This window comes from Vibrio natriegens NBRC 15636 = ATCC 14048 = DSM 759, from assembly GCF_035621455.1.
GTDB lineage: Bacteria > Pseudomonadota > Gammaproteobacteria > Enterobacterales > Vibrionaceae > Vibrio > Vibrio natriegens.
On record NZ_CP141823.1, the window covers coordinates 1,844,697 to 1,902,367 of the forward strand.

The window sequence follows — 57,671 nt, forward strand, 5'->3', positions numbered from 1 at the left end:
AATACCAATATGCGCTAAACCAAAACGACCAAAGTCTTGAATCAATGAAAGTGGTCCTGGTTTTTCTACTCGCAATCCAGCGTCACTCATAAAACTCCTCCTAAGTCGATAAATTCCTGTTTAGTAATTGCAGAAAACGTCACCCTGTCACCTACATCAAACGGAATGAAGGGAGGAGTATCAGAAAATAAAGCGAGCGGACTTCGGCCAATAATATTCCACCCGCCCGGACTATCCGATGGATAGACCGCCGTTTTACTGTCAGCAATGCCTACGCTACCGGCAGGAACACGGGTTCTAGGGGTGGTGAGTCTTGGCATAACCAGCTTGTCACAAACATCGGATAGAAAGGCAAAACCTGGCGCAAACCCTATAGCAGAGACGCTATAGACCGTTTGAGTATGCAGGTCTATTACGTCTTGCAAGGATAAACCACAATTGTTAAATCGTTCTAAATCTAATGCGGTTTCTTCTGAGTAATAAACAGGAATCGAAATATTGTTAGGCTGTCGGCGGTCATACAACTCAGGATCGAACTGGCGGAGAATATGGTTTACTTTATCAATCAGACTGCTTTCATCGATTCTAAAGGGCAGGTAGTCAATTAAGACGGTTCTATAAGAAGGAATAACATTCATGATAACACTTGCCAGATGTTCCCTTATTTGGCGAGCTACTTCTCCGATGTGCTCCTCATGAATGCACTCCTCAAATCTTACAAGGATACTGGATTCCGAGACAGCTGAAATATTAAACGTTTCCTGTTGCATTAATTCCCTCCAGAATACAGGCTCTGACGAATTTTTTTAATCAAAGCAATGGACTCTTCGTTATCTCCGTGAACACAAATTGTATCGGCTTCGAGAAGAATATAATTACCCGATGCGGTTTTTACACGGCCTGATTCCGCTAACATGCGTACTTGTTCGAGAATGGCATGTTCTGTTTTTAAGACTGCATTTGGCTGCGTTCTTGGCGTAAGCATGCCATTGTCTTGGTAAAGTCTGTCTGCAAATGCTTCGAACAGCAATGGCACATCAAAGTCATCTGCAATTTCTAAGTATTTTTCGTTCTCTTGCGATGCAAGAATCATCAACGGCACTTTGAATAAAGCAGCAGCCTTAACAACAGCTCGAAAAACAGCATCGTTTTTCATCATGTCGTTATACAGCGCACCGTGGGGCTTGATATAGCCAATATCAGTATACTGAGCGCGGCAAAGTGCTTGTAACGCACCAACCTGATAAACAACCATGTTCGTGATCTCATCACCCGTCATACTCAATGAACGACGCCCAAAACCCTGTATATCGGGATAGCCCGGATGAGCACCAACTTCGACATCATTCATATTGGCAAGAGTGATGGTTTCATGCATCACGTTTGGATCGGATGCGTGAAACCCACAGGCGATATTGGCCATATCAACATGAGGCATTACGTCTTCATCGGCCCCCATTTTCCAAGAGCCGTAGCTTTCGCCCATATCGCAATTTAGTGTGAGTTGTTGTTTATTCAGTGTCATACGTTCAATTTTACTCAAGCAATCAACTGACGATGCAGGAAGATATGCCTGGCTTCAGTGATTAAGTTCATTATTTAAACAGTTAAACGAGGTAAGTCTCGTTACAGTATTAACTTTAGATTATTTGAATTGATTCGAATATTTAGGTAATTCATTCTATTTCAATTCATTTTTTATGCCGTTGTCGATGATTTTATTCACCACCGTGTTACGCTTTGCGCCCTAAATAAGGAATTGGTTGCATATTCATCTTCGGTTGTTTGATTGTTATCTGACTACGGGGCATTAAATGTCATTACGAATAAAACTTATTTGGCCAACTTTAGTTTCTATGGCTGCCATCTTCGTCACCAGTAAAGTTTACATCTATCATGCCGTGCATCTGTCGTCAAAGGTCAAACTTGCTGAAGACACGCGGCTTTTAATTAACATCGCCTCAAATTCAATTAAAGATGCGCTTAGTGTAAACGACAAGCAAAAGGTTGAATCAATTCTTTCTGAGCTACTGAAGCAATCCGCCATTGCAGCCGTTCAATTAAAAGACAGCGACAAGCGGACAATCACTTTTTTAAGTAAAAATGGCGTAACCCTTACAGAACTGAATGAAATGAAAAGCTCTGGAAGCAATGCGGAATCCGAATACGAGTATATAGAAGTTGCTATTACCCATTACGGCTCTATTGTGGCATTGATAGAAGTAAAGTTTACTAACCCGAGCGTTCTGATGTTGGTAACAGATGGCATAATTGGAATCCTCATCTTGCTGCTGGTTGGCGTGCTTTTACGAGCTCTTACAGATCGTTCTGCTTTTAAACCATTACTGGATCTTAAACTTGCGGTAGACGATTTCGGCTCTGGACACCAGTTTAAGGTAGAAAGAGGGCATGATTTACGCGATGAAATAGACGAGTTACTTTGCTCATTTGAAACTATGGTAACGAAACATAGACAACGTGATAAACAGCGCCAACATAACCTAGAATCCCTGAAACAAGAGAACTGCTTTCTTCAAGATGTTATTGAATCATTACAGTACGCCCTGATTACGGTAGACCGTAAAGGAATGATCATTCACTGTAATTCAGCGACTTATCAAATTTTTAATCGCAATAACCATCACTTATTGCAAACGCATGTTCGCGATCTCATTAAAACAAAAACAGGCCGTGAGCTCGCCCAATTTCTAGAAAAATCCTCGCAATGCAATGAGATGACACTAACGGATGTGGATAGTAGCCGTCAATTTAATGTATCAAGCCGATACCTTTCAGACCAAAGTTGTATGTTGTTCGAGGTTCGGGACGTTACAGAGTTAGAGGCTTCACTGAGTCGGGAACACATTGCTGGGCGAGTGTTTGAAAGTAGTCAGGATGGCCTAATCGTTCTCGATCATAAAGGGGTGATAACAATGATTAACCCTGCGGCTTCAAAGTTGATGGGGGTAGCGAACGACCAGTTAGTTGGAAAGCCGTTAATTAATAATATTCGCCATTTAAAACTGAGGAGAATGGTTCCACATATTGTCCAGTCCCTTACAAATTATGGTATTTGGCAGGGGGAAATCTTAGAGGAGAATCGCCTAGGCAAGCTTATTCCGATGTTTGCGAAAGTAAACTGTATTGTAAAATGCGAAAGAAACAGCCTTTACGATTCAGTGATTGTACTTACCGACCTTTCTGATGCAAAAGAGATGGAACGCTTAGAATACCTGGCGCATCATGACCCGCTGACCGGATTAGCGAATCGTGCTAAATTCAACGCAGAGTTAGAAGATCTGGTACAAAGATCAGCCTACGTCCGAGACGAATTTGCGGTACTTTATTTAGACTTGGATGGATTCAAAGCAATCAATGACACCTACGGGCATGACGCTGGCGATGAAGTGCTGAGAATCGTGAGCAAACGACTTGTATCCGCAACAAGACACGGTGATTTGATCGCCAGGCTGTCTGGTGATGAGTTTGCAATGCTGGTCAACCCAGCTAATCAGACTATCGTCACACGCATTGCGGAACAGTTACTGACCGCAATATGTAATCCGATTCAATATGGTCAAAATGATCTACAAGTAGGCGTAAGCATTGGAGTGAAGCTGGTGAGTATCAATGAGCGAGATGCCGCCCGCGTTTTGAAAAGTGCGGATACTGCGATGTACCAAGCTAAAAAATCCGGAAAAGGGCGAGCAATATTAATGGGATATGAGTTGTAAGAGACAGTTTTAATTAAAGCGTTAAAGCTTTAGACTATCCTTATTCGCGTCAGAAGGAACATAAAATGAAAGTACTTGTTACAGGCGGTATGGGCTATATCGGAAGCCACACTTGTATTCAAATGATTGAAGCTGGTATGACACCAGTGATTTTAGACAACTTATATAATAGTAATCCTGCCGTATTACACCGCATTGAAAAAGTTTGCGGAATAAGTCCGAAGTTCATTAAGGCTGATATTCGCGATAAAGCAGCGCTAGTTGATGCGCTGCAAAGCAATGATATTGAAGCGGTTATTCATTTCGCTGGTTTAAAAGCCGTTGGTGAATCCGTAGCGAAACCACTAGAGTATTATGATAATAACGTAAACGGTACTTTGGTATTGGTTGATGCAATGCGTGAAGCTGGTGTTAAGTCATTAGTATTTAGTTCTTCAGCAACGGTTTATGGTGATCCAGCTTCTGTGCCAATTACAGAGGATTTTCCAACAAGTGCTACCAATCCATATGGTCGCAGTAAATTGATGGTCGAAGAGTGTCTTACAGACTTTCAAAAAGCGAACCCAGATTGGAGTATCACTCTGTTACGTTATTTCAACCCAGTTGGCTCTCATCCAACAGGTGAGCTTGGTGAAGACCCTCAGGGGATTCCAAACAACCTGATGCCATTTATCTCACAAGTTGCCGTTGGTCGTCGTGAGTTCCTGTCGGTATTTGGAAACGACTACCCAACTCCAGATGGTACAGGAGTTCGTGACTATATCCATGTTATGGATCTTTCTGACGGTCACGTAGCAGCATTAGAGAAAGTAGGTAACAAATCAGGACTGCATATTTATAACTTAGGTACAGGCAAAGGTTATAGCGTCCTTGAAATGGTTGAGGCTTTCCAAGCAGCGAGTGGCAAAGAAGTGCCTTACAAGCTGGTTGAGCGTCGCCCAGGCGATATCGCGGAATGTTGGGCGGATCCGTGTAAAGCGGCTACTGAATTAGGCTGGAAAGCAACCCGTACGCTTGAAGAAATGACGAGTGATACTTGGAGATGGCAATCTCAAAATCCGCAAGGTTATCCTGAGTTGAACTAATGCATTTAACAAGTTTATAACCTAAAAGGCGCAGTTTTGCGCCTTTTTTGATCTAAATCGTAAAAATCGTAAATTTGAGGTTAAAAGCTAGCAACGAATCCTAGACGTGCTAAACTATGCCCGACTTCAAGATTTGGTCTTTTCTTTCTCATAATCACTGGGGTAGTTCATGGAACTCGGTCTAATCATCGCTTTCATCGTAGCAGCAGCTGTAATGGTGAAAAAAGAGATGGCACAGCAGTAAATTTTCATTTTCCATACTTTTCTTTACCTTTTAGAAATGAAAATTTGATAAAAAGCCAGCATTTAGCTGGCTTTGTTGTATCTAAGGATTAAGTCATCATTTTTAATTAAGTTTCCTTCTGATTTTACTCATCTAACCGTATCTTTAATTCCAAACCGCCTAGATTCGACCCAACTCAGACATGGCTAACCAGCAACTGACGATCGTATAATCAGGAAAACGTTGCAAAATAGGCATTTCTCGTCATTACTAATCAATGTGTTATATTGTTGTTTCTTGATTTATTAACTGTCTGATAAGTCACCACTCGTGTGGTATACATCAGGTAAAGGAAGTTAATGTGCACAGTCCGATCACTTTAGAAGCGCTCCATATTTTGGATGCAATAGACCGAAGAGGCAGTTTTGCTGCAGCCGCCAATGAATTAGACAGAGCTCCTTCGTCACTTAGCTACCAAATTCAAAAACTTGAGCAAGACTTAGATATCATTATTTTCGATCGCTCAGGGCATAAAGCTCATTTTACCGAAGCTGGTAAACTCATCCTTGAACGCGGGCGAGATATATTGAAGGCCAGTGAAAAGCTGGTAAACGACGCTACGGTATTGGCAAATGGGTGGGAATTAGATATCACCGTTGCATTCGATGGCATTATTCCTGTTTGTAACTTTTTTCCTATGGTGGATGCGCTATCTGAAGTCAGTTCTACCCGAGTCAGATTGCAAGAAGAGATTTTGGCAGGTGGTTGGGAATCGCTCAACACAGGCCGTTCTGATCTATTGATTTGTCCATCCCTGGACACGCTTCCTCAAGAAGTGAAGTCAGAAAAAATAGGTAAGATGACCATGCTTTGGGTTGCTGCTGCAAACCACTATGTGCATAAACGCAGCGGTGATTTTGATGAAGCGGCAAGAGAAAAGTATCGTATTATTGCGATCGCAGACACGGCTCGAGAGCAACCAGCGCTTTCAATGAATATTATTCAAAAGCAACCAAGGTTAACGGTCACCAATTTTACAGCGAAGGTTGATGCACTCAGAGCGGGGCTAGGTATCGGAACACTGCCAAGCCAAATAGCTCAGCCGCTGATTGAAAGTGGAGAGCTCAAGTTGATCGAAGGTACGGAGCCAATACCTATGGACGTCATTCTCGCGTGGCGTCGAAACACAATGGGAGAGGCTAAATCCTGGTGTATTCAATATTTGAAAAAAAATTGGGCGTTAAAGTGACCTTGTCACAAAAGTATTGGGTTTTTCAGCACTAAGTTTTGTTTCCAGACAAGACAAAGCCCAGCTTGAACGATTCTATCCATGTAGAAAACGTCGAAAGCTGGGCCTTCATTCTAGTTTAACGCTAAGACCATATCTGCAATACCATCTTCAAACTGAACATCAATATCAAACCCGAGGCTTTGTGCTAACATCAGCATTCCACGATTAGTCGGCATTGTCATTCCTGATATTTGCTTAGTGCCTTTAACTTGGCAATAGCTAATGATTTTTTTCATCAATACCTTGCCGAGGCCTTTTCCTTTTAGATCAGAGCGAATGAGAATAGCAAACTCAGCGTCGCTATTATCGGGCGTGATCAGAGCGCGGGCTACGCCAATAATTGATGGGCCGCTCTTATCAAATGCGACGGCGACAAATGCCATTTCTCTGTCGTAATCGATTTGAGTAAAATTAGCCAAAGCCTCGTGGTTGAACTCACCAACTTCGGAGAAAAATCGCTTGTAAAGATCTTCTCTGGATACGTTATTGATGAATTGAGCATGTAGAGGCTCATCTTCAGGCAAGATAGGGCGAAGTAAGACAGGTTGACCGTCGCGCAGAGTGACCGTTTCAACAAACTCTGCCGGGAAAGGGCGGATAGCAAGGCGCGTTTGAGCATCGCCTTCATATTTTGTTAACGTCAAATCCGCATCAATGATCGTCAAATCGTTCCCAGACACGAGTACTGGATGGATATCCAGTCTGTGTATTTCTGGTAACTCAACCGCCATCTGCGAAATACGAACCAAGAATTTCGACAGTTCGGTAATATCGAAAGCATCTTTATGCTTTTGCAAGCGGATCTTGCCTGATTTCAAAGCAACCACGACTAAATAACGCGCCAGAGTCATGTTTAATGGCGGTAACGCGGCCACGGCATCTTGAGCAATATTCCATTCAGAACCACCTTGACCAAGCAATATCACCGGCCCAAATACTTTGTCTACAGCAATACTGATTCGTATTTCTTCAGCACTGCCAAGTTTAGCCATACCTTGTACTAAAAGGCCGTGGACGTTAGCAGATGGATAGCTAAGTTTTACAGCATCTAAAATAGAATTTGATGCACTCGAGACTTCATTACTGTTTCTCAGGTTGAGGGCAACACCATGAACGTCTGACTTGTGTGGAATATCAGGAGAGCGCAGTTTTACCGCTACCGGATAGCCGATATTTTCCGCCATATGTACCGCTTCTATTGCATCGGACGCGATCCACGTTGGCAGCACATTGAAACCAAACAGTTTAAAAAGTGGGCTAGTTTGGTGTGTATCCAACGACACTGTGTTTTTGTCCAGTAGTCGTTCATTTACCCATTCCATAGCAGAATTGATGCTTCCTGAGTGCAACGGTTCTGCCGTTGTTGGTGTTTCCATCAGTTGCTTTTGGTTTCTGCGGTACTCCACAAGGTGCATGTAGGCAACAACTGCACTTTCTGGTGTTCGATAAGTGGGTATTCCCGCTTGAGTGAAAGCAAGACGAGCCTCACGAGACGTTTGTTCTCCCGACCAGTTAGTCAGGATGTTAAAGTGCTTATGCCTCGGATGGGACTTAATCGCTTCAATCACATCGTACGCCGTATCTAGTGGATCAGAAACAGCAGAAGGGCTGTGCATAATCAAAATTGCATCCGCACAATCATTGTTCATTAAAGCGTTAATAGTGTCGACGTAGCGCTTTTTGGTCGCATCACCAGAGAGGTCGATGGGGTTCACTTCTCGCCAGTTTGGCGGCAGAACGGCTCTCAATTGCTCGGTCGAAGCTTCATCAAGCGTCGCTAAATTACCGCCACGTTCGAAAAGCGTATCCACGGCCATCACTGCAGGCCCACCGCCGTTGGTAATGACCGCTAGTCGTTCTCCACGCAGGGGGACTGAGTGGGTTAGAGTTTCTACCGCTGCAAATAACTCATGAGTATTACTAACCCTCAACATACCTGTTCTGCGGATCGCAGAATCATAAATAATGTCTAAGGTATCGCCGTCTTGCTGCTCAAGCGTATTCATCTCTTTCGACCGTCCTGCTTTTAAAACAAGAATACGTCGATTTCGGGATGCCGCTCTGGCCGCTGATAAAAAGCGGCGAGCATCACTGATCGAGTCAACGTAGAGCAAGATGGCCTCGGTATGTCCGTCCATACTCAAATGATCAAGTAAATCGGCAAAATCGATATCCTGACCTCGTCCAATCGAAATAAATGACGAAAATCCGATATTTTTGTCGTTCGCCCAATCCAGAACAGTTGTACAAACGGCGGCTGACTGAGAAATAAAAGCAATTTTCCCTGGTTTGGCAGCAACCGGAGAAAACGTACAATTGAAGTTGTGCCAAGGGAGAATAATGCCAAGGCTGTTGGAACCCAAGACCCGAATATTAAGCGAAGACACATCGACGATTTGAGTGTCATCAGAGATTACGATAGCGAACTGAGTTCCACGCTCGTCTAATTCCTTGAGAAGCTTTTCATTACGTGAAGCGTTAGTACATAGAATCGCGATATCTGGAGTCAAGGGCAGGGAAGCGATGTCCGGGTAAGCGATAACGCCTAATACACTTTTGTGTTTTGGCGTTACTGGCATAATCGCGCCACCAAAACCACTTTGAAGAAGATTGCGCATGACCACGTGACCCGCGCGTAACTCTCTCGGTGATGCGCCAACTACCGCAACTGAATCAGGTTTAAAAAGCTTATGTAGTTTATTCATGCAGATTCCTTGCCTTTAACACGATATTGTTGAGAGCTTTACTGGATGGATATCAATAATCATAAACGAATACTTCTTAGAGAAAACATGCCAGAGATAAACAACGGAGAAAAACTGTACGAAGCTTGTAGAGTTTGTGTCACTCATCACATCAAAAAGGCAGTTTATTGTATTTGATGCTTGATAATCGAGCCTCCTATCGGCATGATTTATCGTAATATTTGTTCAGAGCGTTTGTTATTCATGAAAAAGACCGCAATCATCGGCTTAACCCTTCTTCTTTCCGCTTGTGCATCTGAAACCTACACTACGGATGTTACCTCAGAGAGTTTTCGTGAGGACTATTCTTCAGATGTCATATCAAAACCAATTATGGCGTCTGAAAATGCCGTCGTTGAGAAAGATGTAGCACCAACAGTGGTGAAAATGACACCTAAACCTGAAGAAAAGAAAGTCATAAAACTGACTCCAAACGATCAGGTAAAACCGGTTAAGATCATGCCACCAAGCAAGGATCAATCAGCAGTTCAACGTTTCGGATACACCATCCAAGTTGTCGCTGTTGGTAGTGAAGATAAAGTGACTCAGTTCACCAACAAACTACCGCAAAGTGAGCAGCCGATTTGGGCTAACTACAAAGTAGTCAATGGCACCAAATGGTACTCCATTTTATACGGAGATTATGCGACAAGTGCGGAAGCACAAAAGGCGATCGCAACGCTTCCAGCTCAATTGCGTCAGTTAAAGCCTTTTGTCAAAAGCATTGATGCGATTAAAAACTCGGCATATCCGACGCTTAATAAACTAAACTGATCAAACTAAGTAGGGGGCATATCGCTCCCTTTTTAAATTGTTCAAATCGTACCCGAACGATACGCCTCACAGTAAAATAACTGTACGTCACTTCTCAAAGGGTTATCATAACAATAAGTATCTTTTGTAGGTCACGGAAAGATTGATTCATGATTAAAAATATTCTTCTATTATGCGGTGGTGGCTCTTCAGAGCACGAGATATCATTGCTGTCTGCTAACTTTGTCGAACAACAACTGAATCTCATTGAGAACATCAAGGTAACGCGTGTAGAGATCAAAAACGAAGGTTGGATGACCGATCAAGGCGAATTGGTTTACTTGGACCTCAACACCAAATGCTTATGTTCTAACGACTCGAATCAGACAATTGACTTCATCGTACCTTGTATTCATGGTTTCCCTGGTGAAACTGGCGATATTCAATCTCTATTTGAAATCGCTGGCATTCCTTATCTGGGTTGCGGACCAGAAGCAAGCAGCAACAGTTTCAACAAAATCACATCGAAACTTTGGTACGACGCTCTAGGTATACCGAACACACCATACTTGTTCCTGACTAAAAATAATGAGCAAGCTCATATTCAAGCTCAGCAAGCGTTTGATAAATGGGGCAAAGTATTCGTTAAAGCTGCAAGACAAGGATCTTCAGTTGGCTGTTACAGCGTAACGGAAAGAGAGATGCTTTCCGACGCGGTTAATGCTGCTTTTGGTTACTCTGATCAAGTTTTAGTAGAAAAGTCAGTTAAGCCTCGAGAATTAGAAGTGGCCGCGTATGAAATGAATGGCGAACTCTATGTGACGAAACCTGGTGAAGTTATCGCGCCTGATGGTACATTTTATTCGTACGATGAAAAATACAGCAGTGCAAGCCACTCATTGACGGAAGTTGAAGCAAAAAACCTTACACCAGAACAGATAGAGACGATCAAGCAAGAGTCAGAGACCGTATTTAAACAGATGAACCTGCGTCATTTGTCTCGTATTGATTTCTTCCTTACTGAAGATGGAGAGATTTACCTGAATGAAGTGAATACGTTCCCGGGTATGACACCAATCTCGATGTTCCCGAAAATGCTTCAAAACAATGGCCACAAATTCCACGAGTTTCTTCAAGACTGCATCAAAAGTGCAAAGTAAATAACGTTACTTAACAATAGATTGTGTTAGAAGTGCTTGTGCTGAGCATCTCACTGTATTGATGCTCATTAAATTCTCTTAGACGACTGAAATTGATACAAAAATGGGGCATTTATGGCAGTTGCGACATATAGAGGCTTTAATTTAAAATCCAGTTTGGATGGCAGTCTTTGGAAGGTAAAGATCAAAAGCCACGTATTGCAAGGTAATCTGACCTCAGTTAAAAAAAGTATTGACTGGTGGTGCGACACTGCTTCAATCATCGATCCAAAAGAATTTGCTTCTCTTGCACAGACCAGGCAAAGCACCGCAGGAACACAATCAGTTGCTTTTAACGGCTATACTTTAAAAAATGATTCGGGTGAGCCGAATGAATGGTATTGCATGTTTAATGGTAAACTAATCAAAGGCGGTAAGTTGGCCATTCAACGTCATATCGAAGCTTATTTAGCTGCTAAGAAAAAAGCATTGCAGACCCAACAACACAAGAAATAACAGTATGTCCTTAGTATATTCAACGGAAACCGGCCGAATCAAACCGGAAGAAGAGAAAATTGCTCGCCCTAAAGGCGATGGTATCGTGCGTATTCAACGCCAAACAAAAGGCCGTAAAGGTAAAGGTGTTTGTATCGTTACAGGCTTAGATCTTGATGACGCACCACTAAAATTACTCGCAGCAGAACTCAAGAAAGTCTGTGGCTGTGGTGGTTCTGTTAAAGACGGCAACATAGAAATTCAAGGTGATGCGCGAGACAAAATCAAAGCACACCTAGAAAAGAAAGGCATGACCGTTAAACTAGCTGGCGGTTAAGAATCCAGATTGTGAATTAGAGCGTCTCTAGAGACGCTTTTTTTACATCTGTTTTTCGACGTATAGTCATCTGCATTCTTGTTAACGGCTAATTGAAGATTGAGCAATCGCAGATTGATATATCGATATTAGCTATTTTATGGTAAATAGCCTTTATGTTTAATCGGAGCTCTAAAACCTTACGAGTACCTGTGACCACAAATTTAAAATCTGAGAGGGATAGGAGACTTAAAAGGATAAGATTTCAAGTAGCACCGCATACAATTTAACATAACACATATAATGCGCACTGAATCTGTAGGAGCAAAGTTGTAATGTCACTATTTAACAAAGTTAAAATGTCTCTTTAGCATACAATCACTAGTCCTTATTTACTTTGGATTTGTGCTAAGGACATGATCAAGATGCTAGTGACTATGAATGACTCTGATATCAATCGTTTTAAAGTAATTCAGGATGTGAATCCGACGAGTCGATGCGGCAGATATTCTTGATTTGAGTATTCGCCAAGTGCAGCGACTTATGAATCGTCTGCGAGAATTGTGATAAGTACTCGGATTTTTCTCCAACACTTGCTAGGGAAAATTATCTGAGTTACATAATCTTCCGATATCCAACGAGACCTTACGAAGTTGGATGATTGCTGATGGTCTCTGGGCACCACATTCACAGTGTAAGCCCCGTGTTTATCAGCTTCTTTAACGCCGTGACTGGTTTGAAGGACGCAGCGACAAGTGCTGCCTGTTGGTTTTCATCGATGATGCGACCGGTCGCTTGATGAACCTGCGTTTTAGCGAGACCGAATCCGCCTACGAACATATGGTCGCAACACGAGAATACCTTAATGAGCACCGTAATCCGCTAACGTTTTATAGTGATAAACATTCTGGGTATTGAGCAGATTTATGCCAACAGTTCACACATAGGCAATATGCTGCGAGCTTACCCAAAGTTACATGGTCACAACATTTAAGAGCTGTTCTCATAACGTATTGATATCACGAACAATCAAAATCTGACTTCCCTACTTTTTATCTTCGCAATTATTTCGTTTTAAAACAATGATATACATGTACATTTTCAGCGGTCTGTTTTGGATTTAAACCATGACTGATTTGTAAGAGTTTCAGTTATTTGGAACTATCATCAATTAACCTTAATTGACCTTATCACCCTAAAGTACTACTTTTATTTAATTCCCATACAAATAACAAGGATTAATGCTATGGATAAGCTACTCGAGTCTGCATTACAAATAAAACAGAGAACAATGGTCACAGGTTTATTCGCGAGAAATGGATTTAAAATCGCAATGACCGATTTTGATGATGTGACATTCGAACGAGAAGGCGTTCAAGTTAACGTACATTTTGATATGGATTCGAATGCTGAGTCGGCTGATATTTTGACCCGAAGCGCCCACATGTTACCAAGTAATTCTCGTTAGGTTAACCTACTCGCTTATCAGGCCGAGCAACACTAGCTCGGCTTTTTGCTATTTGAGCCCCAAGAAGATGGACAATCCGACAGTCTCTGTTCATTTATAGTGTCCTGGTATAAACGATAATTTGTAACAATAAGTATCTATGATAATCAGCAGCATTAGCACTTTTCTATGCCGTTATCACATAAAACGTCATGAGTTATTAACAGCCACATTAATTAAGCATTGTTTCATGTTGTTTGGAGATGCTAGAAGAGTATGCTCGCGAAGACACTCAAACGACACAATATTTATTAAATTGATTTCATATGCTGTAGGGGGTATGGTTGTTAAATATCCCCACAACTCAAAAGGAGAATTACCATGGACAAACTATTGGCGTCTGCATTACAAATAAAACAGCGGACCATGGTTACTGGCCTTTTTGCTAGAAACGGTTTTAAGATCGCGATGACTGATTTTGATGATGTAACGTTTGAGCGAGAAGGTATTCAAGTTAATGTGCATTTTGATCTAAACTCGAATGCTGAATCGGCTAATATCTTGACTAAAAAGACTAGAATCATCCCTCGTATTTCTCGCTAACGCCCTCACAACGTAAATAAATTAAAAGACCGTGACCAGATAGCCGAGCTAATTAAGCTCGGCTTTTTGAGTTGGACTATTCATCATGAAGGTAAACGACCAACAAATCAGCCTCTACTGAGTTAGCGAGTTTAGGCACTGAGGAGAAAAAACGACTTAACAGATTATGGTGATGGCCACACACAACCAAATCTATACCTTGTTGTTTGACGAGCCCTTGCAATTTGATATGAAGATCACCAATTACGACCATGGTGTCAGAAACCGGATACTTACACTCTGATGCAAGTGCTTGTAACTTTCTGTTGTATTCCTCTTCTTCTTTAGGTTCTAAGACTACTCTATCTACATCTACATACACGAAGGAAAGTTTACAGTTTGGGTCCGTTGCCTGACTAATCGCTTTATCAATAACTTTCTTGCTGGAATCAGATAAATCAACCGCGACTAATATATGCGTGTAGCTCATTGCTTTTCTCCCGATTAGTTTTCATAGACTTACATTAAGTCTAGCTCAATCAAGGCAATTCAACGCAGTCGTTACACCAAAACATAAGAATCTTCATAAATCTACCTAACCTGAACCTATCACCAAGAAACATCGCGCCCGAGTAAAAATCCAACTATAACCTCTAACCTTTTGATTTGTTTAGTATAAAGAACTTCCACCTGATTGCAGTGATTGAACCTTTCGCCCACTCCTAAACTAATGGTTTTGACACGTTGTATTTGGATTATACGAAAACACTTCCGTGTGACACCGTAACTCAAGCTTGTAGTTTTAACTTCTTGTGAAAAGCACCGTCTACGAGTAAAGAACCGTTAAACGAGAGAATTTTGGTTAGTGTAATTCATACGGGCACCACAACACGTTTTCAAAATATGCAAGCACTTACTGTTTCTACACCCCATGTGTTTACTTGCTTTTAATCTGGCGATATTAACGTGACAACGTAGCTAAGATTAATTTTTAGCATAAATGACTGGCTACATCCGCACTCATGAAACTACCTGTAATATAATTACAGACTGAAGAGGCAGCAACCATCCACCCAGACCAATATTCTACTTTATGTTATTGATATATTGAGAATATTACCTAAACTCTTAATTTTACCTTAACTTTTAAAGGCCCTAGTTCGGGTTGATAAAGTTTAGTTAGTAAAATTTTACCCAGCATTTATCATGGCGATTCTAACCTTGTGTTGCGTTTAGTGACCCACATGACGTGACGATGTCACACAGTTGCGCTTTTAATAATTAGTATGTGGCCTGTCGAGCAGGCACAAAAAAAGCAGAGCGTTTTACTGCCCTGCTTCTTTGCTTATCGTTTTGTTTATTCTTCGTCTTGTTGCTGTTTAGCTGCGTACTCAGCTCGAATATTTTCAGCAACAATTTTTATTGCTTCAGCCGTACTTGTACCTTGAGACATTAGCTCTTGAATCTTTACCACGGCTTGCTGTTGTTCTTCGTGAGATAGAGGGGGTAGATCGTCAAACATAAAAAAGCTCCTCATTTAGAGGAGCCGACTATAACGATTCGTTTAATAGGTCGCAAGAAAATTAATTGACGCACCCATCGCGTTTTCATTTGTATAACGAGCTGCTATATCCAGCTCAAGCAAGTTAAGTGGCGAGAGCCCTATTCCCGCGGTGATCGTCCCATCATCATGACTTCGAGCTAAGTTTTTCATATAACCAGCTCTCAGTGCCATTTGGCGCAGAATATCAAATTCAACACCGGCGCGAATCATTTGCGTATTATCATCAAAGGATGAAAAGCGTTTTTCTTCATTTAAGTCGTAGTCGACACTCATGGTAAAGTAATCTGCAACGAAGCCTGCGCCTATCGTATAAAGTGGCCTCATGCTGTATTGATAGGACTCGATGGGGTTACTGTTGTACTGAAACGACTTAGTTTCTACATCTCTTCCGATTAAGTTCTTTGCCGCAATACCTAAACGGTAGGGCCCAAAAAACCAAAGTGCACCTGCGTCCAAATTAAACATGGTTTCAGCGGTTTCATTTTCACGTAAGTCAGCGGTGTCAAAATTATTGAAGCTTGTTGCGTATGAATAGGTGTAAATGCGTTGTAGTTTTGGTGTGATACCAACAGAGAGGTGCTGCCCCATGTAGTTGGTGTATTTTGCCAATGAGATGCCCGCTTCCGCAACACCAATACTCACGCCTTGAACATAAGTATTGTCCATTGGGTTAGCGCCAGAGGTATCAATAGATGGCTGTACAAAAGATTCTGTGTATAATTTTCCGTAAACCGTTGCTGATAAAAATTTGTTAGGGATACCAACAGCAACGACACCCCCAAGGTCAAAGTTTAATTTTTGATTACCTTGAGCAAGTGCATTCAATGAACTCTCTATTTCGGCATCGTCATTAAGCTTGCTGATACGATCAATTTCATCAATCAAATCGTATTGATCATCAAAGCTAATACCAAAACTTGGGGCAATGATACCCGCGTCATCGTTGCGGCGATAGATTGCACTTAAAGCAGGGTTAAAAAATGGTGCGGTAAGGTAACTGGCGGAGACTGTGCCAACACCGCCCATAGCATCACTGCGGGCTTCAATTGAGTAGTTAGCAGCTGAAGCCACATTGGAAAACAGTGCTGCGGTGATGACGGTTGATAATATTTTGAATTGAGTTTTCATACTACACTTGTGATTTAGTTCTTCCTGAACTTATATCGGCACAAATGTAATTTCTTTAGTTAATCTTCTTGCGAAAGATCATAAGTACGGCTTATTGTTTGAGCTTGCTCAACAATGATGTCACCCTGCCAACGGCGACTATTAATGCTTACCGCAAGAACGTAGCGATCATTCGGTACGCCAGCAAGTTCTAGTGACTCAGGATAATTCGACTCATACGTTTTTTTCCACATTTGTTCATACTGGCCTTCGATGTAGTCATAAAGCCCCACTTCAAGCTGTGGTAATGGACAATGAGGATTTCTCAGCGCACTCTTTTCAACTTTCCAGTTTTCTTTAGACGTCCAGCGAACGTACTGACTGGAGTTAGAGTCGCCCAAAATGACCCACGTTCGATACTCAGGTTTATCTTTTGCAACAACGGTTAAATGATACAAACCTGATTCAAGTTGACCAGTTAGGTTGTAACGCTTGAGAAAACTGCGCTCGTTCGCGATTTCAGCCCCATTTGGCGTTTCTTCTACAGCAAATGAGCTATCAGCTGAAATTGAGCTATCAACCCAACGTTTGAATGTGATTTGTTCCACTTCAGTCGTTGCTCTTACTTTAACGACTAAACGGAACGTATCGCGACCTGGGCTTTGAATGGTTTGGCGTATGACGTTAACGCCACTTACCCACTCTGGTAAAGTGACGGCCGTCAGTGATTTTCCACAATCCTTAGTCAGAGACTGACCAAGCAGATCGTTTAAGTGTGAGGTTAAATCGCGGCTGGGTTCTGTCTGCCATAGTTCAACTAAAGTATTGAACATTCCTGAAAGATCATCTTCAAGCAGATGTTGATGAGCCTGAGTTAGAGGCGTATTAGTTCGAAACCAGTCCATAGCTTGGACTGGCTTCACTAACACTAATGACAAAACTACAGGGAGTAGTGTTTTCATTATTCTTTAAGCTTTCATTTTGTATCCGACACCACGAAGTGTCTCAATTTCTAAGCCAGGTAGTTTCTGACGTAGCTGCAGTACATGCGTATCAACAGTTCGTGTTGTTGGGAAGTGGTTGTAACCCCAAACATGGTCAAGCAACTCGTCGCGAGTAAATACGCGGCCCAGATTAGACGCTAAGAACAATAGTAAGTCGAATTCTGTACGTGTCAGAGTAATTAACTCGTCTTTAAACAGGACTTCACGAGTAGAGCGATCGATTTCCAAATCCTTTGTGATCACTTTATCTGAACTTGCACCGTCTTGCTCTCCCGAATCTGGAGCACGCAATTGTGCACGAATACGTGCGAATAACTCAGCCTCTGCAAAAGGTTTAGTTAAGTAGTCGTTTGCACCTGAATCCAGTCCTGCCACTTTGTCTTTTACTGTCACAAGAGCAGTCAGCAGAATAACTGGTACATCCTTGAGATTTTTCCATTCAGGAAGATGTTGTACAGAGTCACCATCAGGCAACTGGCGATCGAGAATCACTAAATCGGCTTTCTTCCATTGCGATTCAACGTCCGCAATACGCTCCACATGTAAACACTCATATCCTGCTTGTTCCAGGCTTACTAACAGGCCATCAGCCAAGTTTTTATCGTCCTCAACGAGAAGCAGTGTCTGTTTCACAAGGTATCTCCAATATAAAGGTTGTAGGTGGTCCTATAAGGGACATTTTTCCGCCCATGCGGCCTACCATAGATTCAACGATTGTTAGTCCAAGTCCTAACCCGCTCTTACTCACGAACGGTTTTTTCAAATTAGTCCAGTCTTTTGCGGTCAAGTCACCAGCATCACGGACTTGGAAAACGATTTTATCTTCACTCGTTTGAACATGAAGTTCAACCGGTGGAACGCCATACTTCAGTGCATTACGTAACAAGTTATCAATACAGGTGCCAAGCCAGTACACGTTAACTTTAGCCGCTACGTCTTCGTTTACGTTGAGAAGTACAGCATTATCAAATTCTTCTTCAATCTTAAATTCTAACCATTCGACAACAGATGGAACCCAGTCCGTTGCAAGCATTTGGTTATCAGATTGCAAATAATCCTTACTCGCCTCCGCTAATTGGCGTAATCGACGTGTATCTTCGCACAGCCGGCGGAATTCGTCATATACACTTTCTGGTAAGTGCTCAAATTCTCGACGAAACCCTTCAACGGTCATAGACAGAGACGCAATTGGCGTTCTCAATTCATGAGTTAAAATTTGCAATACCAACATACGGCTGCGCAATTCTTCTCGCTTACTGTTCCAGCGGTATACCGCCCATCCGATCACGAGAAGTATGTTCGCGATGACCAAAACAATCATACTGATACGAAGAATCTGTGAATGATCTTCAACGTCCCAGCAAATATTGCCTCGTTTTACGAAACAGCTTTTGTTTTCTGACGCCAGTGAATAGGACAAACCTGCATTCGCGACGTTTTCCTGCCATAACTCTCTTTCGAACACAAAATAGCGATCGCCTCGACGTAACCACAGCTCATTACCTTCAATGAACATGCTTGCTCCGGCGATCAATGCATTTATGGCGTCATCGTTCATGTTTTGCAAGCTTTCGAGTAACTCATCACCCTCTTCGTTACCGCGCTCCTTAATATGCATGTATTGAGCGAGCTTTGGTCTAAGATCGGGATGCTTATCGACATAGCGAGCAGCGTAAGTGCCCCCACCTGGGTGAATGAGTCCACTGCGAGAAAACCAGCGTGGAGTAAGCTCTGTGCCTTTACAGATAGCTCGAGTAAACACAAGAGGTTCGGTAATCAATGGACTGAGCGGCAGTTTACCACGACAAGTCTTATCTAAACTATAAAGCTGCTGTATGTCCTTCAGCGGATAGTCTGACGTTTGCGGAAGTAATGAATCAGGCGCAAGTAACTTAGTAGGATAATTTGATTGCAGAATACGAATATCATACGACTTAAGAGCTACTTCGTAGTTAAATAGCTCTGTAAACGTATCTATTCTTTCTGGTAATGAATCGGCTGCTGCAGTTGCCGAAAAAACCGGCACGATAGATGCTAAACCGAGCAAAATCTTGTTAATCAAACTGTTACCGTTACTTATTAGACTACGCCAAACTATACAGCAATCTAGAATCAATTGACATCAGGTAACTACAGGATTTGCATTACTATAACATTGAACCAGAACAAAAAAGGGCCAGCGATTGCTGGCCCTGAGTAATTTTAAAGCAGTTTAGGATTATAACGCTTTAAAAATATTTTCTACGCTTTCTTTAGCATCGCCAAATAGCATTGACGTGTTTTCTTTAAAGAACAACGGGTTTTGTACGCCGGCGTAACCAGTATTCATTGAACGCTTGAATACCACTACGTTTTTCGCATTCCAAACTTCCAGTACAGGCATGCCTGCAATTGGGCTGTTTGGATCTTCAAGCGCTGCTGGGTTCACTGTATCGTTGGCACCAATAACAAGTACGGTATCGGTCTCTGGGAAGTCATCATTGATTTCGTCCATTTCAAGAACGATATCATAAGGAACTTTCGCTTCTGCCAGCAATACGTTCATGTGACCTGGAAGGCGACCCGCTACAGGGTGAATACCAAAACGTACTTCAACACCTTGTGAGCGAAGAGCATCCGTGATTTCATGCACAGGGTATTGAGCTTGCGCTACTGCCATACCGTATCCCGGAGTGATGATTACTGATTTTGAGTTCTTCAGCATTTCAGCCACTTCTTCGGCGTTAGTTTCGCGGTGTTCGCCCTGCTCCTCATCACTAGAAATGATGATCTCTTGACCAAAGCCACCAGCGATAACGCTAATGAACGAGCGGTTCATCGCTTTACACATGATGTATGACAGAATCGCACCTGAAGAACCAACCAAAGCACCTGTTACGATCAATAGGTCGTTTGCAAGCATGAAACCTGCTGCTGCCGCTGCCCAACCAGAGTAAGAGTTCAGCATTGAAACCACTACTGGCATATCCGCACCACCGATTGATGCTACCAAATGGTAACCAAAAGCGAATGCAATCAGTGTCATTACGATAAGAGCGAACATGCTGCCGTCTGCTTTTACGAAGTAAATCATAAGTAGCGTAGACACAACAATCGCAGCCAGATTCATTTTATGCTTATGAGGAAGGTTAAGCGGTGAAGAAGAAATTACGCCACGTAACTTACCAAATGCAACAATAGAACCAGTAAAGGTTACTGCACCGATAAACACACCAAGGAATACTTCAACAAGGTGGATAACGTGTTCCGCGTGCGTTGCCGCTTCAGGTGCGTCCAGGTAGCTATTGTAACCAACCAGAACCGCAGCCAAACCTACGAAGCTGTGAAGAATCGCAACCAGTTCTGGCATTTCGGTCATTTCTACTTTCTTAGCGTAGAAAATACCGATCGCACCACCGATCGCCATCGCGATAATGATCCAGCCAAAACCTTGAGCATCAGGGCTAAAGATCGTCGCGATCAGCGCGATCGTCATACCAGCGATGCCGTAGTAGTTACCATTTCGCGCAGACTCTTGCTTAGAAAGCCCCGCCAAACTCATGATGAAAAATAATGCAGCAACAATGTAAGCTGCTTGTACTAATCCTGCAGACATTGTGACTCCTTATTTATCTTTGCGGAACATTTCAAGCATACGCTTGGTGACGGTGAAACCACCGAATATGTTGATACTTGCAATCAACACGGCGATGAACGAAAGGAAGGATACGACCCCATTACCTTGTCCAATTTGCAGTAACGCACCCACAACAATAATGCCCGAGATAGCGTTAGTTACCGACATAAGCGGAGTATGCAGTGCATGCGTCACGTTCCAAACAACGTAGTAACCTACAACACACGCTAATACGAATACCGTGAAGTGTGAAAGGAACGCCGCAGGCGCAACCGAAGCAACCCATGCAAAGGCACCAACAGCTGCCACTAAACCAATAAGTTTTTTCGTTGGCGAAGTTGGCTCTTCAACTTTTGGCTCTTTCTTAACCACAGGTTCTTGCTTAGCCTGAGGTTGAGCAGAAACTTGAATAGGTGGCGCTGGCCAAGTGATTTCGCCTTCTTTCACGACAGTCACGCCACGAAGTACAACGTCTTCGAAGTCGATATTGATGTTGCCGTCTTTCTCTTTACAAAGAAGTTTTAGAAGGTTCACAAGGTTTGTTGCGTAAAGCTGAGAAGATTGCGTTGGCAAACGGCCTACCATGTCGGTGTAACCAACAACTTTAACGCCGTTGTCAGTCATGATAACTTGATCTTTGACTGTGTATTCACAGTTACCGCCGTTCGCAGCCGCCAAGTCTACAATCACGCTACCCGCTTTCATGCTGTCGACCATTTCTTTAGTGATCAGCTTCGGTGCAGGTTTGCCAGGAATCAGAGCCGTCGTGATGATGATATCAACGTCTTTCGCTTGCTCAGCGTATAGCTCAGCCGCTTTCTTGTTGAAGTCATCAGACATTTCTTTCGCGTAGCCATCACCAGAGCCTGAGTCCTCTTGGAAGTCCACAGTCAGGAATTCGGCGCCCATCGATTCAACTTGCTCTTTTACTTCAGGGCGTACGTCAAATGAACGCACAATCGCCCCGAGGCTACCTGCAGCACCGATCGCAGCCAAACCCGCAACACCAGCACCAGCCACAAGAACTTTAGCCGGTGGAACTTTACCTGCTGCCGTAATTTGACCGGTAAAGAAACGGCCAAACTCGTGAGCGGCCTCAACGACTGCACGGTAACCAGCAATGTTCGCCATTGAAGACAGTGCATCTAATGCTTGAGCTCGAGAGATACGAGGAACTGAGTCCATCGCCAGAACGTTAATGTTCTTACTTGAAAGCTGCTCCATTAGCTCTGCATTTTGTGCAGGCCAAATAAAGCTAATCAGAGTTGCACCATCTTGTAGTAATGCAATTTCGTCGATGCCTTTTTCTTCATCTACGAGTGGCGCATTTACTTTAAGAATCAGACCTGATGTCCAAACTTCGTCACTAGAAACGATTTTCGCACCTGCAGCTTCATAAGCGGCATCATCGAAACTCGCTAGCACCCCCGCCTGAGATTCGATCGCGACATCGAACCCCAACTTAATTAACTGCTCAACCGACTTTGGTGATGCAGCTACTCGCGATTCACCCGCGAGTATCTCTCTAGGTACACCGATTTGCAAAACGCATACTCCTTGTATACATATCAATTAATTAGTCCCAAAAAAAAGAGCCGTGCTCTACTCTAATTCTTTTTTATTTCTTTCTGTTTAACTACACAAGAAAAATACAAATAAAACACCGATGTTTGGGCCCACCTATTTGCATCGTCATATCTTGTTCAACAGCCCTGTTATATTCTTTTTGTATCTAAGGCGTGCTTTGACTGCAAGTGTTTTGTTATATAAACACTAAATTTCATTACATATAACCTTAAGTAATGAAATTTTCTCTATTTGAACTCGATAAATACGAAAAATATCGCCCCTAAACAGGAGGTCCAACCAGAGCTTCACTAACTCCTTAATTAACAGGTATTTAAGCCTTAAAAAAGAAAGAGCCATCAGCATATATACTAATGGCTCTTATTAAGATGATTCGCATCAAATTACAGTGATTTGTTAATCGAAGATCTTGTCACCCATTTGATCGATGAACATGTGTGATTTCTTCAACATAAGCTCGTTGGCATCTTGTTCCGAACCCAACAAGTCTGAACGAATGAAACGATGAGTCTTTATCTCCCCATCAATCTCTTTTTCTATTCGGCCAGCAATACGAAATTGACCGCCTTCAGCAACGCTTTCCTGGTATATCTGAAAGCCTTTGTATTCCACTGGCTCTACGGTTTTTACTTCGACAGATTTCTCACTACCGCCAAACAAACGAGAAAAGAATCCCACAATTCCTCCTTGGGCCAACACAACTTCTATACTTACATAGCATAGATACGGTGTTGAGCATTCATAACTTATGTTTACTTAAGAATTGGTTTTTCATACCAATCCAGCTCTTTGTGCTCATCATAACGGGTATGTGAAAAAATAACAGGCAGATCATTGTTACGATTTTTTCGTCTATCGTTTTGGAGCATAACGACTGCGTTCTCAACCGCTATCTCAGCGCTTTGTTTAAGCTGGTTAAGCTTGCGTTCAGGTAGCGAAGAGAGAAAGTCGATGTCGTGTCGAATGTAGAGGGGTTTAAGTTGTATCAAAGCTAAGCAAGCGATATCAGCCAACTGATTACTGTCAAACTGCCCGTTGTATCTGTTTGTACAGAGGATTTGACCGACTAAGGTTTCCATATAGTTATGTACTTCGGAACTGATGTGCATGGTGACTCTCCTTTGTCTGATATAAAACAAGTATAGTCATAGTCAGCGGTAGTAATGCGTTGATTTGGCGGCTTTTATAAATGTTGCTCTATCTCCCATAACTGGTACTTAACCACTTTATTGTGTACTTATTATGGAAAATTGCTAAGATACTGAAAGCATATAATCTACAATGATAATATCAACTAGATGCGTATAGTGACCTTTTTATGTATTTAACTAATTTTGTAGGCAATTTTTTCAAATGTCCTCATCTTTAATGACATCATCAGGCTTTAAATTCGTTTTCCCCATAATACTGTTGGGACTCGCGATATCCGGCATGAATAGTATTATTCAGATGACTAAGTCAAACTGGGGAATAGCCGCGAATTTACCTTATATACTGTTGGGTTGTGCCCTGCTGCTTTGCTATTCCTTTAAGCAAGGACGGGAGTCTATGGTCTGCCTCTCAATGCTAGTGGCTTACTTTATTATCCAACAGCGGCTTCAGGTGCCCCTTACTAGTGGAACGGCGCTGATTGAGTTAACGATGCTAGCAACTTTGCTGCCGATTTCTTTTCTGGCCGTGTTTCTATTCAGTAAAGACGGTGCAAACTCAAAAGCCATGTTTGTCTATGTGTTGATGTTGGCGATCTTTTTGTTGTGGTCTTACATTACACTGAGATTCCACATTAAAGGCCGGTTTGAGGATTGGACAAATGGTATTTTGTTCATCATACCTAGTATTTCCAAGCTCCCGTTTATTCTCGTCTTATACTGTCTTGGCATCGTCGGCTTTCTGGGAATTTTGGTATTAAGAACCAACAAAATCATCCACGCCATGACCTACTCTGCGATGGCTTTAGCTTCGACGACCTTTATCTTTTTCGATGTTCAATACATATCAAGCACTATGTTTACTCTGGCAGGCTTGCTTATGATTGTGTATTCAACTAGTGCAAGCCATCATCTTGCCTTTACTGACAGCTTGACTCTTATCCCTAGCCGCCGGGCGCTCGATCTTGATTTTAAAGATATGGATGGTAAGTACACCATCGCAATGTTAGACGTTGATCACTTTAAAAATTTTAATGATACCTACGGACATGATACCGGCGACAATGTACTTAAACTTGTCGCAACGTTGCTAATGAAAACACGCGGTGGTGCTAAGGCTTATCGTTTTGGTGGTGAAGAGTTCACTATCCTATTTAAAGGTAAGTACGCTGAAGACTGTTTAAAAGAATTAGCTGAAGTCCATAAATCAATAGCGAATTATAAAATGGTCTTGCGTGATTCAGCATCTCGTCCAGACGACAATAAGCAAGGCCAATTAAATCGTGGACACGGAGCTAAAAGACGATCGGTATCAATTACGGTGAGTATTGGCGTTGCTGATAGCCGAGACGCTTCAGATCCAGAAGAAGTTCTGTCACTCGCAGATGAAGCCTTGTATCAAGCAAAAGACTCTGGCAGAAATTGTATAAAATGTTTCAGGAATGAGTTCAGGTCGCGTGCTTCGTGATTATCTATGACTCAACTTGTACCTCACCTTAAAGCGCCATTACCAATCGATTGTTTAAAGGGGTCATTTTTGTGACAACGTCACTCAAATCAGGGATGCAGGATCAGAGTCAATTTTGATTGACTAAAGTATGTGTATCGCGACCTCTAGATTTTGATGTGTAGAGTGCTCGATCGACGATTTCATACAAATCTGCTTTTTTTTCTTTGCCCGTAGCCTGAAAAGAAAATACACCCTGTGACACTGTAACCCTACTTGCAATGCTTGAGTACTGATGAGGATAGTCAAGAAAAGCAATCACTTCTTGGATACGCTCGGCTTCTCTTTCTGCCATTTGTCCATCAGTAGTGCTTAGCAGTACCACAAACTCCTCTCCGCCATAACGGCCAACATACTCTCCAGAACGGCAAAAGGTCGCTTTAAGTTGACTTGCGATCGCCTGCAAGCATCGATCCCCTTCTATGTGGCCATAGTTATCGTTAAACGCTTTAAAAAAGTCGACATCTAACAAAATCATCGCCATTGGCATGTGGCGGCGGCCGTGCCACGCAACCAAAGATTCAAGCTTTTGGTCAATGTATCTGCGATTATAAAGTTTCGTTAACCCGTCCTCGTTCGCCTGTTGGGTTAGAAGTTGATTCACTTTTTCTAGCTGCGCTGTCGCTTGTTTTAACTCACGCCTCATGTGAGCAATACGCTGCATGGCGATGAGCTTGGAATTTAGAACGAGTTTATCAACGGGCTTAATAAGATAATCATCACCGCCTGCTTCTATCGCTTTAGCAATAATTTCAGGTTCTTCATGGCTACTAAGGAAGATGATGGGAATCCAGTCAGGAAAAGCTTCTCTGAACGATAATGAAAGCTCGAAACCGTTCATTTCTGGCATAGAGATATCGAGCAAGACCAATTCGGGGTCGAAACTCTCATAAATATTTAATGCTTCTGCACCACTGCCTACTGTCTTAACGATATGCCCCAGTTGTTTCAAACGAATAGCCAATTGCATTCTGTCTAATTGAACATCGTCAACCAGTAGAATGCGCATTGATGTCCCTTTAGGCTGCATAAGGTATTCCACTATCTTACTTTCTCTTTCTTAACCATATATCATATTCAACGCTTCGTTGCATCGTGCCAGCTCTTAAGTGCTATATTTTTGTTTAATTGTCGCGGAATCAAAAGACTGTATACCCAAATAACCTCTAGATGCCTGTTTCAGCGAGAGTGACTTGGTTTACAGACAAGGCAACGGTTTGAAAATCTAGTGGTTCTAAATTAAAAATCGTTAACAAAGGCTGTGGACCAAGTCAGCTCGCCCTTTGGGAGCATGTCACTGACACAATTTTTGCGTCAAATAACTTGGAAAGAGCTCACTATTCCACTGCGTTATTTTCCTTAAACTTGAGCCAGTGACAATGCTCTGAATTCCGCATCTTGAAGTCATTTGGGTATAATGGTAGATATTTGAAACATTTGATATTACTATTCCCGCCTTTTTGTAATGAGAGACACAGCATGTCAGAAGCAACTAACACCGAAAGCAAAAAAATCGATCTAGAAACCATTTCTCCTGAACTACGTAAAGTTATTGAATTCGACGAAGTTCCAGAGCAAATGTTCGAAATGGTTACCTCTATCCATGAAGTGTCAGAAGAAGCGGTTCGCGCGTCTTGGGACGAAATGCCAGCAAGTGCTCAAAACATTCTGGATAACTTTGAACAGTTCCATGCTCTAGTTTCAGTAGGCCAAGCATTCGCTGGGATTAACGTAATGGAAGAATTCCCTACTCTAAATCTGCCAGAAAACATGACAGATGAAGATAAAGAAGAGTACCGAGCACAGCTACTAGACAATGTTCTTCACAACTGCGTGAAAGACATGGTTAAACAAATGAAAAAAGCGCGTCGTGACCCTCTACTAAAACGTGAATTCAAAGAAGTATTTGCGAAGTAAAGCTGACTTACGAAGTGAATAAAGGGCTGCATTGTGCAGCCCTTTTTAGTTATGTAACCTTTGCATCAGTCTTTTTAAGCGTGTGGTGCAAAGGCAATATCGCGTTGAGTCACACTCACCCCTTTGACTTGTGCATAGACACAGTCACCGGGCTTTAAGTTGAGGTCATCCAGTGCCCAAGGGGTAATTTTAGCCCACAAGCAGCAATTCGCGTCCAGTTGCAAAGAGACGGTAATGCTTTGCTTATCTTCTCCGACATTCACCTGCTCGATTGATTGGACAGTCGCAGGCAAAACATTTCGAATCGAGGTGGCTACCGGACGCTCCAAAGCAATAGAGACATCGCTAGCGCGCACTTGAAGTCGAATTGGCGTTCCAGGCTCGCCCTCAATCTTTTGTACCCAGAGCGAAGCGTTTTGGCCAAGTTCTACAGACGTCAGCGCATAGTGCTCATGATGAGCGGCGATTTTTCCTTCAAACAAGCTACTGTGTTCTGAAAATGACTGCCACGGTCTCATTGCGTGAGAAGCCCAGACCTCTTCCAGCTTGCCTGATGTCACTATACTGCCGTTCTCAATAATTGCTAAATTCTGAGCCAATCTTATGATTTCTTGTAAGCTGTGTGTCACATACACAATTGGTATGTTCACTTTTTCAGATAGGTCCTCAAGAAACGGCATGACTTCCCGTTTTCTGGGCATATCCAGTGATGCTAATGGTTCGTCCATTAACAACAAATCGGGCTTAGACAACAATGCACGTGCTATCGCCACTCGTTGCTTTTCGCCGCCAGAGAGCGACACTGGGAAACGCTTCAGGAGTGGTTTAATAGAGAGAAGCTCAACCACTTCATCAAAGTACTTAGTATCCTTCTCTTTGACGCCATACATTAAATTCCCTTGTACTGAATAGTGTGGGAATAGGCGTGAGTCCTGAAAAACATAACCAATCTTTCGCTTGTGCGTCGGTAAGTTTATTGCCTTATCACTATCAAATAAGACGTGTTCGCCAATACTGACTTTACCTTGTGTCGGCGTGACCAATCCACTGATTACATTAATGAGCGTTGTCTTACCTGCACCAGAACGCCCAAATAACGCACTAATTCCATGACACGGTAACTCAAGATCGATATCAAAATCACTTTCACCAAGTAATTGTTTAAATTGAACTTTAATACTCATTATTTCGCTCCCAATCGACGAGCCGCTTTTCGGTTCATCCACTCAGAGGCCATTAACGTCGATAACGCAAGCGCGATAGAAATGATACAAAGACGCGCCGCTTGCATCTCTGCCCCGGGCGTTTCTATAAAGTTGTACATTGCAAGTGGTATGGTTTGAGTTTCGCCAGGGATATTGGACACAAAACTGATGGTTGCGCCAAACTCACCTAAGCTGCGTGCGAACGACAACATCGTTCCGGTGATTATTCCGGGGATTGTTAGCGGCAACGTAATCGTCATAAATACTTTAAATGGAGAGGCACCAAGCGTCGAAGCGGCATGTTCAAGTTTGGGATCGACACTTTCCAGGCTTAAACGAACAGAACGAACCATAAGCGGCAACGCGACTACAATACAAGCGACAACCGCTCCTTTCCAATCAAAGCTAAATACCAAGCCAAAATGTTCATACAGCCAACTGCCTATGAACCCCTGTCGTCCAAGGGATAGCAGTAGCAAATAACCAATAACAACCGGTGGCAAGACCAAAGGCAAATGAATCAGGCTATCGAGGACAGACTTGCCAAAAAAGGTTTTGCGAGAAAGTAACCACGCCAATAAAACCCCTAAAGGGATAAGCCAAAGTACCGCGAACGCGCCTACTTTGAGACTTAATATTAAGGCTTGGTATTCCAGTTCAGTCACGCTTATTCCTTATTACTGAAACCGTATTTGACAAAGACCGCTTTGGCTTCATCTGTATTCAGGTATTGGAAAAACTGCTTCGATTCAATTGAGTCACTGATCATTGCCGCCGGATAGACAATGGCAGAGTGCGTGTCGCTCGAGAACTCGTCTACTATTGTTACTTTGTCTGTCAGCAACGCGTCGGTTTTGTACACAATGCCCAATGGCGCTTCTCCACGCTCTACAAGAGCTAACGCGAGTCGAACATTCTTGGCAGGAGCAACTTTAGATTCAATATTTTTCCATACGTCCAGTGTAGTCAGTGATTCTTTAGCGTACATCCCCACAGGTACAGATGTCGGATTACCCAGTGCAAGACGTCCATCATTCAACGCAGCTAGCCACGCGTTACTATCTGAAAAATTAAAACTCTTCGTGTTAGACGGCTTGGGAGCAATCAAGACCAGACTATTCCCCACCAAATTGGTGACATTGTCACGTAAGATGACCTTTTCATCCACAAGATAGTCCATCCACTTGGTATTTGCTGAGATGAAAACATCGGCGGGAGCTCCGTTCATTATCTGACGAGCAATAGACGAGGAACCACCGTAAACTGGTGTGACGGTTACATCGAACTTGCCTGAGAAATTTTCGCTAATTTCGTTGATCGCATTGGTCATAGAGGACGCAGCGTACACTTTGAGATCGGCTGCGGCATGGGCAGAAAAAACAACGCTTAACAATGCCGTTAAGCAAACATGTGTTTTCCATATTTTCATTAATAGGCTCCTTTACGAGACAAGCTTTAGACTGATATTACGTTCATCAACTGAGTGTTTTATTTGAATAAAAAATCTAAGTTCATGTGTTGCTCTATCGCATCTGCAATACGATTAATCCCAAGCTCTTTAATCTCTTCAAAATTTTGTTGCTTAATTTGAGAGCCATTTACCCACTCGGCAATGAGATTTAACACTTCCACTTCATCAAAGAAACCGTGTAAATAGGTTCCCATAATTTGGTCACATTCACTTAACGCGCCATCAAAAACACCATTGGTGAGTTCAAGTGGCTGAACGCCTGTCACTTCGCTTCGGCCAACATGAATTTCGTAGCCTTTTGCGGTCGCACGTTTACCATTTAGGCAAACGACAGCTTGTGTCTTTGTCAGTTGCTTACTACCGGTAAGGACCGTGTGAACGTCAAGCAGCCCTAAACCTTCACTTTTGCCCGCTGTACTTTCAACACCCTCTGGATCATCAATAGTTTTACCTAGCATCTGATAGCCGCCACAAATACCAATGACTTTTCCACCCAGGCGAATATGGCGCAATATATCCTTATCCCAGCCCTGACTTCTTAAGTACGCTAAATCGTCTCTGACGGACTTTGTTCCGGGTAAGATAACCAAATCAGCTTTATCGATTTTCTCGCCTTTACCCACATAACGTAAGTTAATGTCAGGGTTGAGACGAAGGACATCAAAATCGGTATGATTGCTGATTCGGGTTAAAACCGGTACCACAACATTGAGTTTGACTTGTGCGTTTAACTCTTGCTGATTAGTGATCGCATCCTCGGCTTCAAGGTTGAATCCATGGAGGTACGGTAATACTCCCAAGACCGGCTTACCGGTTTTTTCTTCAAGCCAATCTAATCCTGATTGCAACAGACGAATGTCACCACGGAAGCGGTTAATGACAAAACCTTTTACGCGCGCTTGTTCGGATTCAGAAAGTAACGCTAACGTGCCGTATAAGTGAGCAAAAACCCCGCCTCGATCGATATCAGCAACAATAATCACCGGAACATCAGCCGCTTCTGCAAATCCCATATTGGCAATATCCCCTTCTCGCAGGTTAATCTCTGCCGGGCTGCCTGCTCCCTCAATCATAATCGAGTCGTACTCTTGGGTCAGTCGCGAAAAGGAATCAAGTACAGTATTCATCGCAACTTTTTTGTAGTCATGAAATCCAGCAGCGTCCATATCAGACAACGCTTTGCCTTGCAGAATGATTTGCGCACCCGTATCGCTGTTTGGTTTTATAAGCACCGGGTTCATATGAACTGTGGATTCAATATTGCAAGCTTGAGCCTGAACTTCCTGAGCACGCCCTATCTCACCGCCATCTTTGGTGACCGCGCTGTTAAGCGCCATATTTTGCGGCTTAAAAGGGGCAACTTTAATCCCTCTTCTCGCTAATACACGGCATAAACCTGCCACAAGTACACTTTTTCCGGCATCCGATGTGGTGCCTTGAACCATTAAAGAAGGGATTGCTGATTTCATGAATATTCGTAAGAGAAGAAATAGATGAGCAATCATAACGTTATCGTTGCAGGTTACTCAAGCAAATGAACCGAATATCAAAGTTTATCGTCACATTTGTTCCACTTGCCCTGTCTGGAAAGAGGGTTGTAAATAGTCGCTCGCGGGTTAAAAGAAGTGATACTGGTAAAAAGTGACACTATTATCATTTATGGTCTGGTTTTTGCTTTGCTCTGTGTAATTTTAATGATCTTGTCTGGAGTTACCATGCTAGGTAAAGCGCTAAAGGTTACGGCCTTTGGTTTGTGCGCGATACTGCCACTTTCCTCTTATGCCAATAATTTTAACTACAATACGTTGGAAGTCCGTATGGGTACCAGCCCAGGAACCTTTGGTGGCGAATTTACAAGCTACTTTACTGAAAACACCCACTTCATTGGTCGCGCTGATAGCGAATTCAGTGGTGACTGGGATGTCGCAGGTGGTATTGGCTTCAATGGCCCTGCTGGACAATTTGCTGATATTTATGGCCAGATGCTGCTGCACAATATTAAGAAAAACAGCAGTGACAAAGTCGGCGATGAGTGGCACGCAGAGGTCAATGTTGGTACTCGTGTCTGGCTGATGCAAAACGTTGAGTTTCACGCGCGTTTAGGCCAATTAATGGACAACGATGATTCCCACACCGTTTACAATTTGGGAGCTCGATTCCATTCGACTCAGCAATTGTCACTTGGTGCCGATTTCAAAAATAACGGGGTTTACGGACAGCAACTCGTGATGTCTGCCCGCTTTGGATTCTAAGCAAGCCAAACCAGCATAAAAAATGGCCTCCACAAGTGGAGGCCATTTCAGTTTTAGTATTGTTACTATTTCTTACTAGGTTTGTCTTGAACGTATTTTTTCGATACATCGACAACAGCAATATCTCTGAAGAAGCTTCTTCCCAAAAGCATTGGGAACTTCATATGGCCTCTTTCTGCCAAAGTAAATTCCGTCTTCTCTTTGTAATCACCAACCTGAATGTAAGCCATTACAACAGCACGTTTATTGACTTCGTCCGATGAGGACTGTTTTACCTTAGCCCAACGCTCTACTGGTGCTTTAAATTCTTTACTCGCCTTATCGCCAAGGTCGATTTTGAACTGAACCCAGTCTTTACCATCGCGTTCAAATGGTACGATATCTAACGCGCTGATTGACGATGTCGTTGCGCCAGTATCTACACGTGCTTTAAACGTTTCATCAATCCCCGGTGCATAAACCCACTCTTCCGAGCCGAGAATAAGCATACCGTCAGGCGTTTTTTGTACCTTAACTGGCTTTTCTGGTTTTGGCTCAGGTTTCGGCTCTGGCTTTATTTCCGGTTTTGGTTCTACTTCTGGCTTGGGCTCAACCTCTGGTTTAACTTCAGGTTCTACCACGACAGGTTGTTCTATTTCAGGCGTTTCTGGCTCAACAGGCTCCGTCGTCGTTTGCGTTGACGTACAAGCAATTAAACTACCGCTCATCATAAGCGGCAGAATCAGTTTCCAGTTTTTCATCCACACTCCGAATTAAAGTTGAGAGACTTTATTTATCGCATCAGCTACGTAAGGAATATGTGTTTCGGTCAGACCGGCAATATTAATGCGGCCATCTCCAACACCATAAATGCCATAATCTTCACGCAAGTGCACCATTTGCTTTTCAGTAAAGCCTAGCACAGTAAACATGCCTTTGTGACTCTCAATGAAGTCAAATTGATCTGTATTATGGTTATTTCTCAATTCGTTACACAAGTTTTGACGAAGGCTAACCAAACGCTGCTGCATTTCGCTCAGTTCTTGCTTCCAAACTGAGGTTAGGTTCGCGTCTTGAAGGATCGTTTTGACCAGTGCAGCACCATGATCTGGCGGCATAGTGTAAGTAGAACGAGCCAACGTTAATAGCTTACCTTTTGCGTTAGTGACATCTTGAGTATTTTTACCGACGACAATCGCAGCACCTGTACGTTCACGGTAAAGACCAAAATTCTTCGAGCAAGACGTCGTGATTAGCATCTCTTCAACGTTATCTGCCATAAAGCGAAGGCCTTTCGCATCTTCTTCCAGACCATCGCCAAAGCCCTGATAGGCGATATCAACAAAAGGGGTGAAACCATTCTTCTGTGATAGCTCTGTAATTGCTTGCCAAGCGGCGAAGTCGATATCTGCACCCGTTGGATTGTGGCAACAACCGTGGAGTAGCACGACATCAGAAGGGCCAGCTTTTGACAAATCGTCGAGCATTTTAGCGGTATCAACTTGCTTGGTTTCTGGAGAGAAGTAATGGTAGAACCTTACCTTCAGACCTGCAGCTTCCATTACCGGTTTGTGGTTCACGTAACTTGGATTAGAAATCCATACGGTCGTATCTGGTTGTGCAACTTTCATTAAGTCGCCCAACATACGCAAAGCACCACTCGCCCCTGGAGTTTGAATTGCCGCAACACGATCCATTGCGGAGGTTCCGGATAACAAAAGATCAACCATGCTTTGGTTAAACTCTTCGCAGCCAGCAAGGCCAACGTAAGCTTTGGTTTTTTGAGTTTTTACAACAACGTCTTGCGCCATCTGAATGGCTTTCATGATTGGTGTTTCACCAGCGCTGTTTTTGTACACGCCAATACCAAGGTCGACCTTGTTTGGACGTTCATCGCCGCGATATGCAACGGATAAAGATAAAATAGGATCTAATACGGGAGTTGGTAGATTAGAAAACATGAAAGTCACAACCCTTTGAAATTCAAGTACGGACTTCACGGTAACATTATCATTTGAAATGGCGAAATGATTTTTTACGAATTTCGTCAATTATAGGACAAAATTCTGTATGCAATGGCGCCCTGTGCACTTGGTTGGTTACAAAGAAAGCAAAGCACTACTCGATATCTATCTCAAGATGCCCATTTTGTCTGAACTCTCTCGGTGTAATACCGGACCAAGTTCGAAACCGTGTACTGAAGTTTGCGCTGGTTGGATAACCGACAATCTCACCAATGTGCTGAATCGGCCATTCGGTGGAGCGTAATAACCTGGCCGCGTATTCCATTCTCATACGCGTTAAATGAGCCATCGGGCTTCGTCCAAATTGCTGCTGCGTAACTCGATAGAAATGAGCTTCTGAACAAGGATATAGTGCCGCTAATTGCTCTACGGTCCACTCTTTATGTAGTTGTCTTTGGACAAGATCAAATACACGGCGCAACTTCAATAGATTACGGGAAACAGATTCGGACTGCGGCATGTTTAGCATCAATTCCAGTTGAGCGACGCTGTGAGCACCTACCTTACAACCATAGTCTATCGGTAAGTTGATACTGCGTAAAAGTGTTTGAATACACGCGTACATGACTTCTGATGCAGATGTGAACTGGTAACTAATTTCATCACCTATCATTGACCAGTCTGTGTGTTGTGAAAGAAAGATCCACGCTATCTGCCACGTTTCGTCTTCCATACCAAATCCGTTTTCAACGCCTGCGGGAACGATAACCAGAGAACCTGGTTCTAGTTCATAGCGGCATTCTTTGCTTTCTAGCCAACCTTTTCCTCGCACGGTATAGAGCAGCATGTGCTTTTTTTGGTTTTTCCTATACACCGAAAAGAAATCTCTGCATGTTGCGATGCCGCATTGCACGATGCCTCTTTCTTCTAATGCTAAAACACGCGTGTGGTCGATCATCTCCTGATACGTTTTTTCGGAAATGGAGTAGCACTCTTGTTTTTCTTCCATATTTCGATGTCTCACACTGTATTTATTGCGTCTTGGCAACATTAGATATAACGGCTCAAATTACTTGAGAGTTTTGCAAAACTATTGGATGCCTTTGAAAAATACAACGCGAAATCATGGGGATAAACTACTCGCATTATTCTTAATGGAGAAATGCGATGCTCTTAACAAGTGAGTACATCAACAAAGCATTTTGGAAGCGGCTTATTTCAATCGCCCTCCCTGTTTCGCTTCAATCCACGCTATTTGCGTTATTAGGCGTTGTCGATATTTTTATGGTGAGTCAATTAGGTGAATCCGCGACTGCGGCTGTCGGTGTCGGCAACCGTATCTTTTTCTTCAACCTTGCAGTGCTACTAGGACTTTGTGGTGCGGTAACGGTGTTGTCTTCCCAGTACTATGGGTCGGGAAACATTGACGGAATACGCAGGACTCTGGCTCAATCTTGGTTTATTTCAATCGTTGTTACTGTCCCGTTTATTATCATTTATCTGGTTTTTGATCATGAAATCGTTTCGTTCATGTCCGAGGATGCCGAGTACGTTAACTATGCTCGCGACTACTTGGTGGTTACCGGAATAAGCCTTATTGGTACTGCGATTCTCGTTCCTATAGAGTCTGTGCTGCGTTCAGTTGGTCAAGCAAAACTAGCGACACATGTAAGTATTCTGGCCATCATCGTCAATATTATTCTTAACGCGGTATTGATTTTTGGTTTGTTGGGATTCCCTCAGTGGGGAGTGTTTGGAGCTGCAGTAGGGACGCTTATCTCCCGCTTTTTTCAAGCAGCAGTTATGGTGTATTTCTTTCGAAAACGATACTCTCACTACCTACCAACAAAGTTCGATTGGGCTCAAGGTGCGCTTAAGCCTTATCGCAAGAAGTATTTCAAAATATCACTGCCTATGCTCGTCCATGATTCATTATGGACTGGCGGACTAATCGTCTACAGCATCTTATATGGTCAACTTGGGGTGTCGGAGTTGGCGATTATCTCATTCCTATCGCCAATAGAAGGCGTATTGATATCCGCGTTTATGGGATTTGCTGTCGCCGCATCGGTTCTCCTGGGCAACGATATCGGGTCAAGACAATTTGACAGAGTTGAAAAAACCGCGTGGTGGTATGTTTTAACCAGCTCAGGGTTAGCGATAATCTTGTTTATGTTAATGTGGATGTGGATGTGTTCGCCGTGGATATACGGGCTATTGGAATTTACTCCACTTTCCAACAAAGAAATGGCGCTTAACGTCTGCCTTGTTATGGCACTAGGAATGATTTTTCGCGTGTTCAATATGGTGGGAATTGGTGGCGTTCTTAAAAGCGGCGCCGATATTAGGTACAGTATTTTTATCGACACCTTTGGACAGTGGGCAATTGGTATCCCTCTTACCTATTACACAGGCATGGTTTTAGGATTGCCTCTACATTACGTGCTGATGTCACTGATTGTCGAAGAACTTGTGAAAGGTTTACTGACGACTCATCGTATTCAGTCTAAGCGCTGGATAAACAACATGGCTGATGACGAGGATATGGTGACCGCGTAACCAAAGGTTTCAACAGCCAACAAAGAACTCACCCAAAAGGCACATTTTCAACTCATGAATGTGCCTTTTCTATTTTCCAGCCAGTTTGTCTCTTATTTAAGCATGATCAAAATGGTGTATGACTTGGTTGGAGCTGCCGCGCCATTCCAAATTCAAATCTTTTTTATCTTGCTCAAACTTACCATCGATAAGCACATCGATGTATTTGGTTACTTCTCTTTGTGCATCGTCAAGCTCGGCCAAAGTGTAACCTGTCCAAACCCAGATATCTTTACCCGCACACTCTTCTCTTACACGCTTAACCAATTTTAGGATGTACGGTACATTTTCCGGATGGAGCGGATCTCCCCCCGACAACGACAAACCCCGGCGTTTAATTCGCGTGTCATTTAGATCAGCAATGATTTTGTCTTCGAGTTCTTGAGTAAATACATGCCCAGAATCCACACGCCAGGTCGATTGATTATAACAACCGCGACACTGGTGAATACAACCAGAAACAAACAGCGTACAGCGTGTACCCGGTCCATTTACAACATCAATTGGATAGTATTGGTGGTAATTCATTGTCGTGTCTCATTAGGTTTGTGAAAACAGAAAATCAACCCGAAACAGGTTGATTTTCTGTATGCAGTTTCAATTACTGATTAAAGGTGTTTAACTCGGCGCTTCACTTCTTCCTGTTTCCCGAAGTTAAACGGACGTGCATCAGGGCTACCAAGGTAACCGCACACACGGCGTGTTACCGATACTTTAGTTGAATCATGGTTACCACAGCTTGGGCAGGTAAAACCTTTACTGGTACATTCAAATTCACCAGTGTAGTTACACTCGTAACATTCATCGATAGGCGTATTAGTGCCGTAGTAAGGCACTCTGGTATAGCTGTAATCCCATACGTTTTCTAACGCTTCAACGTTGCGCTGCATGTTCGGGAATTCACCATAACAGATAAAACCACCGCTCGAGATTTCTGGGTATGGCATTTCAAAGTCAATCTTGTCGTATGGGTTCACCTTCTTCTCTACATCTAAGTGGAAGCTGTTGGTGTAGTAACCTTTATCTGTTACCCCTTCGATCACACCGAACTCTTTAGTGTCAATACGACAGAAACGGCTACATAAGTTTTCACTCGGTGTCGCGTATAGACTGAAACCATAGCCTGTTTCGTCTGCCCACTGATTCACTGCGTCTTTTAGGTGTTTGATCACCTCAACCGCTTTTTCACGTAAGACCGCATCGTCATACACGTGCGCTTCGTTGCCAAACAGTGCGTTAATCGTTTCATGCACACCGATATAGCCTAGTGAAATTGAAGCACGACCATGTTTGAAGATCTCAGCAATAGAGTCATCCGCTTTCAGACGAACACCACATGCTCCTTCCATATATAGGATTGGTGCTACGCGTGCTTTGACGTTTTCCAGACGCGTAATGCGAGTTTCTAACGCTCTGCGCGCTAGACGAAGGCGATCATCAAGTAGCTCGTAGAACTTTTTCTCGCTTCCTTTGGCACGAATGGCAATGCGAGGTAGGTTCAAGCTCACAACACCAAGGTTGTTACGACCTTCATGGATTAGCTCGCCGTCTTCTTCATAAGTACCTAAGAAACTTCTGCAACCCATCGGCGTTTTGAATGACCCCGTCACTTCAACCACTTTGTCGTAGTTCAGAATATCTGGATACATACGTTTAGAGGCACACTCAAGCGCAAGTTGTTTAATGTCGTAGTTTGGATCTTCAGCTTTGTGGTTCAGACCGTCTTTAATACCGAATACCAGTTTTGGGAACACGGCCGTTTTGCGATTTTTGCCAAGCCCCGCAATGCGGTTTTTTAGAATCGATTTCTGGATCAAACGAGATGCCCAGCTTGTACCTAAACCGAAACCAAACGTAACGAATGGCGTTTGCCCATTTGCGGTATGTAACGTGTTTACTTCGTACTCAAGCGATTGGAAAGCGTCGTAACACTCTTTCTCTGTACGCGCTTTTGCAAACTCTTCCGGCTCGGCAATGTCCCACTCTTTGGCAATCTTTAGATGCTTCTCGTAACTTGTCATTACGTAAGGGGCCAATACTTCATCGATACGGTTGATCGTTGTGCCGCCGTAAATATGGCTGGCAACTTGTGCAATGATCTGCGCCGTGACTGCGGTTGCTGTGGATATCGATTTCGGCGTATCAATTTCCGCATTTCCCATTTTGAAGCCGTGTGTCAGCATGCCTTTCAGGTCGATCAGCATGCAGTTAAACATCGGGAAGAATGGTGCGTAATCTAAATCGTGGTAATGAATGTCACCCACTTCATGCGCTTGTACGACATCGCGAGGAAGAATGTGAGTTTTCGCGTAGTGTTTCGCAACGATACCAGCCAGCAAGTCACGTTGAGTCGGGATAACTTTGCCATCTTTGTTCGCGTTTTCATTGATAAGGTCGAGATTACTTTCTTCAATCAGACCTTCAATTTCACGAGTTAGGAAGCTTTGTTTCTCACGAGCAATATCGCGATCATGGCGGTACTCAATGTAAGAACGTGCCAGAGACTTATAAGGACCTTGCATGAGTTCATTTTCAACCAGATCCTGAATCTCATGGATGTGAACTTCATCGTGATCTTTGAGCTGTAACTCGACAGCAAGAGCAACATTGAGAGCATAAATGGCGACATCTTTATCTTTGTTTTCCGCCGCGGCTTCGACTGCTGCTTGAATACGATCCCTGTTGAACGGAGCTCTTGAGCCGTCACGCTTGATTACGATTGGTTTCACTTTCTTCTCCTTACCCCAGCATACTCACAGAGTTATCCACAAACACACTATATGGGGTGATTTATTATTCTTTAGCCACAATATATTGTGGCGTATTTAACGAGAAGCACCAGTCGAAAACATTGATTTTGATCAACAAAAACTGGGTAGCGGATAAGAAGAAATCGATCTTATTGCTGATGCCCTTTATTAAAAAGAAATCAATGAAAATTGCAAAATTGGTACGTAATACACTTGCTTTTTTTAGAGGTCTTATAGGATAAAGGTTACAAAGGGACACGCACTAAAACGGGAGTGAAATAAGCCAATATGCGATCACTTTTTGCTACAGCCATGTTAGTTTTTTGTTCCGCCTCATTTGCTCAAAATTCAATCAACCTAACCAGTTGGAATATTGAATGGCTAGCAATGAACGGTGGAAAAGTATCAAGAACCGAGAACGATTTTGCCAAACTCAATCAATATGTGGGTAACTCGCAACCTGATGTATTAGCATTTCAAGAAGTCGATAGTGAAGCCGCGATTAGGAAAGTCGTGGGAAATGGCTACGATATTTACTTTTCGGATAGAGCTCGGTCCGGCAATAAACATTTGCAGTTCTCAGACACAAACCAGTACACAGGGTTTGCCGTGCGTAAAGGCATCCCGGTATCAGATCCCTCCGATTTTTCAATCACTCGAGGCAATAGCAAGTTACGCTTTGCGAGCTATATTGTTCTAAATCCGAATAAGCGTGATGAAATTCACCTGCTTTCAGTTCATCTAAAGGCGGGATGCAGTGGCGCTTACAAAAACAGTCGCGAATGCAAGACGCTCAAGCAGCAAGGCGAAGCTCTGGCAAAGTGGATAACGGCGCGTGAAAAGAGCCAAGAAAAGTACGCCATTTTAGGTGATTTTAACCACAACTTGGCTTATCAAGGTGACTGGTTATTGTCGACAATGACTTCAAATACCAGCGCTAAATTAGTCACAAAAGATACTCAAGCAGAATGTAAAGTGCGTTCGAATCGTAACCCTAATAAAACGCATCAGTTCCGTTCTATCATTGACCATATCATTGTCAGCGATAGTCTAGGATCGCAACCAGCCAGACAGGTGACATTTAAGTCTCAAGATGTTCTGGATTACCATCTAAGTGACCATTGTCCAATCAGTACGCAAGTGCGACTCTCTGCAAATTAGTCAGCTAAAAAACGCCCAGCAAAAATGCTGGGCGTTTTAGTTACAACAAAAATTAAAGCTGTCTCGGATTGAGAATGACGACATCGCCTTGCTTCAATCCTGTCCTTACTCTGTCCAACTCGCCCAACTGAATTAAACGCGTTTCGACTTCACCACCGTCTTGCAACACCTTGACATAATCCAACTGACCAACTTGATATACGGCGTCTTTCGGTATTCTTAGAACCACGTCGTCCGTTAAGGTCAGCGCAACCTTTGCAAAGGTACCTGGGTACACAGAGGTCGGAGATTCAAATTGCAATTTGACTGTGTAACTGCGTGAATTCGCATCAGCAGACGGTGTCACTTCTTTGATAGTCGCCGAAGCCGTCACATCATAAGAAGGAAATACGGCCTCAACCTGCTTATCGTAGTTCACGTAAGGCATGACTGACTCGGCAAAGTTAACTTCTATTTCAAGCGAGTCAGGATTGTACATCGAGAGCAAAAGTGACCCGGGTGTGGCGGTATCCCCTTTATTGATCGGCTTCTGCGTAATCAAACCGTCGAATGGCGCAGTAATAATACTGTACCCGAAGGTCGTCTCGGCTTCGGAGACGGCAGCCTGAGAGCGGTTGAAGTTGGCTTGTGCGGTTTGCAATGTACTTTCTGCCTGGTCGTACTGCGACTGTGGTATCAGTTTTCTGTTTAACAGCGTCCTAACGCGTGAGAACTCTTTACGAGCGGCATTAAGCTGCGCTTGTGCAGAGGACAACGCCTGCTCGCTCTGACGAACTCTTGCGTCTAAGTCATCACTTTCTAAGCGCGCTAATACGTCTCCCTGTTTAACTCTGTCACCTACTTTAACCAACACTTCAACAACTGAGGCGGTCAATCGTGCGGCAATATCAGCTTGCTGATCTGCGACAACGACGCCCGGAAACTCGCGAACAACAGGCTCACTGGTCAGTATCATCTCGTGCGTTTGTACAGAGTTAACATCAATCACGTTGGTTTTCGCAGAATGCTCAGTGGGTAACTTTTCGGAGAAAAAACCAGCCATATAAAGAAAAAGAAGCGCGAGCAAGATAATTAAAATAATGCCCAGCAATTTGTTATCTAATTTCATTGTTCTTCCTCCATCTGAGGCAATCCATGTCCTTTGGTATTCTGGTATGCGAGGTTATATACCACCGGAACAACAAGCAAAGTAAACACTGTTGAGGCCGTAATCCCGAATATGATTGCCCAGGCGAGGCCATTGAAAATCGGGTCGAGCGTAATAACGATGTTACCCAACAACGTGGTTCCCGCCGTTAACAGTATCGGTCTCATACGAACCACACCAGATTCGATTAGTGCGTCGTGCAAACTGCTGCCAGATTCGAGAGATTGCTGAATAAACTCAATAAGCACTAATGAATTCCGCACAACAATACCGGCTAGTGCGATCATCCCAATCATCGCCGTGGCTGTAAATAACGCAGGATTTGGGTAGTTACCAATGTCATTGCTTAAGACATTTAATATCCAGAATCCCGGCATAATACCGATAACCGTCAATGGAATAGCCAGCATTATGATCCCAGAAACCGCAGGTAAGCCAGTCTGAATCAACATAACCACGAATACGCCCAGTAACGCTGCACCATAAGCAATGCCAAGGTCGCGGAATACATCCACCGTAATTTTCCATTCACCTTCTCCACTCCATACGACATTAATGTTCTCCGGAACGCTCCAGGCAACACCAGCACCGTTGTTTAAGTATGTGCGATCCTGCCAATTAACATGTGCGTCACTGGAATGATCAATATCTTGATCCGCGATTACGTCAGCGATGATCTCACCAGGCACACGCCCGACGACTTCGGCATACACATAAACTACAGGATTAAGGTTTTTATGGAATATCGGTTTATCCGCTGGACGTTTAACAAATTGACCAATTTCTGAGAGCTGAACAACGGGTTGCGGAGCATCCACCACCGCGCCGCCCATTTCCACTTTTGCAATCCCAGGTCTTCCACGAACATACAGTTGTTCTAATCGGTTTAAATCGTCTCTGTCTTCACGACGAAGTTGAACTTCAATCGGCAAAGGATTTAATTCCCGACCATCAGCAATGTGACCAAGAGTTTTAGCATTCGCCGCCGTAATTAGCGTGTTATTCACCTCAGCGACAGACACACCGGATAGCGCAGCTTTCTCCTGATCGACCGCAAACTGCCACGTTTCTAAGTCACCCTGAACGCTCGTATCTACCTCTGATACTAACTGCTCTTTACGTAGGCGATCCGCTACTTTGTCAGCTTGAACCATCAACTCCTCATAAGAGGTGGTTTCGTCGCCATACACTTCAGCCGTAATAGTCGCGATAACCGGAGGACCTGGCGGTACCTCTACTAATTGAATGTCTGCGTTAAAGCGTTTCGCTATTTGTTCTAAATCACTTCGCAGACGAGTAACAATTTCATGCGACTGCATAGAACGATGTTTTTTCGGCGCTAATACAATGCGCAGTTCACCTTGGTATGGCTCGCTGCGCATAAAGTAATGGCGAACCATGCCGTTAAAATCCATTGGTGAAGCCGTCCCTGCAAAACCAGACACGCTGGTCACTTCAGGCACCGTCATCAGATAGTCAGAAAAACTGGATAGCGCATTGGAAGTATCTACAAAACTTGACGTTTCTGGCATGTTTAACACTAGCTGGAATTCGTTTTTGTTGTCGTATGGAAGAAGTTTGAGTGGCACCAAACGTAATGCAGGCAACAACGCGGCGAGTGCAAACAAAAATGCAACTAATCCAAGGAAAGCCCAAGCTTTTTTACGGCTTTCCAATAACGGTATTAATACTCCACGGTATAAACGATACATGGTCGACGATTGGATATCGTAATGACCGCTGTCCTGAGCGCCAGTAAGTATTTTCTTCGCAAGCCAAGGCGTTATCATAAACGCCACAACCGTACTGAACATCACACTGATCGGTACGTTGAAGGCGAGCGGCGCCATGTACGGCCCCATCATTCCTGTGATAAAAAACATTGGCGTGAACACAATAACAATCGCCACGGTAGACATTAATAGCGCGCTACGAATTTCAGCCATGGCCAAAACAATTGCTTTAGTGCGGGTCAAATCCTTACGCTTTAAGTAACGCTCAATGTTATCGATACTGGCGATAGGATCATCAACGATCAAACCGAGCGCTAAGATCAATGCAAACAGTGTTACCCGGTTGATGGAGTAACCAAAAAGTAAGTCCATCCCCAGCGCAGCACCATAACTGATCGGAATTGCGATCCCAACAACCAGTGCACTTCGCCAATCTAGGAATAAGCCAACGAATACCACAACGGTTAAAATTGATATACCAAGGCTGGAAACCAAGTTGTTCACTTTTGCGTTTGCGGTTTCACCGTAGTCGCGAATGATGGCGACCTGAACTTGAGGTGGGAACTGATCAGATTCAAGCTGAGCTAATTTATCATTGACTGCTTGAGCGACGTGAACCGCATTGGAACCTTTTTGCTTAGCGACCGAGATAAAGACAGCAGGTAGCGCTTGGCCGCTATTTTTATCTCTATACCAGGTATCGGATGTGGCCTCTCCCGGACCATCATAAATTCTCGCCACGTCTTTTAAGTAAACAGGCTTGCCATTTAGCACCGCGATGACGAGATTCCCAACGTCCTTTGAGCTGGTAAGAAATTGTCCGGATTCTAAAGTGAAATTGCGGCCATTAACCCGAATATTTTCACCCTGCGTTTTGGCGTTGCTGTATTGGATAGCTTGCTCAAGATCGTCAATAGTGACTTTAAAATTCGCCATTGCGACGGTATCAAGTTCAATCTGAACTTTTCTAGGTTCTCCGCCAATAACCTCGACTTTATTGGTCGCATCAAGTGATTTGATGCCTAAAGTCGCTTGATCCGCGATTCTTCTTAATTGATGGCGATCGAGCGTCGAAGGGTCCGTCGTATAAAGCGCTGCAACGACGATAGGCACGTCATCAATTTCGACTGGCTTGACTAACCAACTGGCTACAGACGGTGGGACTTTATCTTGATTGGAGTAAAGTTTGTTGTAGAGCTTAACTAACGCGTCTTCGCGATTTTCACCTACATAAAAGCGGACAATGACTTGCGCGGCCCCTTCCATCGACGAGGAATAAACGTATTCCACACCATCGATCTGGCTGACAAGTTTCTCTAACGGTTCGGTGATTTGATTTTCGACTTGTGAAGCACTCAAGCCCGGCGCGGATACCAAAACATCGGCCATGGGTACCACTATCTGAGGATCTTCTTCTTTTGGCGTGAGCCACAACGCCGCCGCGCCGACCATAAAGGCCAGTAGGATCATGATCGGAGGGAAAAAGCTGTTCATTACAGACTGAACAAAGCTTCGCTCTTTATTTCCGGGCATCCTTTTCCCTCCAATTTAGATTACATAATTTATGCTTTGGCTGTTTTCATCTTCTCTTCGCGAGCATTGATGACCAATTTCGCAAACATTGAGCCTGCCAGCATCGCAACAAAGAACAAAATAATACTGACGTTACCTAATGCCAAACTCGCCACGGCAGGACCAGGACAAATGCCAGCCAATCCCCAGCCTAGGCCGAAAATCGCAGCTCCAGACAACAATCGAGCATCGATCTTTGTGTTTGTCGGGGTACACATTTCTGCACCACTAACTGATTGTTTTCTCGGCTTGATAAGTAAAAAATAGCTTGGCATAAACACTGCCAGTGCGCCGCCCATCACAAAAGCTAAACTTGGATCCCAGTTTCCTGAAATATCTAAAAATCCAACAACTTTCGCGGGATCGATCATCCCAGAAACAGCCATACCCATACCAAATAAAACACCGCTTACCAGCGCAGTAATTCGAAAAATAGTGTTGTTCATGGAATCTCTCTTAAACTAGGTGAAGTCGAACAAAAACGGTCAAGCCAGCAACAGCCATAAATACGCATGTTGCAACGATAGAACGCTTAGACAAACGCCCAATGCCACAAATGCCATGACCGCTGGTACATCCGTTACCTAGTCTGGTTCCAATACCAACAAGTAAACCCGCCGCTAATACCAAACCCATTGAAAGATTTGCTGTACTTGGTACTGCCACGCCGAGTAATAAAACACTCACAAAGCCACCGACAATCATGCCAACTGCAAACAGAAGTCGCCATGAATAATCCCCTTTCTTCGGTGACATAATGCCATTCATAATTCCACTGATACCAGCAACCTTGCCGTTAACCAACAACAAAACCGTGGCAGAAACTCCCAATAAAATGCCACCAAACAACGATTCCCATGGAATAACGTCTAACATTACTTACCTCTATAGATTTTCATTTAATTTATTGATTTTAGTTGATTAACCACCGAAAAGGCGTTTAACGACTTAACTACAAAAAACGCCATGCAGTGCTTTAATTAATGACTCAACTCTCGGTTCAGCTAACGAGTAGAACACCTGCTGTGATGATTTCCGAGCGCTGATTAAATTGTGTTTACGCAACACCGTTAAGTGTTGTGAAAAGGCGGATTGACTCAAAAAGGAGTGTTTTTGTAACTCCCCTACACCAACCTCTCCTTGGGTCAATTGGCACAACACCATCAACCTTTCCGGGTGCGCCATTACTTTAAGTAGATCTGCGGCTTCAACTGCGCTGCCTTTCATCGCCGCTATGTCCATTGCTGTATCGCTCATGACTCACCTCTACATTAAAAACTAAATTAGATATTACTAAATAATAATATTTAGTCAACACTAAATTAGCTTTTGTGAATTTAGTTAAATTAACATTAGACAACTCTAATTTAGGTGTTTATAGTGAGCATGTTAAAGGATGGCTGTTTCAGTTAAACAGTTCTAAGGAGAAGAGTTATGACGTTAGAAAATGCTGTAAGAGTATTTGCCGGCACTATGATTTTAGTTTCGGTTCTACTCACCGTATTCGTTCACAGTAACTTCATTTGGTTTACTGTGTTTATTGGCGCTAACCTAATTCAGAGTGCTTATACCGGAATTTGTCCTGCCGCTTACTTTTTAAAGAAATTTGGTTTTAGATAACCTAGATGTTTCGAGCTGGCTCTACAATGTAAGTCAGCTCATACTAATGCTTGGAGTTAATAATGACTAAGATTTTAATCGTCGGTGGTGTCGCTGGTGGCGCATCTGCAGCAGCGCGTGCTCGTCGTCTGAGTGAAGACGCAGAAATTATCATGTTTGAGCGCGGTCCATTCGTGTCTTTTGCAAACTGTGGCCTGCCATACCACATTGGTGGTGATATCCAAGAACGCAGTAAACTCTTACTACAAACGCCAGAAAGCTTCCTAGCGCGCTTCAATGTCGATGTTCGCGTGATGAATGAAGTAGTCTCGGTAAACCGTCAGGATAAAACCATCGTGGTTAAGAACCTAATTGATGGTTCAGAATACGAAGAATCGTACGACTTCTTGCTGCTTAGCCCAGGCGCAGGGCCTATCGTTCCGCCAATTCCTGGCCTTGATAATCATCTCACTCACTCGCTACGTAATATTCCAGACATGGATCGCATTATTGAAACGATCCAGATGAACAAACCAGAGCATGCGACTGTGGTAGGCGGTGGCTTCATCGGTTTAGAGATGATGGAAGCGTTCCATCAGCTAGGTATCAAAACTTCTCTGATTGAAATGGCTGACCAAGTCATGACGCCTGTTGACCGTGAAATGGCGGGATTCGCTCACGCTGAAATTCGAGATAAAGGCATCGATCTGAAACTTGGAGTGGCACTTGAGTCTGTTCAGTTCGTACCTAACGAACATGTTGCCAGCTTTGACTCCGGTGAAAGTGAAAAGCACCAACACTTAGAAGGCGAACTGGAGCTAACACTTAATAATGGTGAGAAGTTGACGACTGATATTCTCATCATGGCGATTGGTGTTCGTCCTGAGACCAAGCTTGCCCAAGAAGCTGGCTTAGAAATCGGTGCACTAGGTGGTATCTCTACCAATGAATACATGCAAACCAGCGATCCTTCGATTTATGCAGTTGGTGATGCAGTAGAAGAAAAAGATTTTGTCACTGGCGAACCAACATTGGTACCGCTAGCTGGCCCTGCAAACCGTCAAGGCCGCATGGCTGCAGATAACATGTTAGGTCGCAGTGAAACCTATCAAGGAACACAAGGCACGGCGATTTGTAAGATCTTTGACTTAGCTGTTGCTTCAACAGGTAAAAATGAGAAACAACTGAAACGTGCGGGTATTGATTACGACAAAGTGTACGTTCATACCGCAAGCCACGCGAGCTACTACCCTGGCGCAGAAGTCGTGTCGTTCAAAATGCTGTTCGATCCAAAATCAGGCAAAATTTTAGGTGCTCAAGCCGTAGGTAAAGATGGTATCGATAAGCGTATCGACGTGATGGCAGTGGCTCAGCGTGCTGGCATGACGGTTGAACAGTTACAGCACTTAGAACTGACCTACGCGCCACCTTACGGCAGTGCGAAAGACGTAATTAACCAGGCAGCATTTGTTGCCAATAACATCATCAAAGGTGATGCAACCGCAATTCATTACGATGAGATGGATTCACTGACTGATGACCAAGTGTTACTTGATGTACGTAACCCGGGTGAGCTTGAGAGTGTTGGTTTTATTAAAGATGCTATCAACATTCCTGTCGATCAATTACGTCACCGTATGGACGAGCTTCCAAAAGACAAAGAGATTGTGATTTACTGCCAAGTTGGTCTGCGTGGTAACGTCGCGTACCGCCAGCTCGTCAACAATGGCTTTAAAGCACGTAACCTGATTGGTGGTTACCGCACTTACAAGTTCGCTAAAGCTTAATTGACGCGTCAATAGAGAGTACGAGTAAGTAAAAAAACAAACGGCTGATAGTGATTATCAGCCGTTTTTCTTATCCCGAATTTTGTAGTGCTTTGTTAGTTATCTATTCTGTTTCAATAAGCGCTATCTCATCTGATGTGGATTTCTCCAACTTAATCGCAATGAACTTAGAAGTTGGCGTAAAGGTTCTGTCCCCATAGCTATCCAGCGGTACCAATGGGTTAGTTTCTGGATAGTATGCGGCAGCCTGACCAGCAGGAACATCATACGCAACCAGCGTGAATCCGCTTACTCGACGCTCTACGCCATCTTCCCACAATGACACCATGTCTACTTTGTCGCCTGATTCAAAACCAAGCTTCTTGATGTCCGCCTCATTGATGAACAAGACTTCTCGCATCCCAAAAACGCCACGATAGCGGTCATTTAAACCATATAGCGTCGTGTTGTATTGATCGTGCGAGCGCATGGTTTGCAGAATAAGATCAGGCTTCTGACCTTTTTCTAATAGAGCTTCACTGATCAACTGTTTTGGTAGTTCGCTGTCGCTGAACTGGGCTTTGCCACTCGCCGTATTCCATCTGCGCTCAGCGGCTGGGTTCACCAAATGGAAACCACCCGGATTTTTAAGCTTGCTGTTGAAGTCTGTGAACCCCGGAATTGTGTCGGCGATAAGATCTCTAATTCGATCATAATCTTCTATCACCCAGTTCCAATCAATCGGATGTGTCCCTAGCGTCGCATTCGCAATACCAGCAATGATTGCGGGTTCTGAACGCAAGGCTTTGGAGCGAGGTTTCAACTGACCATAAGAGATGTGCACCATGCTGAATGTATCTTCAACCGTTACACCCTGTGGCCCGTTTTCTTGAGTATCAATTTCAGTGCGCCCCAAGCAAGGCAGAATCAATGCATCTTTACCAGTCACTAAATGCGAACGATTGAGCTTAGTCGAAATGTGAACGGTCAGATTACAGTTTCGCATTGCATCGTGAGTACGTTCGGTGTCCGGTGTCGCTTGAGCAAAGTTGCCGCCTAAACCAATAAATACTTTCGCCTGGCCTTCTTCCATTGCTTTAATCGCTTGAACCGTGTTGTGACCTACACCACGAGGCACTTCGAAGTTGAATCGACGCTCAATGCTATCAAGCAGTTGGTCAGATGGCTTTTCATCGATGCCCATTGTACGGTCGCCCTGAACGTTACTGTGCCCACGTACCGGAGAAAGACCTGCGCCCGCCTTACCAACGTTACCACGTAACATCTGTACATTGGCCACTTCTTTAATCGTTGGCACGGAGTGACGGTGTTGCGTCAAACCCATTGCCCAACACATGATCACACGCTCAGCGCGTGAATACATGCGAGCGACCGTTTCGATTTCGCTTAAATCTAATCCAGATTGCTCAGCGATGTGCTCCCATGAAGTGGCATCTACTTCAGCTAAGTAGTCATCGATACCAATGGAATGCTGTTCAATGAATTCACGATCGAACACGGCTTTACCACCGGTTTCTAATGCTTCACGTTCCCATTGCAATAAAAACTTAGCCATACCACGAAACACTGCCATGTCCCCACCCAGTGCAGGACGCAAATATGCTGTATTCGTCGGCTCTGAACCATTACTGAGCATTTCTATCGGCATTTGTGGGTTTTGGAATCGCTCCAAACCACGCTCTTTTAATGGGTTGAAACAGATAACTTGTGCACCGCGTTTCACCGCTTCACGTAACGGCTCCAGCATACGTGGGTGGTTGGTTCCCGGGTTTTGGCCAATAACGAAAATCGCGTCCGCTTCTTCAAAGTCATCAAAGATAACCGTGCCTTTACCTACACCAATGGTGTCTTTCATGCCAAGCGCGCTGGCTTCATGACACATATTTGAGCAATCAGGAAAGTTATTGGTACCAAATGCACGTACGAATAATTGATATAAAAACGCGGCTTCATTGCTGGCGCGGCCGGAGGTGTAAAACTCCGCTTGGTGTGGCGATTCCAGATCATTGAGGTGTTTTGCCACTAACTGAAAAGCCTCTTCCCAAGAAACTGGAACATAGTGATCAGACTCGGCATCGTATTTCATTGGGTGTGTAATACGCCCTTGATATTCGAGCCAGTAATCTGTTTGAGTAGAAAGAGAAGATACACTGTGGTTAGCGAAGAACTCAGGATCAACCAGTCGATTGGTGGCTTCCCAGTTAACAGCCTTTGCGCCATTTTCGCAAAAGTTTACTTTACCGCTTTCTGGTGATTCACCCCAAGCACATCCTGGGCAATCAAAACCGCCATTTTGGTTGGTTTTCATCATGGTGCGGATGTTTTTCACCGCATTTTCGCTTCCCCACCAGCTTCTTGTCACGGCTTTGAGCGCACCCCAACCACCAGCTGGACCTTTGTATTCTTTTATTCTTTCTTTTTGGCTCACGACTTTACTCCTCGTATATAGGAACAACAGCAAACAGGCTGCCCGGGAAAACAAGCGCGCAAAATCGCGGGAGTCATGAAGGGGCGTTTTCAATCTGGACAAGTAAAGGCTCTGTATATGTAAGACTTTACTTGTCCAGATTGTATGAGTTCTGGTACCCGTCTACTGTTTCAGAATGTTCAGACACAATCTTTAATGCTGTGTTTTGATCTGAATCAAAGGTTAAGTCGTTACTTTGTATGCGTCCAATTGATATCCCTGACCGGCTGATAAATAAAATCTATCACGACTTTAAGACAAGACATTCATCACATTTTTCATCAATTGAATTTATCAGAGAATTCGTTTTATGCGGTATTTAAACTGAGATCTCACGCTCGACTCAGTAATTTCGATGCGATTTACGATAGACATTATCTATCACCCTATAGATACTTTAGATTTGACCCCAATCAGTATCGGGAATAGCCTTGATTTAGATCAATTTTGAGCACATTTTCGCTCTTGACATAAGAAGAGTAGAAACAGGTAACTCAAATATTGATGAAGATAAAGAACGCATAAACATTGCCTTTTAAAATCGCGCTACCCGTTACTGTGACTCACAAAGCAAGGTTAAGTTAGCCAAGATGGATATCAAACAACTTAAATACCTAATAGCACTCGAGCAGACCAAACATTTTGGTCAGGCGGCGGCATTGTGTCACATTACTCAGCCGACACTTTCGATGAGAATTAGAAGTTTAGAGGAAGAACTAGACTTAGAATTAATCCAAAGAAGTCAACGCTTTGAAGGATTCACGGAAGCTGGAGAGCGTATTTTAGCGTGGGCTAAAACCGTGTTAGCGGCTCACGATGGTTTACAAGCTGAAGCCGCCAACTGCAGAGGACAACTGGTCGGCTCGCTTAGGCTTGGTATGGTGCCTTTAGCCAGCCAAAACCCTATGCAGTTAATCAAGCCACTCGCTGAAGCGTTTCCGGAGCTGCAATTTCAGATCCTCTCAATGACGACTGAACAGATCATAGACCAGCTCAATCGAAACCAACTCGATTTGGGTATGTGCTACGTCGACCAGGTGAACACGGCCTATTTTGACGTTATTGAATTGGACTCAACAAAACTGGGGGTGTTGTTTGACGAGCGCTATTTTGATTTTGCCGAATCAGAAGTAATGTGGGAATCACTCAATAGCATCCCGCTTGGCTTACTATCAAAAGGGATGCACTACAGACACTCTATTGATATTAGCTTTATTAGCAAAGGGCTTGTCCCTCAAACGGTCATTGAAAGTAACTCCACCTTTCACCTTGTCCAGGCGGTAACCAGCGGTCTTTGCTGTGCGATTATGCCTAGAAACTGTGGCCTTGAAGAGTTAAACGATACGCTTCGTATTGTACCGATTGAAGAAGCCGCCGTTCATGCGCCTTTAGGCTTACTAAAACGTAAACAAGAGCCTTTTTCTGCACTCACAGATCAGTGCTTTTCAATCGCAAAAACCATATTTAATTAACAACGAATACGCATCAGTTAGACGAGCGTGAGGTGATTTCATGAGATGTACCACTCAATCTTATTTTGAATTGTCGGACTTTAACCAGGCTCCGCCTCAGCCAAACGCGTTTAACTATCGTGAAATGAAAGACGGTCGCCCTCTGCAGCAAACTTCGCTGGCCAGTGAATCCGCGCTCGCTATCAGTTATAACGGGATTAGCCAAGCCGTAATGATGGTGACTCCGGGACACTTAGAGGATTTTGTTAAAGGGTTCAGTCTGAGCACAGGAATCATCAACGACTTTAAAGAGATTAAAGATATTGAAATTGGTGGTAACAACGAATCGCATTATGCAGAAGTCGAAATCAGCAACCGAGCATTCTGGTCTCTAAAAACGCAGCGCAGAAACCTTGCAGGGACAACCGGATGTGGCATTTGTGGGGTCGAAGCGTTAGAGCAAGCCTTACCTGATCTAGAACCGCTTTCCCCTTCTATTCCCCCTCGCCCAGATTCTTTTGAAGGGTTGAGAGAGAAAGTCGCTTTGCATCAAAATGCAGCTCGTAAATCAGGAGCGCTTCATGCTGCACTGTTTGCTGATTTACAGGGAAATATCTTGTCCTGTCGCGAAGACATTGGTCGTCACAATGCATTAGATAAACTCATCGGTGCGCTGGCGAATAATCACATCGAACCACAAAATGGGTTTGCGATCATGACTAGCCGTTGTAGTTTAGAATTGATCCATAAAGCGGTACGCGCTCGCATCCCTACTCTGGTTTGCCTTTCCGCGCCAACCGCATTAACTGTGGAATGGGCAAGACGGAATCATCTCAATTTGATTCACTTGCCAAAACACGGAGCACCGAGGCTTTATAGCCCAGCGCCGTAATCGAAGAGCATACTCATTGGAGCTTTGATTAAGTGATAACACCTATCAAGATATTAAACCTATCGCGTATAAACGAAGATTATCCGTGGTATTTGTTGCAAAACGTATAATCAACGTTGTAATCAAGGCTGTAATCACTACAATCTCTGGTTCGATTTTTCAGTGAACGTTTGTATGCCGAAGTTAAACCTAGATAATACCGCCCAACACTCCGCTCTTTCTAATATTGAGACCAGCAGTAAAATCCAATCGGCATTAGAACCGAAATTCCACAAGCCAACGACGCGCCTTTGTTTAAGTCCAAAACTGTCGCATGAGCACTTAACTCGCCGCTGGGCAGTCCTGGAACAGACCACGAATAAAGATCTTCTTCTCGACCCTTTTACCCGAGAACATTGTGAGTCCTATTCCAACAATATCGAGCATTTCATTGGCACTGTAAATGTGCCCGTTGGTATTGCTGGCCCATTGCGAGTAAACGGTTTACATGCAAACGACGACTACTTAGTTCCACTTGCAACCACCGAAGCGGCTCTCGTTGCTTCTTACAACCGTGGCGCCAACCTAATCACTGCGGCAGGCGGTGCCAGTGCATTGCTACTTAGTGAAGGTGTGAGCCGAACTCCAGTGTTTGGCTTTAACAACCTAGCTGAAGCAGGACAGTTCGTAAGTTGGGTCACTACCCAGTTCGACACTTTTTGCCAGGTTGCAGAGTCGACTACCTCTCACGGGAAACTCAAAGACATCAACATCAATATAGAAGGCAACCATGTCTATTTGGTTTTTGAATATGTCACCGGTGATGCCTCTGGTCAGAATATGGTGACCATAGCGACTAACCAAGTGTTCCATCACATTTTAGCGGTCAGTCCGGTTAAGCCAGTTCAAGCTTTTCTTGATGGCAACCTCTCGGGTGATAAAAAGCCAAATGCCCATACTCTGCGGTCTGTACGTGGTAAAAAAGTCTCAGCCGAAGTCACGATTTCTGCAGAATTAGTCAAGAAGTACCTGCATACAACGCCAGAATCAATGGCTCAGTTTACCCATATGAGCACCGTGGGTGGTTTATTGAGTGGCACTATCGGCGTCAATGCCCATTACGCTAACGCACTTGCCGCACTTTATATTGCATGCGGTCAGGATGCGGCTTGTGTCGCTGAATCCGCGATAGGTATTACCCGAATGGAGGTTGATTCAAAAGGCAATCTCTATGCGAGTGTCACGTTGCCAAATATCATGGTGGGCACAGTTGGTGGCGGTACAGGGCTGCCAACACAAAAAGCCTGTCTCGATATTCTCGGATTACATGGCAACGGAAAAGCGAAGGCACTTGCCGAAGTCACGGCTGCATTATGTCTCGCGGGTGAGCTCTCAATTATTGGCGCATTTTGTGCGGATCACTTTTCCCGTGCTCATCATAAACTGGCAAGAAAATAACCCCATATATCCAAAGAAGGCAGATTTGCTTTCTTTGAAGCTAACTCTGCCACATCACTAAATTATCCAGCCCTATTTATCTCATGTACTCGTTGGTCTTACCCGAGCGACGAGTACATGCCGCCTACTCACCTTCAATTACCTAAAATAGTACTAATTTCACCCAGAATGCTTTTTTTAGGCGAATCCAGACCTCTATACTCGCTCACTAAGTTTATTACTTAATACTCTTTCTCAGGTAAGCGAGTCAGTGATGATACGTCATATAAAGAATGGAATGTCTTATTGGTTTTTGGGGTTGTTTGTGGCACTTGCGTGTTCGATACAACCTGTTTATTCAGCAAGTAAAACGTCAGATGGTACTGCCCGTATTCTTTATCAAACCACATTTGGCCCCACACCCGCTCTTATAAATACCGTCGAAAAGCTAGGCGTCGAAGGCTGGGTCAATCAGCAAATGAAGCTCCCTCCTACGTATCATGAACCTCTGTTCAACACGCCTTTTACCAAAGGTGCACAAGCCAACCGTGAAAATGCGTGGTATCAAATCGTCATCAGTTCCGAAGACCAACTCAGACAACGAATGGCTTTTGCACTCAGTCAAATATTGGTGGTTTCCCGCTATGGAGGCGTACTGTCTGGCAAACCTGCTGGCTTAGCGAACTACTACGATGTGCTTGTAAAAAACGCATTTGGTAATTATCGCGATCTGTTATTTGAAGTCGCAACGCATCCCGTTATGGGAAACTACCTGTCAATGATGGGAAGCGCTAAAGAAAACCCGTCTACCGGTGCGTTGCCAGATGAAAACTTTGCCCGAGAGCTTATGCAGTTGTTCACGCTCGGACTATACAAATTGAATATGGATGGAAGTACGGTCGTTGATAACAATACTGGTAGACCTATCCCGAGCTATACACAAAATGATGTTCAGGAACTTGCCCGTGCTTTAACCGGATGGAAAAGCAGCGATGTTGACTTTGTGGAGCCTATGCAAGTCATCAATAAACTGCATGACTCAGGCGAAAAGAAGATCTTAGATACTACTCTCCCGGCAGGGCTCACTGGTCAGGAGGAACTATCCCGCGTCATCGATATTTTAATGTCCCATCCTAATATCGCGCCATTTGTGTCAAAACGATTAATCCAGCGTTTCGTTACCTCCAATCCAAGTCCTGAGTATGTAACCCGTATTTCTACGGTTTTTAATGACAATGGTAAAGGAATCAAAGGGGATCTAAGCGCGGTAATGAAAGCGATATTACTGGATGAAGAAGCGTCGCTGCGGACTGAACGTCAACCTAAAAAAGTCAAAGAGCCTATTTTGGTTCTGACCAATTTTCATCGCGCCGCAGGCTTTACTCTGAAAGGTGCGCGATATGATGATGCCACGACCATTATGAATATCGCCAACCAAGGTCCATTGCGCGCACCTTCCGTATTTAACTTCTACTCCCCAGATTACCAGCCATCGAATGAATTTATGCAGTCTTCGATGGTGTCACCTGAGTATCAGTTACTTAATTGGTCAGCTTATACCGATATCGTTAATTTTATGCTTACCGATATTCGGGATGGAGGCGATAACACATACTCACTTAACCTCGATGGTCTTTATGCGCTGCTTGATGATCATCCAGCACTCGTCGAACAGATCAATCAACGGTTCTTCGCTGGTACAGCATCTTCTGAGCTAATAACACTCATGCTTAACGTGCTAGACGATTATCCATCCGAGTATGTGCCAAAAGCAAAGCTCTCAATCGTTATCTTCACCGCCATTTCAGGCGAAGAATTTTATCTTCAATACTAGGAGTGAACGATGGATTATTCACGACGTCATTTTATTAAAGGATCTGCATCTCTTGGGGCTTTTGCATCTTTGGGCCTGCCTGCCTATTCACTCGCTTCGCCAACAAACGACTTTCGCGCCCTTATTTGTGTCTACTTAATGGGCGGAAATGATGCCATTAATACGGTTTTGCCATTGTCAGATTTTCACTATAAGCAGTATTCAGACGTGAGAGGCGCGTTAGCCGTTCCCAGAGATGCCATAGTCCCTACCGGACTGAGTGTATTGGACACAAATGGCAGAAAGGTACCTTTGGGTTTACACCCACAGCTTGGTACGCTTTCTTCACTTTTTGAACGTGGTGACGCTAACATTGCCGTCAATACTGGTATTCTCGATCAACCTCTAACCAAACAAGCTATTGAATCTGGCGAGTTACCCTTGCCTGAACAGCTTTTCTCTCACAACTCTCAGACGGATTCCTGGCTGCGAGGAGGAATGGAGGCATCACGTAATTTGGGCTGGGCTGGCCGCGTCTTGGATGTGTTAAGTTCAAACGCTGAAGTGACTCCCCTTTATAGTGTCTATGGCGAGTCACTTTGGTTAAGGGCGATGGAGCATCGACAGACAGTATTAAAAAAGGACCGAGTCGTAAAACTGTCCGCGCTCGATAATCTCGTCTACAAGGGGATTTACAATCAATTACTGTCTGGAAGTACGAATAACCCTTTCAGTGATCACTTTCATGTCATGATTAACGAATCGATGACGATGAGTCACGTACTTTCTGAGCAGCTAAACCAAATACAAGATTCTCCCCTTTTCACGTCATCTGAACTTGGCAAACAAATGCAAACGGTATTTAAGCTGATTGCCAGCCAGAATGATATGAACCAAAAACGACAAATATTTTTTATAAAGCACAACGGGTATGACCTTCACGATTCACAACTCGCAAGACACCCAGTGTTATTAGAGGATTTAGCCACAAATTTATTCGCAATGTATCAGTCGCTCGATAAACTGGGGATGAGCAAAAATGTCACTTCTTTTACGATGTCTGATTTTGGACGTCGAATGACGGGTAATGGAAATGGCACGGATCATGGTTGGGGCGGACATCAACTGCTGTTAGGTGGCGCTGTCAACAGCAAC

General features: G+C 43.7%; 51 protein-coding genes and 1 pseudogene (2 of these 52 cut by a window edge). 22 read left to right on the forward strand and 30 right to left on the reverse strand.

All coding sequences use genetic code 11. From position 1 onward, the window contains the following. The 3 genes in view from VER99_RS22600 to VER99_RS22610 are tightly spaced (each overlapping or abutting the next) and all read right to left on the reverse strand, a layout consistent with a single transcriptional unit that may run on beyond the window. A protein-coding gene (locus tag VER99_RS22600; protein WP_020334891.1) for a 5-oxoprolinase subunit C family protein crosses the window boundary here: on the reverse strand, positions 1-90 show its 5' portion. 846 nt of this gene lie to the left of the window's left edge; only the first 90 of its 936 coding nucleotides appear in the window; it begins with the start codon at positions 88-90; its stop codon lies beyond the left edge, outside the window. Next, positions 87-770 carry a 5-oxoprolinase subunit B family protein gene (locus VER99_RS22605; RefSeq protein WP_020334890.1) on the reverse strand — a complete coding sequence of 228 codons (684 nt, stop codon included), beginning with the start codon at positions 768-770 and terminating at the stop codon, positions 87-89. Before VER99_RS22605 ends, VER99_RS22600 begins: the two co-directional genes overlap by 4 nt. Next, positions 770-1,525, reverse strand: a complete 756-nt coding sequence (locus VER99_RS22610; protein WP_020334889.1) for a 5-oxoprolinase subunit PxpA — start codon at positions 1,523-1,525, stop codon at positions 770-772. The genes VER99_RS22605 and VER99_RS22610 overlap by 1 nt, the downstream gene beginning before the upstream one ends. A gap of 289 nt (positions 1,526-1,814) precedes the next feature. On the opposite strand from VER99_RS22610, the gene VER99_RS22615 reads away from it, so the two are divergent. The 3 genes from VER99_RS22615 (at position 1,815) to VER99_RS22625 (ending at position 6,291) form a co-directional block, all read left to right on the forward strand. Next, positions 1,815-3,734, forward strand: a complete 1,920-nt coding sequence (locus VER99_RS22615; RefSeq protein ID WP_020334888.1) for a diguanylate cyclase domain-containing protein — start codon at positions 1,815-1,817, stop codon at positions 3,732-3,734. 65 nt (positions 3,735-3,799) lie between these two features. Continuing rightward, a complete protein-coding gene (galE, locus tag VER99_RS22620) occupies positions 3,800-4,819 on the forward strand; it encodes a UDP-glucose 4-epimerase GalE (protein ID WP_020334887.1) in 1,020 nt (339 codons plus the stop codon). A 584-nt stretch (positions 4,820-5,403) separates the two neighbouring features. Continuing rightward, positions 5,404-6,291, forward strand: a complete 888-nt coding sequence (locus VER99_RS22625) for a LysR family transcriptional regulator (protein ID WP_020334885.1) — start codon at positions 5,404-5,406, stop codon at positions 6,289-6,291. 113 nt (positions 6,292-6,404) lie between these two features. On the opposite strand, the gene VER99_RS22630 is transcribed toward VER99_RS22625, so the two are convergent. Next, positions 6,405-9,038 (reverse strand): bifunctional acetate--CoA ligase family protein/GNAT family N-acetyltransferase, encoded by a 2,634-nt coding sequence (locus VER99_RS22630; RefSeq protein ID WP_014234234.1) that lies wholly within the window; start codon positions 9,036-9,038, stop codon positions 6,405-6,407. Between the two features lie 243 nt (positions 9,039-9,281). On the opposite strand from VER99_RS22630, the gene VER99_RS22635 reads away from it, so the two are divergent. The 7 genes and pseudogenes from VER99_RS22635 (at position 9,282) to VER99_RS22665 (ending at position 13,830) form a co-directional block, all read left to right on the forward strand. Next, positions 9,282-9,851, forward strand: coding sequence for an SPOR domain-containing protein (locus VER99_RS22635; RefSeq protein WP_024372988.1), 570 nt, complete (start codon positions 9,282-9,284; stop codon positions 9,849-9,851). A 149-nt stretch (positions 9,852-10,000) separates the two neighbouring features. Beyond that, complete coding sequence (locus VER99_RS22640) at positions 10,001-10,990, forward strand: D-alanine--D-alanine ligase (protein ID WP_020334883.1); 990 nt, start codon at positions 10,001-10,003, stop codon at positions 10,988-10,990. A gap of 114 nt (positions 10,991-11,104) precedes the next feature. Then, the gene (locus tag VER99_RS22645; protein WP_020334882.1) at positions 11,105-11,485 is read left to right on the forward strand and encodes a DUF3319 domain-containing protein; all 381 of its coding nucleotides are present in this window, start codon (positions 11,105-11,107) and stop codon (positions 11,483-11,485) included. Between the two features lie 4 nt (positions 11,486-11,489). Then, positions 11,490-11,801, forward strand: coding sequence for a stress response translation initiation inhibitor YciH (yciH, locus tag VER99_RS22650; RefSeq protein WP_014234230.1), 312 nt, complete (start codon positions 11,490-11,492; stop codon positions 11,799-11,801). Positions 11,802-12,217: 416 nt separating this feature from the next. Then, positions 12,218-12,689: pseudogene (locus VER99_RS22655) on the forward strand (transposase family protein); the annotation flags it as partial. A 337-nt stretch (positions 12,690-13,026) separates the two neighbouring features. Then, on the forward strand, positions 13,027-13,248 hold the full coding sequence (locus tag VER99_RS22660) for a hypothetical protein (protein WP_020334880.1): 222 nt from the start codon (positions 13,027-13,029) through the stop codon (positions 13,246-13,248). A 360-nt stretch (positions 13,249-13,608) separates the two neighbouring features. Further along, positions 13,609-13,830: a hypothetical protein gene (locus tag VER99_RS22665; RefSeq protein WP_020334879.1), complete on the forward strand. Its 222-nt coding sequence runs from the start codon at positions 13,609-13,611 to the stop codon at positions 13,828-13,830. A 76-nt stretch (positions 13,831-13,906) separates the two neighbouring features. Here the strand turns inward: VER99_RS22665 and VER99_RS22670 are convergent, their stop codons facing one another. The 10 genes from VER99_RS22670 to VER99_RS22715 all read right to left on the reverse strand — a co-directional run bounded on the left by VER99_RS22670 (position 13,907) and on the right by VER99_RS22715 (position 23,796). Continuing rightward, complete coding sequence (locus VER99_RS22670; RefSeq protein WP_020334877.1) at positions 13,907-14,299, reverse strand: universal stress protein; 393 nt, start codon at positions 14,297-14,299, stop codon at positions 13,907-13,909. Between the two features lie 867 nt (positions 14,300-15,166). Further along, on the reverse strand, positions 15,167-15,331 hold the full coding sequence (locus VER99_RS22675) for a YoaH family protein (RefSeq protein ID WP_020334875.1): 165 nt from the start codon (positions 15,329-15,331) through the stop codon (positions 15,167-15,169). A gap of 42 nt (positions 15,332-15,373) precedes the next feature. Further along, positions 15,374-16,501 (reverse strand): conjugal transfer protein TraF, encoded by a 1,128-nt coding sequence (locus tag VER99_RS22680; RefSeq protein ID WP_020334874.1) that lies wholly within the window; start codon positions 16,499-16,501, stop codon positions 15,374-15,376. A gap of 59 nt (positions 16,502-16,560) precedes the next feature. Continuing rightward, positions 16,561-17,442 (reverse strand): DUF2861 family protein, encoded by an 882-nt coding sequence (locus tag VER99_RS22685; protein WP_020334873.1) that lies wholly within the window; start codon positions 17,440-17,442, stop codon positions 16,561-16,563. Between the two features lie 6 nt (positions 17,443-17,448). Beyond that, the gene (gene vxrB, locus VER99_RS22690; protein WP_014234221.1) at positions 17,449-18,117 is read right to left on the reverse strand and encodes a response regulator transcription factor VxrB; all 669 of its coding nucleotides are present in this window, start codon (positions 18,115-18,117) and stop codon (positions 17,449-17,451) included. Next, positions 18,092-19,546: a sensor histidine kinase VxrA gene (gene vxrA / locus VER99_RS22695; RefSeq protein WP_020334872.1), complete on the reverse strand. Its 1,455-nt coding sequence runs from the start codon at positions 19,544-19,546 to the stop codon at positions 18,092-18,094. The genes vxrB and vxrA overlap by 26 nt, the downstream gene beginning before the upstream one ends. 156 nt (positions 19,547-19,702) lie before the next feature. Further along, entirely contained in the window at positions 19,703-21,079 is a 1,377-nt protein-coding gene (gene pntB / locus VER99_RS22700) for a Re/Si-specific NAD(P)(+) transhydrogenase subunit beta (RefSeq protein WP_014234219.1), read from the reverse strand. 9 nt (positions 21,080-21,088) lie between these two features. After that, on the reverse strand, positions 21,089-22,645 hold the full coding sequence (locus VER99_RS22705) for a Re/Si-specific NAD(P)(+) transhydrogenase subunit alpha (RefSeq protein WP_020334871.1): 1,557 nt from the start codon (positions 22,643-22,645) through the stop codon (positions 21,089-21,091). Positions 22,646-23,083: 438 nt separating this feature from the next. Continuing rightward, entirely contained in the window at positions 23,084-23,365 is a 282-nt protein-coding gene (locus tag VER99_RS22710; RefSeq protein ID WP_014234217.1) for an HlyU family transcriptional regulator, read from the reverse strand. Positions 23,366-23,439: 74 nt separating this feature from the next. Beyond that, positions 23,440-23,796, reverse strand: a complete 357-nt coding sequence (locus VER99_RS22715) for a late competence development ComFB family protein (protein WP_020334869.1) — start codon at positions 23,794-23,796, stop codon at positions 23,440-23,442. 244 nt (positions 23,797-24,040) lie between these two features. Here VER99_RS22715 and VER99_RS22720 point away from each other — a divergent pair, with 244 nt between their 5' ends. Then, complete coding sequence (locus VER99_RS22720; protein ID WP_029791633.1) at positions 24,041-25,303, forward strand: GGDEF domain-containing protein; 1,263 nt, start codon at positions 24,041-24,043, stop codon at positions 25,301-25,303. Positions 25,304-25,412: 109 nt separating this feature from the next. Here the strand turns inward: VER99_RS22720 and VER99_RS22725 are convergent, their stop codons facing one another. Next, positions 25,413-26,372 carry a GGDEF domain-containing response regulator gene (locus VER99_RS22725; protein ID WP_020334867.1) on the reverse strand — a complete coding sequence of 320 codons (960 nt, stop codon included), beginning with the start codon at positions 26,370-26,372 and terminating at the stop codon, positions 25,413-25,415. A 449-nt stretch (positions 26,373-26,821) separates the two neighbouring features. Between VER99_RS22725 and VER99_RS22730 the strand changes: the two genes are divergently transcribed. Beyond that, the gene (locus VER99_RS22730; RefSeq protein ID WP_014234213.1) at positions 26,822-27,259 is read left to right on the forward strand and encodes a DUF3069 domain-containing protein; all 438 of its coding nucleotides are present in this window, start codon (positions 26,822-26,824) and stop codon (positions 27,257-27,259) included. A gap of 74 nt (positions 27,260-27,333) precedes the next feature. On the opposite strand, the gene modC is transcribed toward VER99_RS22730, so the two are convergent. Genes modC through VER99_RS22750 form a run of 4 tightly spaced genes read right to left on the reverse strand, consistent with a single transcriptional unit; the run spans position 27,334 to position 31,404 of the window. After that, the gene (modC, locus tag VER99_RS22735) at positions 27,334-28,443 is read right to left on the reverse strand and encodes a molybdenum ABC transporter ATP-binding protein ModC (protein ID WP_024372990.1); all 1,110 of its coding nucleotides are present in this window, start codon (positions 28,441-28,443) and stop codon (positions 27,334-27,336) included. Next, a complete protein-coding gene (modB, locus tag VER99_RS22740) occupies positions 28,443-29,129 on the reverse strand; it encodes a molybdate ABC transporter permease subunit (protein ID WP_020334865.1) in 687 nt (228 codons plus the stop codon). The genes modC and modB overlap by 1 nt, the downstream gene beginning before the upstream one ends. A gap of 2 nt (positions 29,130-29,131) precedes the next feature. Further along, positions 29,132-29,893 carry a molybdate ABC transporter substrate-binding protein gene (gene modA / locus VER99_RS22745; RefSeq protein WP_020334863.1) on the reverse strand — a complete coding sequence of 254 codons (762 nt, stop codon included), beginning with the start codon at positions 29,891-29,893 and terminating at the stop codon, positions 29,132-29,134. 59 nt (positions 29,894-29,952) lie between these two features. Continuing rightward, complete coding sequence (locus VER99_RS22750) at positions 29,953-31,404, reverse strand: cobyric acid synthase (RefSeq protein ID WP_020334862.1); 1,452 nt, start codon at positions 31,402-31,404, stop codon at positions 29,953-29,955. A 246-nt stretch (positions 31,405-31,650) separates the two neighbouring features. On the opposite strand from VER99_RS22750, the gene VER99_RS22755 reads away from it, so the two are divergent. After that, positions 31,651-32,187 (forward strand): hypothetical protein, encoded by a 537-nt coding sequence (locus VER99_RS22755; protein ID WP_024372991.1) that lies wholly within the window; start codon positions 31,651-31,653, stop codon positions 32,185-32,187. Between the two features lie 65 nt (positions 32,188-32,252). Here the strand turns inward: VER99_RS22755 and VER99_RS22760 are convergent, their stop codons facing one another. The 3 genes from VER99_RS22760 to VER99_RS22770 all read right to left on the reverse strand — a co-directional run bounded on the left by VER99_RS22760 (position 32,253) and on the right by VER99_RS22770 (position 35,139). Continuing rightward, a complete protein-coding gene (locus VER99_RS22760; protein WP_020334860.1) occupies positions 32,253-32,927 on the reverse strand; it encodes a putative ATP-dependent zinc protease in 675 nt (224 codons plus the stop codon). A 12-nt stretch (positions 32,928-32,939) separates the two neighbouring features. Further along, positions 32,940-34,127: an amino acid aminotransferase gene (locus VER99_RS22765; RefSeq protein ID WP_020334859.1), complete on the reverse strand. Its 1,188-nt coding sequence runs from the start codon at positions 34,125-34,127 to the stop codon at positions 32,940-32,942. A 157-nt stretch (positions 34,128-34,284) separates the two neighbouring features. Then, complete coding sequence (locus tag VER99_RS22770) at positions 34,285-35,139, reverse strand: AraC family transcriptional regulator (RefSeq protein WP_020334858.1); 855 nt, start codon at positions 35,137-35,139, stop codon at positions 34,285-34,287. A gap of 158 nt (positions 35,140-35,297) precedes the next feature. Here VER99_RS22770 and VER99_RS22775 point away from each other — a divergent pair, with 158 nt between their 5' ends. After that, positions 35,298-36,689: an MATE family efflux transporter gene (locus VER99_RS22775; protein ID WP_020334857.1), complete on the forward strand. Its 1,392-nt coding sequence runs from the start codon at positions 35,298-35,300 to the stop codon at positions 36,687-36,689. A 96-nt stretch (positions 36,690-36,785) separates the two neighbouring features. Here VER99_RS22775 and nrdG read toward each other — a convergent pair whose 3' ends face one another. Further along, positions 36,786-37,256: an anaerobic ribonucleoside-triphosphate reductase-activating protein gene (gene nrdG / locus VER99_RS22780; RefSeq protein WP_014234203.1), complete on the reverse strand. Its 471-nt coding sequence runs from the start codon at positions 37,254-37,256 to the stop codon at positions 36,786-36,788. A gap of 80 nt (positions 37,257-37,336) precedes the next feature. Continuing rightward, positions 37,337-39,457 (reverse strand): anaerobic ribonucleoside-triphosphate reductase, encoded by a 2,121-nt coding sequence (gene nrdD / locus VER99_RS22785; protein ID WP_020334856.1) that lies wholly within the window; start codon positions 39,455-39,457, stop codon positions 37,337-37,339. A 309-nt stretch (positions 39,458-39,766) separates the two neighbouring features. On the opposite strand from nrdD, the gene VER99_RS22790 reads away from it, so the two are divergent. Then, the gene (locus tag VER99_RS22790) at positions 39,767-40,639 is read left to right on the forward strand and encodes an endonuclease/exonuclease/phosphatase family protein (protein ID WP_020334855.1); all 873 of its coding nucleotides are present in this window, start codon (positions 39,767-39,769) and stop codon (positions 40,637-40,639) included. A gap of 52 nt (positions 40,640-40,691) precedes the next feature. Here the strand turns inward: VER99_RS22790 and VER99_RS22795 are convergent, their stop codons facing one another. The 5 genes from VER99_RS22795 to VER99_RS22815 form a co-directional block, all read right to left on the reverse strand. Continuing rightward, entirely contained in the window at positions 40,692-41,747 is a 1,056-nt protein-coding gene (locus tag VER99_RS22795; RefSeq protein WP_020334854.1) for an efflux RND transporter periplasmic adaptor subunit, read from the reverse strand. Next, entirely contained in the window at positions 41,744-45,052 is a 3,309-nt protein-coding gene (locus VER99_RS22800) for an efflux RND transporter permease subunit (RefSeq protein ID WP_020334853.1), read from the reverse strand. Before VER99_RS22800 ends, VER99_RS22795 begins: the two co-directional genes overlap by 4 nt. Positions 45,053-45,081: 29 nt before the next feature. Continuing rightward, positions 45,082-45,537 carry a YeeE/YedE family protein gene (locus VER99_RS22805; protein WP_020334852.1) on the reverse strand — a complete coding sequence of 152 codons (456 nt, stop codon included), beginning with the start codon at positions 45,535-45,537 and terminating at the stop codon, positions 45,082-45,084. 10 nt (positions 45,538-45,547) lie between these two features. Next, positions 45,548-45,967 (reverse strand): YeeE/YedE family protein, encoded by a 420-nt coding sequence (locus VER99_RS22810; protein ID WP_020334851.1) that lies wholly within the window; start codon positions 45,965-45,967, stop codon positions 45,548-45,550. A 72-nt stretch (positions 45,968-46,039) separates the two neighbouring features. Further along, complete coding sequence (locus tag VER99_RS22815) at positions 46,040-46,348, reverse strand: ArsR/SmtB family transcription factor (RefSeq protein WP_014234196.1); 309 nt, start codon at positions 46,346-46,348, stop codon at positions 46,040-46,042. A 177-nt stretch (positions 46,349-46,525) separates the two neighbouring features. Between VER99_RS22815 and VER99_RS22820 the strand changes: the two genes are divergently transcribed. Together VER99_RS22820 and VER99_RS22825 are read left to right on the forward strand one after the other, a co-directional pair. Next, the gene (locus tag VER99_RS22820; RefSeq protein ID WP_014234195.1) at positions 46,526-46,711 is read left to right on the forward strand and encodes a YgaP family membrane protein; all 186 of its coding nucleotides are present in this window, start codon (positions 46,526-46,528) and stop codon (positions 46,709-46,711) included. Between the two features lie 62 nt (positions 46,712-46,773). After that, positions 46,774-48,477, forward strand: coding sequence for an FAD-dependent oxidoreductase (locus tag VER99_RS22825; protein ID WP_020334850.1), 1,704 nt, complete (start codon positions 46,774-46,776; stop codon positions 48,475-48,477). A 103-nt stretch (positions 48,478-48,580) separates the two neighbouring features. Here the strand turns inward: VER99_RS22825 and VER99_RS22830 are convergent, their stop codons facing one another. Then, positions 48,581-50,905 carry an FdhF/YdeP family oxidoreductase gene (locus VER99_RS22830; RefSeq protein WP_020334849.1) on the reverse strand — a complete coding sequence of 775 codons (2,325 nt, stop codon included), beginning with the start codon at positions 50,903-50,905 and terminating at the stop codon, positions 48,581-48,583. A gap of 629 nt (positions 50,906-51,534) precedes the next feature. On the opposite strand from VER99_RS22830, the gene VER99_RS22835 reads away from it, so the two are divergent. The 5 genes from VER99_RS22835 to VER99_RS22855 all read left to right on the forward strand — a co-directional run. After that, a complete protein-coding gene (locus VER99_RS22835) occupies positions 51,535-52,416 on the forward strand; it encodes a LysR family transcriptional regulator (protein ID WP_020334848.1) in 882 nt (293 codons plus the stop codon). Between the two features lie 40 nt (positions 52,417-52,456). Next, positions 52,457-53,287, forward strand: coding sequence for a formate dehydrogenase accessory sulfurtransferase FdhD (fdhD, locus tag VER99_RS22840; protein WP_020334847.1), 831 nt, complete (start codon positions 52,457-52,459; stop codon positions 53,285-53,287). Positions 53,288-53,461: 174 nt separating this feature from the next. Continuing rightward, the gene (locus tag VER99_RS22845) at positions 53,462-54,724 is read left to right on the forward strand and encodes a hydroxymethylglutaryl-CoA reductase (RefSeq protein ID WP_020334845.1); all 1,263 of its coding nucleotides are present in this window, start codon (positions 53,462-53,464) and stop codon (positions 54,722-54,724) included. 253 nt (positions 54,725-54,977) lie between these two features. Then, positions 54,978-56,537 (forward strand): DUF1800 domain-containing protein, encoded by a 1,560-nt coding sequence (locus tag VER99_RS22850; protein WP_024372993.1) that lies wholly within the window; start codon positions 54,978-54,980, stop codon positions 56,535-56,537. Between the two features lie 9 nt (positions 56,538-56,546). After that, positions 56,547-57,671, forward strand: the 5' portion of a protein-coding gene (locus VER99_RS22855) for a DUF1501 domain-containing protein (protein WP_020334843.1). Its footprint extends 201 nt past the window's final position; 1,125 of the gene's 1,326 nt are visible here — the first part of the coding sequence; the start codon lies at positions 56,547-56,549; its stop codon lies off the right edge, out of view.

Coding starts and splice junctions, on each gene's coding strand:
- VER99_RS22605 (WP_020334890.1), bottom strand. CDS start 770: ATGCAACAGGAAACGTTTAATATTTCAGCTGTCTCGGAATCCAGTATC.
- VER99_RS22610 (WP_020334889.1), bottom strand. CDS start 1,525: ATGACACTGAATAAACAACAACTCACACTAAATTGCGATATGGGCGAA.
- VER99_RS22615 (WP_020334888.1), top strand. CDS start 1,815: ATGTCATTACGAATAAAACTTATTTGGCCAACTTTAGTTTCTATGGCT.
- galE (WP_020334887.1), top strand. CDS start 3,800: ATGAAAGTACTTGTTACAGGCGGTATGGGCTATATCGGAAGCCACACT.
- VER99_RS22630 (WP_014234234.1), bottom strand. CDS start 9,038: ATGAATAAACTACATAAGCTTTTTAAACCTGATTCAGTTGCGGTAGTT.
- VER99_RS22635 (WP_024372988.1), top strand. CDS start 9,282: ATGAAAAAGACCGCAATCATCGGCTTAACCCTTCTTCTTTCCGCTTGT.
- VER99_RS22640 (WP_020334883.1), top strand. CDS start 10,001: ATGATTAAAAATATTCTTCTATTATGCGGTGGTGGCTCTTCAGAGCAC.
- VER99_RS22645 (WP_020334882.1), top strand. CDS start 11,105: ATGGCAGTTGCGACATATAGAGGCTTTAATTTAAAATCCAGTTTGGAT.
- yciH (WP_014234230.1), top strand. CDS start 11,490: ATGTCCTTAGTATATTCAACGGAAACCGGCCGAATCAAACCGGAAGAA.
- VER99_RS22660 (WP_020334880.1), top strand. CDS start 13,027: ATGGATAAGCTACTCGAGTCTGCATTACAAATAAAACAGAGAACAATG.
- VER99_RS22665 (WP_020334879.1), top strand. CDS start 13,609: ATGGACAAACTATTGGCGTCTGCATTACAAATAAAACAGCGGACCATG.
- VER99_RS22670 (WP_020334877.1), bottom strand. CDS start 14,299: ATGAGCTACACGCATATATTAGTCGCGGTTGATTTATCTGATTCCAGC.
- VER99_RS22675 (WP_020334875.1), bottom strand. CDS start 15,331: ATGTTTGACGATCTACCCCCTCTATCTCACGAAGAACAACAGCAAGCC.
- VER99_RS22680 (WP_020334874.1), bottom strand. CDS start 16,501: ATGAAAACTCAATTCAAAATATTATCAACCGTCATCACCGCAGCACTG.
- VER99_RS22685 (WP_020334873.1), bottom strand. CDS start 17,442: ATGAAAACACTACTCCCTGTAGTTTTGTCATTAGTGTTAGTGAAGCCA.
- pntB (WP_014234219.1), bottom strand. CDS start 21,079: ATGTCTGCAGGATTAGTACAAGCAGCTTACATTGTTGCTGCATTATTT.
- VER99_RS22715 (WP_020334869.1), bottom strand. CDS start 23,796: ATGCACATCAGTTCCGAAGTACATAACTATATGGAAACCTTAGTCGGT.
- VER99_RS22720 (WP_029791633.1), top strand. CDS start 24,041: ATGTCCTCATCTTTAATGACATCATCAGGCTTTAAATTCGTTTTCCCC.
- VER99_RS22725 (WP_020334867.1), bottom strand. CDS start 26,372: ATGCAGCCTAAAGGGACATCAATGCGCATTCTACTGGTTGACGATGTT.
- VER99_RS22730 (WP_014234213.1), top strand. CDS start 26,822: ATGTCAGAAGCAACTAACACCGAAAGCAAAAAAATCGATCTAGAAACC.
- modC (WP_024372990.1), bottom strand. CDS start 28,443: ATGAGTATTAAAGTTCAATTTAAACAATTACTTGGTGAAAGTGATTTT.
- modA (WP_020334863.1), bottom strand. CDS start 29,893: ATGAAAATATGGAAAACACATGTTTGCTTAACGGCATTGTTAAGCGTT.
- VER99_RS22750 (WP_020334862.1), bottom strand. CDS start 31,404: ATGAAATCAGCAATCCCTTCTTTAATGGTTCAAGGCACCACATCGGAT.
- VER99_RS22755 (WP_024372991.1), top strand. CDS start 31,651: ATGCTAGGTAAAGCGCTAAAGGTTACGGCCTTTGGTTTGTGCGCGATA.
- VER99_RS22760 (WP_020334860.1), bottom strand. CDS start 32,927: ATGAAAAACTGGAAACTGATTCTGCCGCTTATGATGAGCGGTAGTTTA.
- VER99_RS22765 (WP_020334859.1), bottom strand. CDS start 34,127: ATGTTTTCTAATCTACCAACTCCCGTATTAGATCCTATTTTATCTTTA.
- VER99_RS22770 (WP_020334858.1), bottom strand. CDS start 35,139: ATGGAAGAAAAACAAGAGTGCTACTCCATTTCCGAAAAAACGTATCAG.
- VER99_RS22775 (WP_020334857.1), top strand. CDS start 35,298: ATGCTCTTAACAAGTGAGTACATCAACAAAGCATTTTGGAAGCGGCTT.
- nrdG (WP_014234203.1), bottom strand. CDS start 37,256: ATGAATTACCACCAATACTATCCAATTGATGTTGTAAATGGACCGGGT.
- VER99_RS22790 (WP_020334855.1), top strand. CDS start 39,767: ATGCGATCACTTTTTGCTACAGCCATGTTAGTTTTTTGTTCCGCCTCA.
- VER99_RS22795 (WP_020334854.1), bottom strand. CDS start 41,747: ATGAAATTAGATAACAAATTGCTGGGCATTATTTTAATTATCTTGCTC.
- VER99_RS22800 (WP_020334853.1), bottom strand. CDS start 45,052: ATGCCCGGAAATAAAGAGCGAAGCTTTGTTCAGTCTGTAATGAACAGC.
- VER99_RS22805 (WP_020334852.1), bottom strand. CDS start 45,537: ATGAACAACACTATTTTTCGAATTACTGCGCTGGTAAGCGGTGTTTTA.
- VER99_RS22810 (WP_020334851.1), bottom strand. CDS start 45,967: ATGTTAGACGTTATTCCATGGGAATCGTTGTTTGGTGGCATTTTATTG.
- VER99_RS22815 (WP_014234196.1), bottom strand. CDS start 46,348: ATGAGCGATACAGCAATGGACATAGCGGCGATGAAAGGCAGCGCAGTT.
- VER99_RS22820 (WP_014234195.1), top strand. CDS start 46,526: ATGACGTTAGAAAATGCTGTAAGAGTATTTGCCGGCACTATGATTTTA.
- VER99_RS22825 (WP_020334850.1), top strand. CDS start 46,774: ATGACTAAGATTTTAATCGTCGGTGGTGTCGCTGGTGGCGCATCTGCA.
- VER99_RS22835 (WP_020334848.1), top strand. CDS start 51,535: ATGGATATCAAACAACTTAAATACCTAATAGCACTCGAGCAGACCAAA.
- fdhD (WP_020334847.1), top strand. CDS start 52,457: ATGAGATGTACCACTCAATCTTATTTTGAATTGTCGGACTTTAACCAG.
- VER99_RS22845 (WP_020334845.1), top strand. CDS start 53,462: ATGCCGAAGTTAAACCTAGATAATACCGCCCAACACTCCGCTCTTTCT.
- VER99_RS22850 (WP_024372993.1), top strand. CDS start 54,978: ATGATACGTCATATAAAGAATGGAATGTCTTATTGGTTTTTGGGGTTG.